Annotated in this window: 39 protein-coding genes and 1 tRNA gene; 32 read left to right on the top strand and 8 right to left on the bottom strand. The window is 69.1% G+C overall.

What is annotated here, in order from left to right:
• The first annotated feature begins 170 nt into the window (after positions 1 to 170).
• The 3 genes from QHF85_RS03605 to QHF85_RS03595 are packed head-to-tail and all read left to right on the top strand — an operon-like array spanning position 171 to position 4,500.
• The gene (locus QHF85_RS03605; protein ID WP_281325618.1) at positions 171 to 1,136 is read left to right on the top strand and encodes a MoxR family ATPase; all 966 of its coding nucleotides are present in this window, start codon (positions 171 to 173) and stop codon (positions 1,134 to 1,136) included.
• A gap of 11 nt (positions 1,137 to 1,147) precedes the next feature.
• A complete protein-coding gene (locus QHF85_RS03600; RefSeq protein WP_281325617.1) occupies positions 1,148 to 2,332 on the top strand; it encodes a DUF58 domain-containing protein in 1,185 nt (394 codons plus the stop codon).
• Complete coding sequence (locus QHF85_RS03595) at positions 2,329 to 4,500, top strand: DUF3488 and transglutaminase-like domain-containing protein (protein ID WP_281325616.1); 2,172 nt, start codon at positions 2,329 to 2,331, stop codon at positions 4,498 to 4,500. The genes QHF85_RS03600 and QHF85_RS03595 overlap by 4 nt, the downstream gene beginning before the upstream one ends.
• A 13-nt stretch (positions 4,501 to 4,513) precedes the next feature.
• On the opposite strand, the gene QHF85_RS03590 is transcribed toward QHF85_RS03595, so the two are convergent.
• Positions 4,514 to 6,424, bottom strand: a complete 1,911-nt coding sequence (locus QHF85_RS03590) for a hypothetical protein (RefSeq protein ID WP_281325615.1) — start codon at positions 6,422 to 6,424, stop codon at positions 4,514 to 4,516.
• 147 nt (positions 6,425 to 6,571) lie between these two features.
• Here QHF85_RS03590 and QHF85_RS03585 point away from each other — a divergent pair, with 147 nt between their 5' ends.
• From QHF85_RS03585 to QHF85_RS03570, 4 genes are read left to right on the top strand one after another with little or no spacing between them, the layout of a single operon-like run.
• Positions 6,572 to 7,957, top strand: coding sequence for a DUF4388 domain-containing protein (locus tag QHF85_RS03585; protein ID WP_281325614.1), 1,386 nt, complete (start codon positions 6,572 to 6,574; stop codon positions 7,955 to 7,957).
• Between the two features lie 22 nt (positions 7,958 to 7,979).
• The gene (locus QHF85_RS03580) at positions 7,980 to 8,420 is read left to right on the top strand and encodes a chemotaxis protein CheW (protein ID WP_281325613.1); all 441 of its coding nucleotides are present in this window, start codon (positions 7,980 to 7,982) and stop codon (positions 8,418 to 8,420) included.
• Positions 8,417 to 9,241, top strand: a complete 825-nt coding sequence (locus tag QHF85_RS03575; protein ID WP_281325612.1) for a hypothetical protein — start codon at positions 8,417 to 8,419, stop codon at positions 9,239 to 9,241. Before QHF85_RS03580 ends, QHF85_RS03575 begins: the two co-directional genes overlap by 4 nt.
• Positions 9,238 to 11,289, top strand: coding sequence for an ATP-binding protein (locus QHF85_RS03570; protein ID WP_281325611.1), 2,052 nt, complete (start codon positions 9,238 to 9,240; stop codon positions 11,287 to 11,289). Before QHF85_RS03575 ends, QHF85_RS03570 begins: the two co-directional genes overlap by 4 nt.
• A 32-nt stretch (positions 11,290 to 11,321) precedes the next feature.
• Here the strand turns inward: QHF85_RS03570 and QHF85_RS03565 are convergent.
• Positions 11,322 to 11,411 (bottom strand) — tRNA-Ser (locus QHF85_RS03565).
• 164 nt (positions 11,412 to 11,575) lie between these two features.
• The gene (locus QHF85_RS03560) at positions 11,576 to 12,010 is read right to left on the bottom strand and encodes a winged helix-turn-helix domain-containing protein (protein WP_281325610.1); all 435 of its coding nucleotides are present in this window, start codon (positions 12,008 to 12,010) and stop codon (positions 11,576 to 11,578) included.
• Positions 12,011 to 12,157: 147 nt separating this feature from the next.
• Between QHF85_RS03560 and QHF85_RS03555 the strand changes: the two genes are divergently transcribed.
• The 4 genes from QHF85_RS03555 to QHF85_RS03540 all read left to right on the top strand — a co-directional run bounded on the left by QHF85_RS03555 (position 12,158) and on the right by QHF85_RS03540 (position 18,355).
• Positions 12,158 to 13,504, top strand: coding sequence for an NAD(P)/FAD-dependent oxidoreductase (locus tag QHF85_RS03555; protein WP_281325609.1), 1,347 nt, complete (start codon positions 12,158 to 12,160; stop codon positions 13,502 to 13,504).
• 386 nt (positions 13,505 to 13,890) lie between these two features.
• Positions 13,891 to 15,030: a thrombospondin type 3 repeat-containing protein gene (locus QHF85_RS03550; protein ID WP_281325608.1), complete on the top strand. Its 1,140-nt coding sequence runs from the start codon at positions 13,891 to 13,893 to the stop codon at positions 15,028 to 15,030.
• Between the two features lie 465 nt (positions 15,031 to 15,495).
• The gene (locus QHF85_RS03545; RefSeq protein WP_281325607.1) at positions 15,496 to 16,704 is read left to right on the top strand and encodes a thrombospondin type 3 repeat-containing protein; all 1,209 of its coding nucleotides are present in this window, start codon (positions 15,496 to 15,498) and stop codon (positions 16,702 to 16,704) included.
• A gap of 415 nt (positions 16,705 to 17,119) precedes the next feature.
• A complete protein-coding gene (locus tag QHF85_RS03540) occupies positions 17,120 to 18,355 on the top strand; it encodes a thrombospondin type 3 repeat-containing protein (protein ID WP_281325606.1) in 1,236 nt (411 codons plus the stop codon).
• Between the two features lie 57 nt (positions 18,356 to 18,412).
• Here the strand turns inward: QHF85_RS03540 and QHF85_RS03535 are convergent, their stop codons facing one another.
• Both QHF85_RS03535 and QHF85_RS03530 read right to left on the bottom strand, forming a co-directional pair.
• Positions 18,413 to 18,832, bottom strand: a complete 420-nt coding sequence (locus QHF85_RS03535; RefSeq protein ID WP_281325605.1) for an NUDIX domain-containing protein — start codon at positions 18,830 to 18,832, stop codon at positions 18,413 to 18,415.
• Positions 18,833 to 18,848: 16 nt separating this feature from the next.
• Positions 18,849 to 19,457 (bottom strand): hypothetical protein, encoded by a 609-nt coding sequence (locus tag QHF85_RS03530; RefSeq protein ID WP_281325604.1) that lies wholly within the window; start codon positions 19,455 to 19,457, stop codon positions 18,849 to 18,851.
• Between the two features lie 292 nt (positions 19,458 to 19,749).
• On the opposite strand from QHF85_RS03530, the gene QHF85_RS03525 reads away from it, so the two are divergent.
• The 10 genes from QHF85_RS03525 to QHF85_RS03480 all read left to right on the top strand — a co-directional run bounded on the left by QHF85_RS03525 (position 19,750) and on the right by QHF85_RS03480 (position 34,413).
• Positions 19,750 to 20,892 carry a right-handed parallel beta-helix repeat-containing protein gene (locus QHF85_RS03525; RefSeq protein WP_281325603.1) on the top strand — a complete coding sequence of 381 codons (1,143 nt, stop codon included), beginning with the start codon at positions 19,750 to 19,752 and terminating at the stop codon, positions 20,890 to 20,892.
• A 119-nt stretch (positions 20,893 to 21,011) separates the two neighbouring features.
• Positions 21,012 to 21,515 (top strand): deaminase, encoded by a 504-nt coding sequence (locus tag QHF85_RS03520; protein ID WP_281325602.1) that lies wholly within the window; start codon positions 21,012 to 21,014, stop codon positions 21,513 to 21,515.
• 44 nt (positions 21,516 to 21,559) lie between these two features.
• Positions 21,560 to 22,789, top strand: coding sequence for a phosphatase domain-containing protein (locus tag QHF85_RS03515; protein ID WP_281325601.1), 1,230 nt, complete (start codon positions 21,560 to 21,562; stop codon positions 22,787 to 22,789).
• 42 nt (positions 22,790 to 22,831) lie between these two features.
• On the top strand, positions 22,832 to 25,573 hold the full coding sequence (locus QHF85_RS03510; protein WP_281325600.1) for a WD40 repeat domain-containing protein: 2,742 nt from the start codon (positions 22,832 to 22,834) through the stop codon (positions 25,571 to 25,573).
• 88 nt (positions 25,574 to 25,661) lie between these two features.
• Positions 25,662 to 27,164, top strand: a complete 1,503-nt coding sequence (locus tag QHF85_RS03505) for an SWIM zinc finger family protein (RefSeq protein ID WP_281325599.1) — start codon at positions 25,662 to 25,664, stop codon at positions 27,162 to 27,164.
• A 16-nt stretch (positions 27,165 to 27,180) separates the two neighbouring features.
• A complete protein-coding gene (locus QHF85_RS03500; protein WP_281325598.1) occupies positions 27,181 to 29,061 on the top strand; it encodes a HEAT repeat domain-containing protein in 1,881 nt (626 codons plus the stop codon).
• Between the two features lie 49 nt (positions 29,062 to 29,110).
• Positions 29,111 to 30,241: an AAA family ATPase gene (locus QHF85_RS03495; protein ID WP_281325597.1), complete on the top strand. Its 1,131-nt coding sequence runs from the start codon at positions 29,111 to 29,113 to the stop codon at positions 30,239 to 30,241.
• A 6-nt stretch (positions 30,242 to 30,247) separates the two neighbouring features.
• Positions 30,248 to 32,650 (top strand): DUF5682 family protein, encoded by a 2,403-nt coding sequence (locus QHF85_RS03490; protein ID WP_281325596.1) that lies wholly within the window; start codon positions 30,248 to 30,250, stop codon positions 32,648 to 32,650.
• Positions 32,651 to 32,655: 5 nt separating this feature from the next.
• Entirely contained in the window at positions 32,656 to 33,963 is a 1,308-nt protein-coding gene (locus QHF85_RS03485; RefSeq protein ID WP_281325595.1) for a VWA domain-containing protein, read from the top strand.
• 84 nt (positions 33,964 to 34,047) lie between these two features.
• On the top strand, positions 34,048 to 34,413 hold the full coding sequence (locus tag QHF85_RS03480; protein WP_281325594.1) for a hypothetical protein: 366 nt from the start codon (positions 34,048 to 34,050) through the stop codon (positions 34,411 to 34,413).
• On the opposite strand, the gene QHF85_RS03475 is transcribed toward QHF85_RS03480, so the two are convergent.
• Positions 34,364 to 34,774, bottom strand: a complete 411-nt coding sequence (locus tag QHF85_RS03475; protein ID WP_281325593.1) for a hypothetical protein — start codon at positions 34,772 to 34,774, stop codon at positions 34,364 to 34,366. The two genes, QHF85_RS03480 and QHF85_RS03475, sit on opposite strands and share 50 nt — an antisense overlap.
• A 167-nt stretch (positions 34,775 to 34,941) precedes the next feature.
• On the opposite strand from QHF85_RS03475, the gene QHF85_RS03470 reads away from it, so the two are divergent.
• The 5 genes from QHF85_RS03470 (at position 34,942) to QHF85_RS03450 (ending at position 44,202) form a co-directional block, all read left to right on the top strand.
• Complete coding sequence (locus QHF85_RS03470; protein ID WP_281325592.1) at positions 34,942 to 37,923, top strand: AIR synthase-related protein; 2,982 nt, start codon at positions 34,942 to 34,944, stop codon at positions 37,921 to 37,923.
• A complete protein-coding gene (locus tag QHF85_RS03465; RefSeq protein WP_281325591.1) occupies positions 37,913 to 38,827 on the top strand; it encodes a phosphoribosylformylglycinamidine synthase subunit PurQ in 915 nt (304 codons plus the stop codon). The genes QHF85_RS03470 and QHF85_RS03465 overlap by 11 nt, the downstream gene beginning before the upstream one ends.
• A gap of 81 nt (positions 38,828 to 38,908) precedes the next feature.
• Entirely contained in the window at positions 38,909 to 41,050 is a 2,142-nt protein-coding gene (locus tag QHF85_RS03460) for a hypothetical protein (RefSeq protein ID WP_281325590.1), read from the top strand.
• Positions 41,051 to 41,232: 182 nt separating this feature from the next.
• Entirely contained in the window at positions 41,233 to 42,849 is a 1,617-nt protein-coding gene (locus tag QHF85_RS03455; protein WP_281325589.1) for an N-acetylmuramoyl-L-alanine amidase, read from the top strand.
• 414 nt (positions 42,850 to 43,263) lie between these two features.
• Positions 43,264 to 44,202 carry a hypothetical protein gene (locus tag QHF85_RS03450; RefSeq protein ID WP_281325588.1) on the top strand — a complete coding sequence of 313 codons (939 nt, stop codon included), beginning with the start codon at positions 43,264 to 43,266 and terminating at the stop codon, positions 44,200 to 44,202.
• 49 nt (positions 44,203 to 44,251) lie between these two features.
• On the opposite strand, the gene QHF85_RS03445 is transcribed toward QHF85_RS03450, so the two are convergent.
• Entirely contained in the window at positions 44,252 to 44,758 is a 507-nt protein-coding gene (locus tag QHF85_RS03445) for a hypothetical protein (RefSeq protein WP_281325587.1), read from the bottom strand.
• Positions 44,759 to 45,232: 474 nt separating this feature from the next.
• Between QHF85_RS03445 and QHF85_RS03440 the strand changes: the two genes are divergently transcribed.
• From QHF85_RS03440 to QHF85_RS03415, 6 genes are all read left to right on the top strand, one after another.
• On the top strand, positions 45,233 to 47,464 hold the full coding sequence (locus tag QHF85_RS03440; protein ID WP_281325586.1) for an alkaline phosphatase PhoX: 2,232 nt from the start codon (positions 45,233 to 45,235) through the stop codon (positions 47,462 to 47,464).
• Positions 47,461 to 49,095: a hypothetical protein gene (locus QHF85_RS03435; RefSeq protein ID WP_281325585.1), complete on the top strand. Its 1,635-nt coding sequence runs from the start codon at positions 47,461 to 47,463 to the stop codon at positions 49,093 to 49,095. Before QHF85_RS03440 ends, QHF85_RS03435 begins: the two co-directional genes overlap by 4 nt.
• Before the next feature lie 21 nt (positions 49,096 to 49,116).
• On the top strand, positions 49,117 to 50,043 hold the full coding sequence (locus QHF85_RS03430) for an SAM-dependent methyltransferase (RefSeq protein ID WP_281325584.1): 927 nt from the start codon (positions 49,117 to 49,119) through the stop codon (positions 50,041 to 50,043).
• Positions 50,044 to 50,105: 62 nt separating this feature from the next.
• Positions 50,106 to 51,350: a CHAT domain-containing protein gene (locus tag QHF85_RS03425; RefSeq protein WP_281325583.1), complete on the top strand. Its 1,245-nt coding sequence runs from the start codon at positions 50,106 to 50,108 to the stop codon at positions 51,348 to 51,350.
• 242 nt (positions 51,351 to 51,592) lie between these two features.
• Positions 51,593 to 52,072, top strand: a complete 480-nt coding sequence (locus QHF85_RS03420; RefSeq protein WP_281325582.1) for a hypothetical protein — start codon at positions 51,593 to 51,595, stop codon at positions 52,070 to 52,072.
• A complete protein-coding gene (locus QHF85_RS03415) occupies positions 52,069 to 54,120 on the top strand; it encodes a tetratricopeptide repeat protein (RefSeq protein WP_281325581.1) in 2,052 nt (683 codons plus the stop codon). The genes QHF85_RS03420 and QHF85_RS03415 overlap by 4 nt, the downstream gene beginning before the upstream one ends.
• A 6-nt stretch (positions 54,121 to 54,126) precedes the next feature.
• On the opposite strand, the gene QHF85_RS03410 is transcribed toward QHF85_RS03415, so the two are convergent.
• On the bottom strand, positions 54,127 to 57,507 hold the full coding sequence (locus QHF85_RS03410) for a tetratricopeptide repeat protein (RefSeq protein ID WP_281325580.1): 3,381 nt from the start codon (positions 57,505 to 57,507) through the stop codon (positions 54,127 to 54,129).
• Positions 57,508 to 57,671 lie beyond the last annotated feature (164 nt).

The raw sequence follows: 57,671 nt of genomic DNA, 5'->3' as shown, positions 1-57,671 counted from the left end.
GGCCACGACGGCGGAGCATACATGCGGCCCGGGGGTCGGGCCACACGAGTGCTGAAAGGAAGGGTGGCAGGGGGCGAGAGCCGGGAAGGACCGACGCCTCGGTACCCCACGCTTCAGAAATCAGGAGGTTACCGCAGGCGCTCCCGATGATCGTGCTAGCATCAGCCCCAATGACGTCGGCGCTCTCGATCGCGCGGGAAACGACGCCCGTGCTCCAGGAGCTCCGCTCCGCGGTGGAGCAGGCCCTCGAAGGAAAGCCCGAAGCCGTGGAGCTCGCGCTCATCGCGCTGCTCGGGCGCGGCCATGTGCTGATCGAGGACGTGCCCGGCGTCGGCAAGACGACGCTGGCGCGCGCCCTCGCGAAGGCCGTGGGCGGCGAGCTCCGGCGGGTGCAGTTCACGAGCGACCTCCTGCCGAGCGACGTGCTCGGCGTGAGCGTGTTCGATCAGCGCACCGGGCAGTTCGTCTTCCGGCAAGGGCCGATCTTCGCGAACATCCTGCTCGCCGACGAGATCAACCGCGCGAGCCCGCGGACCCAGTCGGCGATGCTCGAAGCGATGAACGAGGGGCAGGTGTCGATCGACGGCGTGACGACGCCGCTGCCCGACCCGTTCTTCGTGCTCGCGACGCAAAACCCGCAGGACTTCGCCGGAACGTTCCCGCTGCCCGAGTCGCAGCTCGACCGGTTCATGGTGCGCATCCGGCTCGGCTATCCGCCGCCGCACGTGGAGATGCGCCTCCTGCTCCAGGGCGGCGACGGCGACCGGATCAAGGCCGTGCCGCAGGTGCTCGAGCCGTCGGCCCTCGTCGCGCTCCAGCGCGAGGTGGATCGGGTGGAGCTCGACGCGTCGCTCGCGACGTACCTGCAAGCGGTGCTCTCGGCGACGCGCGCGAGCCCGACGCTCTCGCTCGGCGCCTCGCCCCGCGCCGGAATGAACCTCGCCCGCGCCGCGCGGAGCCGCGCCGTCTTGCACGGGCGAACCTACTGCATCGCCGACGACATCCACGACCTCGCGGTGCCCGTGCTCGCGCACCGCATCCGCCTCGCCGCGCACGCCGAGGGCTACATGCCGAGCCGCGACGAGTGCGAGAACGCGGTGCGGGACATCGTCGCGCGGGTGCCGGTCCCGCTCTGAGCGAGGCGCGCATGGTGGCGGACCGGAGGCAGGCCGAGTCGCTCGCCGTTCGAGGCGACAAACCGCCCCGGGACAGCCGCGTCACGCGGCCGGAGGCGACGCCGCTGCCCGTGCCGAACCCGCCTTCGCCGCTGCCCGGTACGCCGCGCCCGGAGAACGCGCTCACGCGGTTCTGGCGCTCGTTTTTCACCTTCAAGATGCCGCGGCGGCTGAAGTTCACCCGCGAAGGAAAATACTTCGTGGGCATCACGCTCGGCGTGGGCTTCGCGGCGATCAACACGGGCAACAACCTCCTCTACCTGCTGCTCGGCATGCTCCTGTCGCTGATGGTCGTGTCGAGCGTGATGAGCGAGCTGTCGCTGCGGACGCTGACGGTGACGCGGAGGCTGCCGACACGGGCGCAGGTGGGCCGGGCGCACCTCGTGGAGATCGAGGTCTACAACCACAAGAAGCGCATCCCCTCGTACGCGATCGAGGTCGAGGATCTGCGCGCCGGCCAGCCCGCGGACAAACGCTGCTTCTTCCTGAAGATCAGCCCGTCGAGCGCGCAGGTCGCCGCCTACCGGCGCACGCCCGCGCGCCGCGGACGCGATCGGCACACGGGCTTCCGCATCGCGACGCGGTTTCCGTTCGGGCTCTTCGAGAAGTCGCGTGAGGTCATGGCCGACGGCGAGCTCGTGATCTACCCGGCCGTCGATCCGGTGCGCTTGCCGCCCGAGGATCGTGGCCGCGCGCTCGGCGGCGTGGGCACGGCGGGGCGCGGGACGAGCGACGAGACGTACGCGCTCCGGCCGATGCGCGAGGGCGACGATCCGCGCGACATCTACTGGCGGAAGAGCGCGATCACGAGCCAGATGGTGCTGCGCGAGCGGGCGCGCGAGACGCGGCCCGACGTGCGGCTCGTGATCGACGTGGTGCGGCCGAAGGGCGCGGGCGACGCGTTCGCGCAGCAGTTCGAGAAGCGGATCCGCGAAGTCGCCTCGCGCGCCGTCGCGCACATCAAGCGCGGCGACGGCGTCGTGGTGGCGACGAACCTCGGCGAGGAGGCGCGCGGCGATCGGAACATCGGCTCCGATCGGATCCTCCGGTTCCTCGCGCTGCTCGACGCCGTCGACGAGGAGCGGGTGCAGGAGATCCAGGAGCGGCGCGGGCTCGCGCGCGGCGGGTCAGCACGGACGAGCGGAGGGCACGCATGAGGTTCGGGCTCGTTCACCGGGTGATGACCGACGCGCTCGCGGTGCTCGGCATCCTCGCGCTGCTCGCGAGCGGGCAGTTCGGGCCCTGGGTGAGCGGCTCGCTCATCGGCGGGCTCGTGCTCGCGCTGCTCATCCGCGACGTCTGGGAGAAGTACCCGGCGCTCAAGCACTTCGACGCGATCACGCTGATCGGCGTGCTCGCGCTGCAGATCGGGCGGCTGCTCTTCGACCCGAACGCGAACGTGCTCGACGTGGTGATCGAGTTCGCCGCGGCGCTGCAGATCATCCGGCTCGCGACGCGCAAGGGCGCGGCGCACGACCAGCAGGTGATCGTGCTGGCGCTCCTGCACCTGATCTCGGGCACGGTGCTCGGCGGAGGCCTCGGCTACGGGCTCTGCTTCCTCGGCGTGATCATCGTGGCCCCGGGCGCGCTCGTGCTGAGCCACCTCCGGCGCGAGGTCGAGGGCAACTACCGGCAAGGCGCGCGCGACCGCACGGGCCTGCCCGTCGACGTGCCGCGCATCCTGCGCTCGCGCCGCGTCGTGGGTCGCACGTTCCTCGGCGTCACGTGCCTGCTCTCGGTGCCGATCTTCGTCTTCACGGCGCTGCTCTTCGTGCTCTTCCCGCGCGTCGGGCTCTCGCTCCTGCTGCTGAACCGCGGGCACTCGGGCCGCGTGATCGGCTTCTCGGGCCGCGTCGACCTCGGCGAGGTGGGCGTCCTGCGCAGCGACCCGACGCTCGTCATGCGCATCGAGATGCCGAACCTGCCGGACCCGCCGCCCGCGCGGATCCCGCTGCACCTGCGCGGCGCGGCGCTCGACGCGTACGACGGCCGCACGTGGACGCAGAGCGAGTCGTGGAAGCGCGCGACGGAGAACGAGGCGGGCATCCTCCCGATCGACGATCACTGGCCCGACTCCGCGCTCGATCCGGTGATGCGGGTCGACCTCGAGCCGATCGACCCGCCCGTGATGTTCCTGCCGCCGTACGCCTCGGGCGTGCGGCTCCGGACGCGCGCGACGGTGGCGCCCGAGCCGCAGGCGATGGCCTTCAAGGGACCCGAAGGCGAGCTGCGTTATCAGCCCATCGACGACCGCGGCATCAAGTACGACATCTTCCTCTCGCGCAAGAAGACCCCGTCGTTCCGCAAGCTCCCGAGCGGCGAGCGCTGGAAGTACCTCACGCTGCCGCGGAACATGTCGACGCGCATCCGCGAGCTCGCCGCGGACTGGACGAAGGAGTCGAAGAGCCCGCTCGAGCGGGCCCGCGCGATCGAAAATCATTTGAGGACGGACTATCGGTACGACCTCGCCTCGCCCTCCGGCAAGGACCCGCAGCCGCTCGACCACTTCCTGTTCGAGTCGAAGCGCGGGCACTGCGAGTTCTACTCGACCGCGATGGCCATCATGCTGCGCACGCTCGACGTGCCGACGCGCAACGTGACGGGCTTCGTGGGCGGCAGCTACAACCGCTTCGGCCGGTTTTACGCCGTGCGCCAGGGCGACGCGCACTCGTGGGTCGAGGCGTGGATCGACGAATACGGCTGGCTCACCTTCGACCCGACCCCGCCCGCCGACGCCGCGCCGAAGAGCGAGATCGTCGGCGTGTGGGCCTACCTGCGCGACCTCATCGAGGCGACGAGCCAGCGCTGGGATCGGCACGTCGTGAGCTACGACCTGAGCCAGCAGGTGGGGCTCTTGAACAGCCTCACCTCGCGGTATCGCCGCGGCGGATCGAAGGGCACGGACGGGCCGCGGGGTCGCGCGGGCCTTTTGGTCGTGGCGGGGATCGCCGTCGCGGCCGGCGGCGCGGCGCTCTGGCTTCGCCGGAAGAAGCAACGCGCGGCAGCGGCCTCGCGCGCGGCGGATCCTCGCTCGGCGAGCGCGGTGCTCGCGACGGCGCTGTACGAGTCGCTCGACGCGGCGATGGGCGCGCGTGGCGTGGGCCGTTCGCCGAGCGTGCCGCCGCTCCGGCATGCGCAGGCGCTCGCGTCGATGTCGCATCCGCTCGCGGAGGAGATCCTGGACCTCACCGAGGTCTACCTCGCGGCGCGGTTCGGCGGCGTGACGATCTCCGACGAGGAACGGCGGAGCTTCGAGCGTCGCGTGAAGGCGATCCGTCAGCCGGAACGGCCGAGCCAGCAGGCCATGACGTTGCCCGCGTCCTGACGGGATCGTCGCATCAGGGCGCGCGTGACGCCGAGGGACCCGGGCGGCGCGGCGCGCGCGCGTTCGCGGCGACCATCATCGCCTTCGCGAGGACCGCGTGCTTGATCGAGGCGCCCGTCAGGCCCGCCTCGCCCGGCGCGAGATGGCCGACCTCGTCGAGGAACGCTTGCGCCGCGTCGTGCTCACCGAGCAGCGAGAGCACCGCGCTCTGATCGCGGAGCGTCCCGGCCACCACGGTCGACGTCGCCGTATCCGGCACGATCGGCGCGGCGATCGCGGCCATCACGCGCCGGATCGGCTGGAGCGAGGCGGTCGTCGAGAGCTTGCGGTCCGAAGGCCCGAGCGGCTGCGGCGCGTATTCGAGCCAGCATCCGTCGACCGTGAGGTGCGAGACGAGACGCCGCGGCCAGCTCCGCTCGATCTCCGCGTGCAGCGGCCGCACGTCGGCGAGCTTCGAGAGCGCGTACTCGCTCGGCTGTCCCGAGATCGCGTAGTCCCGGAGGAGCGGCTCGATCTCGGGCTCCACCGCGAGCAGGCTGAGCGCCACGCGCCCGCGGTGCAAGAGCTTCTCCGGGACGATCAGCACGTCGGGCCGCTCGCCGCGCAGGAGCCGCGCCGCCCAGAGCCGGAACGCGAGCGCCGGCGATCGCACGAGGATCGCCGAGCTCGGCTCGAGCCGCCCGAGCGCGCCGTCGGTCCACTCCTCGGCGGCGAGCTGCTTGCCACGATCCGCGACGTATCCCGCCTCCTCCGAGGAGAGCGCGACGAGCGTCACGTGAAAGACCACGACGAGCACCGCGCCGCTCTTCGCCATCGGCAGGCGCAGCTCGAGCAGCTTGCGCGCCACCCAGCAGACGCCGAGCGCCGAGCCCACGGCGAGCGCGGCGACGGCGAGCGCGCGGACCGGCGTCATCGGATCGGCGTAGAGCGCGGCGAACGCGCGCGCCGGGAGCAACGTGTCGAGCGCGACGAACGCGACGAGCGGCGCGACGAGCCCACGCGCGCCGGGCGCGAGGAGCGATGCCACCGCGCCGCCGAGCGCGATCAGCAAGGACACCACGCCGACCTCGCGCGCCCACGCCGCGAGGCTCGAGAGCCGCGGCCCGGCCACATCGAAGCCCGTCAGATCCGCGGCCGAGAGAGCGCGCCCGACGTCGGCGAACGCCCGCGGCGCGAGCGGCCGGACCGCGAGCGGCACGAGCAGCAGGAGCGCGACGGCCGCCATCGACGCGAACGAGACGGCGACGAGCTTGCGTGACGGGATCGGCGACGGCGTGATCCCCGCCGTGCGCCCGAACGGGAGCCGCTCGGCGATCGGCGTCGCGAGCACCGCGAAGACCGCGGCGAACGCGGCCGGCGGGCTCTCCGCGAGGGTCGCGCCCGCGAGCGCGCCGAAGAGCGCGGCGCCACGCACCGCGAGCGAGCCTTCCGCGCGCAGCATCGATGACCCCGCGACGAGCGTCCCCAGCGCCAGCGCGACGGCGATCATCGCGCCGCCGCCCACCGTCGCCTCGCGTTGCCAGACCGGCGAGAGCGCGGCCGTCAGCGTCCCGAGCGCCGCGAGCCCCGAGGCGAGCGTCGGACCGGCGCCGAGCGCCCGCAAGAGCCGCCGCGCGAGGCCGAAGAGCAGGACCGACGCGACCCCCAGCGCGATGGCTCCGCCGAGCGCGGCCCGGAACGTTCGGGGGCCGAGCGGGAGCAAGCCGAGCGCCTGCGTCAGCGGCGTCGACGCGCCGCCTCCGACGCCGACCGCGAGCAGGCCGAGGTCGCGCAGCGCTGGTAAATCGTCTCTCCACTGCCCGCTGCCCGCGGCCCTCGTGAGCGCGAGGCCGAACGGCAACGCCGCGGCGACGAAGCGCAGGGCGCGCTCGTGCCAAGCGAGGCGGGTCTCGACGGACGCGGGGGACGAACGAGGCTTCGGCACGGGGTCCCTCGTGCCAGGGACCACCGGAGACGGCCAAGTTTCGGGCCGCCGTGCCCCGCCTCGCCCGGCCGTTCGGCGGAGCGGTACGATTTACGGTTTTTCGCTGCGCGAATCTCCGTCGGCCCGAGTTAGGCTGGCGCCGCCCACATGGCAAGCGCGGCGCGTGTCCTGGTCATCGACGACAGCCCGACCATTTTGAAGGTCGTCAGCGCCATCCTGGCCCGCAACGGCTACGAGCCCACCACCGCCCGCGACGGCGTGGCGGGGCTCGAGCTCATCCGCAAAAGCCCGAAGTTCGACCTCGTCCTGCTCGACTTCGTGATGCCGCGGATGAACGGCTACCAGTTCTGCCGCGAGCTTCGCTCGGACGCCACGCACCGCACCTTGCCCGTCGTGCTCATGAGCGCGAAGGGCGACAAGATCCGCGGCACGTTCGTCCAGCAGACGGGCGCCGTCGACGCGATCACGAAGCCGTTCGACGCGCGCGCGCTCGTCGCCGTGGTCGAGGGCGCGCTCGCCAAGACCGCCGAGGGCCGCTCGCCGCGCCCCGTCCCCGAGGGCCAGAAGATGCCCGAGGAGGAGTCGCTGCCGGCCGAGAGCATGCGCCCGAGCATGCACATCCGGCACGCGCGGCAGCGCGCCAGCGTGGAGTTCGCGCAGCAGGTCGCGAACGCCGTCGTGCCTGCGATCCTCGCCATCTCTCCGGAGGACCGCGCGAGCGAAGCCGCGGTCATGGCCGCGGTCGCGCGCGCGATGACGCCCGACGTCCTCGCCTCGCTCTCGCTCACGGTGAAGGACCTCGACCCGGGCGACGGCGTACGCGAGGCGATGAGCGGTGACCTCTCGGTCGTCGCGCTCGCCGAGATCCTCCAGATCCTCGGCATGCAGCGCCAGACGGGCGTCCTGCACGTCACGAACAACCGCACCTCGATCACGATCTCGATGCGGCAGGGGCAGATCGATTTCGTGCAGTCGCGCGGCGCCACGGAAGAGTACCGCCTCGGCCGATACTTCCTGGAGAAAGGCGCGCTCTCGCGTGATCAGCTCGACGCGCTCCTCGCCGATCTGCGCGGCACGAACAAGCTGCTCGGCGAAGAAGTCGTGGCCCGCGGCATCGTCACGCGCGAGGAGCTCGTCGACATCCTGACCAAACAATCGAGCGAGCTCATCTTCGACATGCTCCGCTGGCCGTACGGCCGCTTCTCCTTCACGAAGGAGCCGTTCCGCCCCGAGGCCGACATGGCGAAGCTCACCCTCGGCGTGAGCGCGCTCGTCCTCGAAGGCTTCCGCCGCGTCGACGAGTGGCGGCTCATGGAGGGCACGATCCATTTCGATCAGGTCCCCGTGATCGATCAGTTTGCGCTCGAAGGACTCTCGCCCGGCCAGCTCGCGCGGCCCGAGCGTCTCGTGCTCGACGCGGTGAACGGGCAGCGCACGGTGAGCGAGGTCGTCAAGGAGAGCACCGTCGGCTCGTTCGACGCGGTGAAGATCATCTACCAGTTCTTGCAGTCGCGCGTCCTTCGTACGAGGTAGGCGCGCGGCAAGGGAGTGGCGTGTGCGACGCGGGGGCGTGCTCGTGAGGGTCTCGGTCGCGAAGGATGGGCGCTTCGTGCTCGTGCCGGCGGAGGTCGTGCGTGGAGTCTTCGTGCTCCCCTCGATCACGCCCGTCGAGGGCCTGCGCAAGCCCGCCGCGGGCGTCGCGCTGGCGAACGGTGAGGTCGTCACGGTCCTCTGCCTCGACGAGGAAGGGCTCTCGCCGTCGTCGCAGAACGAACGCACGACGGCCGTCCTCTGTGACCTCGGCGTCGAGCCTGTCGCCATCGTGGGCCGCGCGATCGAGTCGTCGGGGCTCTTCGAGGAGGCGCGCGACGGGTTCGTGCGCGCCGGCGAGACGGACGCCGCGATCCTCGACGTCGCGGCCCTCCGTCGCGAGGCCGAGGAGTCCATCTGGACCGCGCGCACCGCGGTGCTTCGTTCGCCGGAGGCGGCGTCGTGAGCGGGCCGCGCAGGCGAAGGTGGATCGACGTGCTCCGGCGCGCGGCCGAGCCCGCGAGCGCGCCCGAGACGCCCGCGGACATCGACACGGCGCTCTGGTCGGCGCACGGCGAGGCGCAACGCGCGGTGAGCGAGGCGGCCGAGGGCGCGCCGCGCCTGATGGAGGCCGTCACGCGGCAGCGTGCCTCGATCGAGGGCGTCTCCGAGCGCGCCGGCGCGATGGCGGCGCACGCCGACGGCCTCACGCTCGCGGCCACGCGCGTCGCCGATCTGTTCGAACGCCTCAGCGTGATCGCGCTGAACGCGGGCCTCGAAGGCGCGCGCACCCCGGAGCCGCAAGGCAAGGCGCTGCTCCTGCTCTCCGAGGAGATCCGCACGCACGCCGCGCGCGGAGGCGAGGCCACGCGCGACCTCGTCACGGTCGTCGAGGAGATGGCCGGCGAGACGAGCTTGCTCCGCGGCGAGCTCACGAGTGTTCTCATGGCCGCCGACGAGACCGGCGGATCCGCGCGCGCGCTCGGCGACGCGGCCGGCCGCGCGGGCCTCGCGCTCGCCGACGTCGAGAAGCACCTGCGCCGCGCCACGGGCATCGATCCCGAGGTCGCGCGGGCCGTCGCGCTCGCGGCCGAGCATGCGCGTGGCCTGCTCTCGGCGCTCTCCACGCTCCGCGCCACCACCCCTGCGCGCCCGCTCCTGCTCGGCGCGCTCCGCCCCGTGCTCGCGCCTCTCTCGCGCCTGCTCGGCGAGCTCGGGGACGAAGGTCGCGCCGGAGAAGCCTCGCCCGGATCGCCGCAGGGCGACGACGGTGGGGCCTCGTCGTGACGGCGGACCGCGAGCTCTCCCGCCTCCTCCTCGAAGAGATCCAGCGCCACGCCCCTCTGCTCGACGGCGACGCGCTCGACGACGCCCCGCGCCGCGCGATCCACGCGCTCAAAGGCTCGGCTGGCGTCGCTGGCGAACGCGCGCTCTTCGAATCCCTCGCGCGGATCGAGCGACGCCTCGTCGACGGCGACGCGAGCGCCGTCGGCGACGCGCGCGCCGTCCTCTCCATCGCGGGCGAAGCCCTCGCTGCGGGCCGCCCCATCCCGGCGCCTCCCTGGCCCGAGCCTCCGTGGGATCTCCGCGGACGCCCCGCGCCGCCCGAGAAACGCGCGCGTTACGCGGCGGAGATGACCGATCGCCTCGCGCGGGTCGACGAGCTGCTCGCCGGCGAGCTCCCCGAGCCGCGCGCCATCGCTGGCATCTTCCGCGAGGTGCACGCCATGAAGGCCGCCGCGCTCGCGGCCGGCGACGACGCCACCGCGTGGTTTTGCCATGGCCTCGAAGATCGCGCGCGCGACGCGAGCCGCAGCGACGTCGAGGCGCGCCGGGCCATCGGCGAGATCGCGCGCTGGCGTGGCCTGCTCGGCGAGCTCGTCGCCGCGCCCGATCGCGCCGTCGAGTTCCTCCGCCGCCTCGCGTACGGCGCCCGTTCGAGCACGCAGCCCCCGCCCTCCTACGGCACGCCCGAGCCGCCTCCGCACAGCGCCCCCGAGCCCTCGCTCGATCCTCACGCCGCGCGCCCTTCCGGCGAGAGCCTCCGCGTCTCCACCGCCGCGCTCGATCGCCTCCTCGATCGGGTCCGCTCGCTCGAACGCGCTGAATCCGCCATCGCCGCGGCGGGCCGCGAGCTCGGCGTCCTCGCCACCCGCGCGCGCCGCGTCCGCAGCTCCCTCGCCGAGACCCGCGGCTCGCACGACGCCGTCCCTCGCCGCGCCAAGCGCCTCCGCAAGGCCACGGCGGCCGTCGCGGCCCTCTCCGATGCCCTCGACGCCGAGGCTGCCACGCTCCTCGGCATCGCCGAGCGCTCGCGCTTCGAGGCGGGCTCTGCGCATGCCGACATCGCGCTCATGCGCACCACCACCGTCGCGACCCTCTTCGATCGCGTCGTCTCCGCGGCGAGCGCGCAGGCGCGCAGGCTCGGTCGTGACGTCCGTGTCCTCGCGCGCGGCGGCGAGACCCTCATCGATCGCCGCGTCGCCGAGGGCCTCTTCGACCCGCTCCTCCAGCTCGTCCAGAACGCCATCGTCCACGGCATCGAGCCCGAGACCACGCGCGCGCACCTCGGAAAACCTCTCGCCGGCCGCGTCGAGATCTCCGCCGAGCAGCGCGGCGCCTCCCTCCGCATCGTCGTGCGTGACGACGGCGCCGGCGTCGACGTCGAGCGCGTCCGCTCGCGGGCCGTCTCGCGTGGCGCCATCGCCTCTGCACGCGCGGTCTCGGCCGATCACAAAGCGCTCCTTGGCCTCCTCTTCGTCCCGGGCTTCACCTTGCGCGAGAACGTCGACCTCCTCGCGGGCCGCGGCCTCGGCCTTGGCCTCGTGCGTGAGTCCGTGCGCCGCCTCGGTGGCACCGTGCGCCTCGCGAGCCGCCCTTCCGAGGGCCTCGCGGCCACGCTCGACGTCCCGCTCGATCGAGGCCTCGTGCGTGTCCTCTGGGTCCGCGCGGGCGAGGCCGTTTACGCGATCCCGGCGCGCCTCGTCCGTCGCATCGCCTTGGGCGCCGACCTCCCGAACACGCTCGCCTTTCCTCTCGCGGCTTGCGTCCGCGGGCTCGGCGCGCTCGAGACGGGCGAGGCGCTCGGCCCCGACGATGCGCCTTCGTACCTCCTCGAGCTCGATCCGGGCCGCGAAGACGAGCCTTCCTTCTTCGTCTCGGTCACGTCCGTCGGCGAGATCGAGGAGGCCTCGCTGCACGCGGCGCCGCCGCTCGTGGCGCTCGCGGGCCCGTACAACGGCGCGATCGTGCGAGCCGACGCCGTGCGCTTGTGCCTCGACGTCCACGCGCTTGCGGAGCTCGTCTACCAGGTCCAGGGACGGCGCGCGCCGTGACGCGCTCTTCGTTCCTGGTTCCTGTTCGTGGCTGGCGGAGAGAGAGGGATTCGAACCCTCGGATCAGTTTCCCGATCGCACGCTTAGCAAGCGTGTGCCTTAAGCCACTCGGCCATCTCTCCAGCCTCCAGACGACACACCCATCGGCCGCGACCGTTTGGTCGGACGGCCTTGGACGCGCGCCCAAAGCGCCACCGAGGTAGCACGGCTCTTCCTCGCGAGCCAACCCCAAACGCGGAGGGCGGCGCGTTTCTGGTTCTTTTCCTCCTCGGGCAGGGGCTTCGGGTCAGCGCGCTGCCCGTGGCGCCCGGCCGCGGAGGATCAGCGTGAGGAGCGACTTGACGTCGCGGTGCGCCTCGATCGGGTGCCGCAGCGGCTTGTCGGGATGCACCTCGTAGAGGTTCCGCCGCCCCACGCGTGATCGCGTCACGAACCCCTCGGCTTCCAGGTCCGTCACGATCCGCTGCACCGCGCGCTCCGTGATCCCCACCCGCTCGGCCACGTCGCGCAGCCGCACCTCCGGGTCCTCGGCCAGGCAGAACAGCACGTGCGCGTGATTCGTCAGGAACGTCCAGCCCGCCACCTCTTCGGACGGCGCCGCGCGACGCGCAGGCCGGGCGCTCCCCGACACACGACGTTCATTTCGTGTTTTCTTGATCATGCACGACCCCGCGCTCGCGCTCGCGCGCGGCGCTCCCCACGAGGCGGAATGGTAAGTCATGAATGATACGACGCCCATCACCTCCGCGCGCGGCTCTTGCCTCTCGCCTCTGCGTGTCCCCTTCCCTACGGAGGCATTCGAAAAGACTTTCGTTCCGCGGCGGGCCCGGGCTCTACTCGAACCCGGGGACCGCCTGGGAGGTGCTGCATGGCCGATCGCAAGGACATGCCTCATGTGGTGATCGTCGGTGGTGGGTTCGGCGGGCTCAACGCCGCCATGTCGCTCGCGGGCGCGCCTGTGCGCGTCACGCTCGTCGATCGCACGAACCACCACCTCTTCCAGCCCTTGCTCTACCAGGTCGCGACCGCGGGCCTCTCCCCGGCCGACATCGCGGTCCCCATCCGCTCGGTCTTCTCGCGCCAGCGGAACGTACGCGTCCTCCTCGCCGAGGCGACCGGTGTCGACCTCCCGGGCAAGCGGCTTTTGCTCGACAAAGGCGAGCTCCGCTACGATTACCTCGTCCTCGCCGTCGGCGCGACGCACAACTTTTTCGGCCACGACGAGTGGGGCACGCACGCGCTCGGCCTGAAGACGCTCGACGAGGCGCTCCGCATTCGTGAGCGAATGCTCCTCGCGTTCGAGGGCGCCGAGCGCACGACCGATCCCGAGGCACGCAAACGCCTGCTCACGTTCGTCGTCATCGGCGGCGGCCCCACGGGCGTCGAAATGGCCGGCGCGTTCTCCGAGCTCGCCACACACGTCCTCTCGAAGGATTTTCGCGCCATCGACCCCTCGTCCACGCGCGTCGTCCTCGTCGAGGCCGGTCCGCGTATCCTCGCGGCGTTCCCCGAGGACCTCGGGAGACGCGCCGAGGCCCAGCTCGCCTCGCTCGGCGTCACCGTCGAAAAGGGCCGCGCCGTCGCGCGGATCGACGACGATGGCATTGCGTTCGGCGATGGCGAGCGCATCGACGCCGCCACGGTCGTCTGGGCTGCGGGCGTCCGCGGCACCAAGCTCTCGCGTGCGATCGGCGCCCCGCTCGACCGCGGCGGCCGGGTCAAGGTCTCCTCGGATTGCTCCCTCCCGGGCCACCCCGAGGTCTTCGCGATCGGCGACATGGCCGCTTGTCGCGACAAGAATGGCGTCGACGTCCCCGGCCTCTGCCCTGCGGCCATCCAGCAAGGCCAATACGTCGCGCGCACCCTTCGCGCCGAGCTCCGGGGAAAGCCGCGCGAGCCTTTTACATACGTCGACAAGGGCACGATGGCCACGGTCGGCCGCAAGCGCGCCATTGCGATGATGGGAAAGCTCGAGCTCGCGGGCTTCCTCGCCTGGCTCGCGTGGATGGCCGTCCACGTCTTTTTCTTGATCGGCTTCAAGAACCGCTTCCTCGTCATGTTCAACTGGATCTGGCAATACTTCACGTGGAAGCGCGGCGCGCGGCTCATCACCACGCATACGGGCGTCGAGCCCAAGCTCTTGCTCGCCGCCGCGCCCGACGGCCCCGTGCCCTCCTTGCGCGAGGCCGCCTCCGCCAAGACGCCGGCGCCCTGAGGGCCCCGTCCTGGGCATCCCGCGGCCCGGACAAACCGGCGACTCCCCTCCCCGCTCTTCGCGCCCCTCCAGGACTCCAGGTCTCCTCGTCGCCTGGATATTCACCGCAATGACGCGGCCTTCGTGACCGTGGAATCGGCTTGAAAGGCAAACCTCGCCCGCTAAATTGCATCGCGATGAATTGACGCGGGCGCAGGCGGCCCGGTGCGTCACGGACGCGCGTGCGCTTCGAATTCGCGCACGACACGGCCGAGCCACCCTCGAAGCGAAACGGGCTTCCGCGTGCGTCCGCGTCCTTATGACACCCGTGTATGGGCGTACCGTCGCGCACGGCGCGACTCCGTCCGCCCATGGCAACCGTCCGACGGAAACGAGGTATACTTTCCATGAATCGAAGGAATCGCTTCAGTTACGCGACGGGGCTCTTCACGGCGTTGATCCTCGCCGGCTGCATGGATTTCGGTGCCCCTGGCGAAAGCGTGGAGACCTCCCGGGACAACCTGGCGGCGCCGCCGGTGACGTGCCCGGACGGCGATGCGGATGGAATTTGCGACAGCTCCGACAATTGCCCCGGCGTTGGAAACCCGGAGCAGAGGGACGGCGACGGCAACGGACTCGGCGACGCCTGCGATTGTCCGGACCCCGACGCGGATCTCATCTGCAGCTTCGACGACAACTGCCCCACCTGGAAAAACCCTGACCAGGTGGACACGGACGGCGACGGCATCGGCGACGTCTGCGACGCGGCCTGTCCCGACATCGACGGCGATCGCATCTGCAACGACGTCGACAACTGCCCGGAGTGGGGCAACCCCAAACAGGAGGACAGCGACGGCGACGGCATCGGCGACGCCTGCGAATGCCCCGACGCCGACAAGGACACGGTTTGCGACCCCGACGACAACTGCCCCCACCACGTCAACCCGGACCAGGCCGACCTGGACCAGGACGGCCTCGGCGACGCGTGCGACGCCTGCGCCGACGTGGACGGCGATCTCGTCTGCGACGTGCCGCCCCCGCCCGAGCCCCCGCCGCCGCCCCCGCCCGAGCCCCCGCCTCCGCCTCCGCCCGAGCCCCCGCCTCCGCCTCCGCCGCCGCCCCCGCCCGCTTGCGCGGACCTCGACCTGGATCTCGTCTGCGACCCGGTCGACAATTGCCCGATCCCGAACCCGGACCAGGTCGACCTCGATGAAGACGGCCTCGGCGATGCTTGTGATGATTGCATCGACGTCGATCGGGACTTCATCTGCGAGCCGTTCGACGTCTGCCCGGGCACGTTGATCCCCGAGGCGACCGTGCCGGCCATCACGCTCTGGTACAGCCGCTATGCCCTCGTCGACGGCGACCCCGTCTTCGACACGGGCGGCGTGAAGGGCCAGCCTGTGCAGCGCATTTACACGCTCGAGGACACCCGCGGCTGCTCCTGCGAGCAGATCGCCGCGGCGCTCGGCCTCGGCCAGGGCGTGCTCGACCACGGGTGCAGCATCAGCACGATGAATTTCTGGATTAGCCAGGTAAACCCGTAATCGGCGCTAGGCCCGGCGCGCTCGCCTGGTAACTCCATCTACCACCGCCCGCTCCATATCGCGGGCGCCCTTCCCGATCCTCCAGACAATCATTGGCGCTCCGGGGAAAACCCGGCGTTCCTGACGACTCCGCGTTTTCGCCGACGGAGCGGGTTCGTCGCAGTTCCCTCCTCGCCGCGCCCTCCCGATTTATCCTTGATGACCGCGCCTCCGTGGTGAATAGTGCGGCACGAATTCGGCGCGGGCGCGGTGCTCCTGATTGTACCGACCTTCGTGTAGGCTGGAGAGCCGCGCATGGAGGGGTGGTTCTGCCGCCACCGTACCCAAGCGCCGCGCGTTCCGCCCACGTGCATCGGGCGGAGCAGCGCAATGGCATTTCGAGGGGTCGAGCGGACGCCTTCATCGAACGAGGCGTCGGGCTCGGCCATGACCGTCTTCCGTACGAACGAGAGGGGTGGGTCTCGCATGAACCGAACGAAGGGCCTCCATTACGCGACTGCTTTTTTCGCCACGCTCGTCGCCGTCGGCTGCATGGATTCCGCGAGCCTCGAGGACGCCGAGAACGTCGATACGGCCGAAGGGCAGCTGCTCTTCTGCAATGATCCCGACAAGGACAGGATTTGCACCTCGGATGACAACTGCCCGACGGTCGCCAATTACGATCAGGAAGACAGCGACGGAGACGGCGTCGGCGACGCCTGCGACAACTGCCCTGACGAAGCGAACCCCGATCAGGCCGACGCCGACAACGATGGCATCGGCGACGCCTGCGAGCCGCCTCCCCCTTGCGCGGACACGGACGGGGACGGCGTCTGCAACTTCAACGACAACTGCCCCACCGTCGCCAACGCCAACCAAGCGGACAAGGACAGCGACGGCATCGGCGATGCTTGCGACAACTGCCCGTATGACCCCAACTCCGATCAGGTCGACACCGACGGCGACGGCTATGGCGACGCCTGCGATGCGCCTCCCCCTTGCGACGACACAGACGGCGACGGCGTCTGCAACCTCAGCGACAATTGCCCCACCGTGCCCAACGCCGACCAAGCGGACAAGGACAGCGACGGCATCGGCGACGCTTGCGACAATTGCCCGTATGACCCCAACTCCGATCAGGTCGACACCGACGGCGACGGCTATGGCGACGCCTGCGATGCGCCTCCCCCTTGCGACGACACAGACGGCGACGGCATCTGCAACTTCAACGACAACTGCCCCACCGTCGCCAACGCCGACCAATACGACAAAGACAGCGACGGCATCGGCGACGCCTGCGACAACTGCCCCAGCGTCTCGAACCCCAGCCAGACGGACAGCGACGGCGACGGCAAGGGCGACGCGTGCGACATCGTCTACATCGACACCTGCCATGACACGGACCACGACTCGATCTGCGCCGCCGAGGACGATTGTCCGGGAACGGTACCGGATTCAGCGCCTGGCGGCCTCAAGCCGAATCACTCCATCTGGACGCAGGGCCCGGAATTCGACGTCGGCGACCTCGGGAACGGAGACCCTTCCAAATTCTCGTTCAGCATCGAGGACACCCGAGGCTGCTCCTGCAAGCAGATCCGCCAGCTACTCGGCGTCGCCATCAACAGCAATGGCATCGACAAACACGGCTGTCCCCCCGGCATCATGCAGCAGTGGGTCAACCAGGGAAGCCCCTGACCCGGCGCTCCTGCCTTCACCGTCGCCGCGCGCGAGCGCGCGCCTCCCGGCCTGACAACCGCAGCCGGTGAGGACGGTCCTTGCCTCCTCCCCTATACCGGATCGCTCCCCAGGATGGAATGCACGAGCATTCCCATCCGGTGGATCCTCCCCTCGCGAGGGCTCTTCCTTCCTCGCCTCTGCCTCCCGAAAAACCCCTTGATCGTCACCCCGCCGTGGTGAATAGTCCCCGCACGAATTCGACGCGGGTCGGGAACCCTCACGATATCCCCCGGCCCTCGTGTGCGTGCGCATTCCGCACACGGAGGGGTTTGCCGTCGCCGGACCTGCGTCGCGCGTTTGTCCCGTACATCGGGGTGAACAGCGCGCCTGCGTGCCACTTCGTTACGATACGAAAAAGAGGGGTGTGTTTCGCATGAAACGAAAGAGTGCCTTCTACTCCTTGACCGCGGTCTTGACGACGCTCATCGCGGCGGGCTGCATGGATGCCGCGCTCCCCGAGGACGAGGAGCAGGAGCTGGAGATCGGGACGGCCGAAGGTCACTTGGACTGCAAGGACGTCGATTACGACTACGTGTGCGAGGCTTACGACAACTGCCCGTACAAGGCGAACGCGGACCAGGCCGACGCCGATTACGACAAGGTCGGCAACGTCTGCGACAACTGTCCCTACACGGCGAACGCGAGCCAGGCCGACGGCGATGGCGACTACGTCGGCAACGCGTGTGACAACTGCCCGTACGTGGCAAACGCAAACCAGGCCGACGGCGATGGCGACTACGTAGGCAACGCGTGCGACAACTGCCCGTACGTGGCAAACGCGAGCCAGGCCGACGGCGATTACGACGGCGTCGGCGACGCCTGCGACAACTGCCCCTACACGGCGAACGCGAACCAGGCCGACGGCGATTACGACGGCGTCGGCGACGCCTGCGACAACTGCCCCTACACGGCGAACGCGAACCAGGCCGACGGCGATTACGACGGTATCGGCGACGCCTGCGACAACTGCCCGTACGTGGCAAACGCGGACCAGGCCGACGGCGATTACGATGGCGTCGGCAACGCCTGCGACAACTGCCCCTACGCGGCGAACGCGGACCAGGCCGACGCCGATTACGACGGCATCGGCAACGTCTGTGACAACTGCCCCTACGCGGCGAATCCCTACCAGGAAGACGGCGACTACGACAGCATCGGCAACGCCTGCGACAACTGCCCGTACAAGGCGAACCCCTACCAGGAGGACGGCGATTACGACACGGTCGGCAACGTCTGCGACAACTGCGTGTACGTCGCGAACCCCGCGCAGAAGGACGCGGACTACGACGGCGTCGGCAACGCCTGCGAGTACGATTGCACGGGTGACGCCGACTACGACGGCGTCTGCAACAACGTCGACGAGTGCCCGTACACGAAGTACGACACGGCGCCCGGCGGCCTGAACCCGCAACACTCCATCTGGACGGGCATGAGCAACGGCAAGTTCCAAACGGGCGCGCCGAACAGCCCGAACTTCACCTTCACCATGAAGGACACGGCCGGCTGCTCTTGCGCGCAGATCGTCGAGGAGCTCAGCCTCGGCAATGGCCACCTGAAGTACGGCTGCAGCCCGAGCGCCATGCAGGACTGGATCAAGTACGTGTACTGACGCGGTCTCGATCCCGATGAACCGGCGCGCGGGGCTCGTCACGGCCCCGCGCGCCCTTCATTCGCGCGCCCGCGCTGCGAGCGCGATCCTCCCGAGTTGCGCCACGTTCGGCGGCCCGCCGACGTCGTCGAAATGGCTCACCCAGCGCCACTCCTCGAATTCGTCGTTCGGGTGCACCACATCCGTGTCCACGTCGGCGACGAACACGAAATTCAGGTGAATCCCCTTGCTCCCGGCCGGGTGCTCCTCGTAGCCGATGAACCCGGGCGGCGTCCCGTCGACGTCGCTCACCACGGGAAACCGACCGACGAGCCCCGTCTCCTCGCGCAGCTCGCGCGCGGCGGCTTCGAGCGGCGTCTCGTCCGGCAGCATCTCCCCGCCCGGCGGCAGCCAGATGCCGAGCCGCCGATGGCGAATCATCAGAATGCGACCTTCGAATCGGGGATACACGGCGACAGAAAATGCACGGCGGGTCATCCTCTCGTCCTCCCCGTCATTTTCCGTGCACGACCGTCGCGGCGCAATGCCCTTCGAGCACGGGTTTTCCCCCGGAGAGCGCTCGCTCGACGCACGCCTTCACCTTGGGGCTGCCCGCCGCTTGCACCTCCGTCACCTTCCCGCCGCGCGCCTTCCACACCACGCGCGTCTCCGTCCCGGCCGGCGCGCACGCGTCGAGCGCCTTTTTTTGCGGCGACATCCACGCCGTCACGAGCACCGCACCGAGCAGCCCCATGCCTCCTCCGCCCTCGGTCTTGCACTGGATGTCCTTCGCCTTGAGCCCGTCCGCCTCGAGCTGCCCGATCGACAGGTTCGCGCCGGGCACGTCGGACGCCGCCGCGGCGTTGCCACCGGCCGGGGCCTTGGGGCTTTCCTCGGGCGGCGGGGGCGCCTTCTCGTTCGCCGCGCCTTCGTTCGTCACGGGGCTCTCCCCGGGCTCCGGCCCGTGATCGGCCTCGGGCGGCGGGGGCGGCGATTCTTCCCTCTCCGCGGCGCCGCTCGACGGCGGAAGCTCCGGCGGCGGAGACGACGCGCTCTCGCCGCCGCAGGCGGGGAGCAGGCAACAAGCAACGACCCAGACGATCCCGGTGGCTCGAAATTTCATGAGGGCGGCCGCAGCCTACCAGCCCGCACCCTGCGCGGGCCATCCCCTCGTGGGGGTTTCGCGGCTCGCGCCCGAGGTGTCCGTCCCTGGCGCATGCATCTGCCCACCATCGGCCTGTGGCCCGCATTTCCGAATACGCTCGCGCGCGGGCGCGCTCGCCGGATCGCCAAACCATCCAATGCGGCGAGGCCGACAATGGGGGGCGCGTCGGCCGCACGAGCACGCTTCTGCTCGATGCAAAGTGTTTCCCGCCTGCCGCGGCTCCGGGTAAGCTCTTCGTTGGAGAACCTTCATGATCGCCAGAACCTCCCGCACTTCCTCGCTGATCCGTTCGTTTCTTTCGAGCTCGGGTGTCGTCTCCTTGACGGCCCTCTTGCTCGCGCTTCCCATCGTCTCCGCGTGTGGAGACGGCTCGAGTGGAACGGGGGGATCGGCCGCCGCCGGGGCCTCGGGCGGCGCGGGTGGCGCGGGTGGAGCCGGCGGCGGCATGGGCGGCATGGGCGGCATGGGCGGCGGTCCTCCGGCCGATCCTTGCGACTGGCCGCATGACAGCGTGGTCGAGGTCGCCGACGCGGCGGCCTTGACGGACGCGCTCTCCAAGGCGGCGCCCGGCCAGCTCATCCGCCTCGCGCCGGGCACCTATGCCGACACGTTCGACTTCGAGGCCGTGAGCGGAACCGCGGACAAACCCATCGTCGTCTGCGGCCCGCGCGACGCGATCCTCGACACGAGCGCGATGCCCTCGAACACGGGCCTCCGCTTCCTCCAGGTGAATTACTGGGTCGCTTCGGGCTTCACGATCACGGGCGGCCGCAAGGGCGTCTACCTCGACGGATCGAGCGACAACATCCTCTCCAACCTCTCCGTGCACGACGTCGGCGAAATGGCCATTCAGCTCCGCAATGGGGCCAGCCGCAACACGATCGAGTATAGCGAGATCACGAACACGGGCCTCGCCATGCCGGACTCGGCGGAGGGCGTCTACGTCGGCAGCGACGACAGCGCCTGGCCGGATGCGAACACGCCCGACGCCTGCGACGGCACGAAGATCCTCTGGAACAAGTTCGGCCCCGGGATCAAGACCGAGCACGTCGACCTCAAGGAGGGCACGCAGGGCGGCGAGATCCGCGGAAATACCTTCAATGGCGAGGGCATCACGCCCGACGGCTCGGAGGACTCGTGGGTGGCCGTGACGGGCAGCAAGTACCTCTTCGCGGAGAACGTCGGCGAGAAGAGCCCGAAGGACGGCTTCGTCGTGCGCCAGGCGACGATGGGCTGGGGCAACGACAACATCTTCGAGAAGAACACGGCAAACGGCATCGACAACCCGAACCTCGGCATCAACATCGGCCCGGGCACGACGGGCAACGTCGTGCGATGCGACAACAAGATCACGGGCACGGGCATGCTCTCGAACACCGAATGCACGAATTGAGGCGCGCTGCGCCCATTTCGAGCCCCTCCCGGGCCCGGCTCGCTGGATCGCTCGCGCGCGGGATCCTCCTTGCGCCGATCGAGCGGGCCGGGTAAAACCCTCGCCGAGACGTCCCCGTCATGAAGGCGAAACACCTGCGCATCCGGATCGAGCAATGCCTGGCCCTCGCCAAGGCGTCGAACTGCCCCCGCCGCAAGTTCGGCGCCCTCCTGCTCGACCCCGACCGCAACGTCATCCTGATGGACGGCTACAACGGCGGCCCGCGCGGCGGAGGCGACCTCTGCGGCGGCGACGTGTGCCTGCGCGACAGCATGCAGATCCCGAGCGGCACGCGCATGGAGATCGGCTGCCACCACGCCGAGATGAACGTCATCTGCAACGCCGCCGCGAGCGGCGTGGCCACGCGGGGCGCGTGGATCATCGTCACGGGCGAGCCGTGCATCCTCTGCGCCAAGCTCATCCACCACGCGGGCATCACGAAGGTCATCGTGGTGGCCGAGGGATATGCGGGCGAGAACGGCGTGGAGTATTTGATCCGCCACGGCATCGCCGTGGAAACGACGGAAGGGCCGAAAGATCCGCGCCTATCGAACGTGACCGGGGGCGAGGGCGGCCCCGCTTGACAGACCGTTGACGGCCGTGCAGCCCGGGCCTTATCGTTTCATGGATGGGCTCGAACGACTTCGACAAGACCGCCGCTGACGAGAAAATCGCGACGATCGAGCGCCTCATCGCGGGCCACACCGATCGGACCGAGGAGGCGCGGATCCTCGCTCTCCTGCGCGACGCCCACCCCGCCGAGCTCGACCATCTCCTCGTGCACCTGCCGCTCTTGCGGCTCTTCTCCAGCATCGACGACCGCGTCGTTGGTCCTGACAACCGCACGGCCCTCTTCCGCCTCCTCGGCGAGGAGCGGCTCTCCGATCTCTCCATCCCCACGCGCGCCGCGCTGATCATCGCGCTCCAGCGGGGCCGCACCGACGGCGCCGACGAGGCGCTGATCGAAACGATCCTCCTCGGCACGCGCGGCGCGGAGCTCACCGACCTGAAGAACGCCATCGACGACAGCGGCGATTACCGCGACCTCCAGCAGCTCATCTACCGCGACCTCGACGACGACCTCGTCCGCGAGCGGCTCCTCGAGCATTTTCGCGTCGCCGCCGCGCCTCGCGCCGACCTGAAGGTCCTCTCGGACATCGACGACACGCTGTATCCGAACTGGAAAGACGACCGGTATCCTCGCGCGAAGGAGCCCCGCCCCTACCCCGGCGTGCGCGCCTTTTACAACGAGCTCGACCTCGCGTTCTCCCCGACGGAAGCGCTCGGCGATCTCACCTTCCTCACGGCCCGCCCCGGCGACCGCGTCGGCTTCGGCGAAGGGATCACGCGCAAGCACCTCGCCGCGCTCGGGCTCCCGTATGCCAAGGTCCTCACCGGCGATTTCGGACACCTCGCCACGCACGACCTGATGGCCGAGAAGAAATATGCGAGCTTCATCGAATACCGCAAGCTCTTCCCCGAATACGCGTTCGTCTTCTGCGGCGACAGCGGCCAGGGCGACGCGATCGCCGGCGCCCGCATGATGGCGCACCCCGGCGGCGGCATGCGCGCCGTGTTCATCCACGACGTCGTCGCGACGAACGCCGAGGGCCGCGCCGCCTGGCGCGCGAAGGGCGTCGCCTTCAATGACACCTACATCGGCCATGCGCTCGACGCGCACGCGCTCGGCCTCCTCGATCGCGCTGCGCTCCGCCGGGTCGCCGACGCGGCTCTCCGCGACCTCCGCGACATCCCCTTCGGCGACCTCCTCCAGCGCGAGGCCCGGTGGGCCGAATTCCGCCGCGACACTGAGCGCGTGAATGCGCTCTTGCCCGAAGACGAGCGCCTCTCCCTCTAGCCGCATTGCGACGGACGGATCCGGCGTGATACCGTCCCGCGCATGTTTGCCCGCTCGCTCCGCCGCCTTGGGGTTCTTCCCGCCGCATCGCTCCTCGGGCTCCTCGCCTGCGGCGGCGCGCCGCCTTCGCCCCTGCCCTCGCCGCCGCCGTCCGTCGCCAAGGCCGCTCCGACCCCGCCGCCGCCCCCGCCGACCCCTTGCGAGACCGCGGACGCGCTCCGAAAGAAGGTCCCCGGGCTCCTCGGCAAAGGAAAACTCGACCGCGCCCTGCGCGTGATGGCGCGCGCGCGGGAGCTCTGCCCCAAAGCGGCCCCCGAGGTGCTGGCCGAGGAGCTGGCGACGAGCGCCGAGCTCGCCGTCGATCTCTACGATACTTCATATACGTACGATCTCACGCGCGAGCTCCTCCGCGTGCCGGGCGCGAGCGACGCTTTGAAAAAGCGTGCGGAGGCGGCCCGCGAGGCGGCCCAGAAGATCGACAAGAAGCTCGAATCCCTGCACGCGCCGAACATCACGAAGGTGGCGCGTCCTCTCGTCGAGCAGGCCGACGCGCTCGCGGCCAAGGGCGACCCGGCCTCGCTCCGCGCCGCCCGCGAGGCGTACCTCGGCGCCGCCGCGGCGCACCCGAATGGCCAGGCCTTGCTCGGCGCGGCGCTCGTGACGCGCAAACTCGGCGACGCAGCCGAGGCCCAAAGGCTCTTCGATCGCGCCTCCGGGCTGCTCGGCAAAACCGAACGGCGCATGCCGCTCGTCGTCGCGCCAAACCGCGACCTCGTCACGAAGTCGCTGGATTGGTCGACGGACGGCCGGTACATCGCTCTCTCGCAGGAAGAGGACGGCAACGACATCGAGGTTTCCGTCTTCGACGCGGAGACGGATCGCGAATACGTTCACCTCTACCTTCCCTGGAGCTCGCAGGATCCGGTCGCCTTGTCGAGCGACGCCAAGCTCCTCGGCGTGAAGACCTCTTCGAGTGGGTTTCTCCTGGACCTCTCGTCGCGGCTCATCGTGCGCGAATTGCAGAACCTCCCCACCCTCGACGGCACCGCCTTTTCTCCCGACCTCATGCGCCTCGTCGCGATCCAGTCCGATGACTCCGTCATCCACGACGTCACCGCGCCGCATAGCTCGAAGATCCCGATCGAGGACGGTTTGCGTGACGACGAAGAGCCGAAGTTTCCGCTCAGCGCGACGTTCTCGCCGGACGGCAAGACGCTCGCCATTCCCTACACCGACGAGAAGGTCCGCCTCTGGGACATCGAAAAGCGCCGCGTGAAAGCGACCCTCGGTGGGAATCGTGGGGGCATCTGGGGTACGGCCTTCTCGCGTGACGGGAAAACCTTCGCCGCCTCCACGGACAAGGGCGGCGTGCAGATCTGGGATGCGCGCAGCGGGGCCCTGAAAAAGACGATCTCGATCCCCGAGGACGACCCCGCCATGACGATCGCCCTCTCGCCGGATGGCTCCCTCCTCGTCACGTCGAACCTCGGCGGCGTCTCCGTGTGGGATACCAAAACCGGGTCTGTCCGGGCGAAGCTCGAACAGTACGTCTATTATGGAGACTTCGCCTTCTCGCCGGACGGCCGCCGCCTCGCGATCACATGTCATTCCGCCGCGGTGTGCGTGGTCGACGCGACGAGCGGCTCGATCCTGAAGAAGATCTCCTTGCAGGCCGCGGGCATCAGCTCCCTCTTCATCTCCCCCGACGGAAAAACCCTCGCCGCGCAGCCCTGGGACGGCACGCTGCGGATCCTCGACCTCGAAACGGGAACGCTGCGTAGCACCTCGTCACGCCCCGACACCGAGGGCAATATAGCATCTTCGGGGGACGGCAAGCTCCTCGGCGCGGCTGGCAAGGACATGCGCGTCTGGAATGCCCAGACAGGCGCCACGGTCCGCGAGGAAAAACTCAAAGAGGTGGCCCAGGCCTTCGCCCTTTCGCCCGATGGCGCGTGGGCCGTCGTCAACGCGGGCGACACGATCCTCCTCTTCTCGCTCACGACGCCGAACGCGCCGCCGCGCTCTCTCGTCGGACATACAGGCTTGATCCAGGACCTCGCGTTCTCCCCTGACGGAAAACGCCTCGCCTCCGCGTCGGGCGACAAGACAGCGCGAATCTGGGACGTCGCCACGGGCGCCGAAAAACTCCGCTTGACGGGGCACAGCAACATCGTGACCACGGTCGCGTTTTCCCCCGACGGAAAACGCCTCGCCTCGGGCTCCCTCGACAAGACCGCGCGGGTATGGGACGCGGAGACGGGTGCGTCTCGCCAAACCTTGGTCGACAAGAAGCCCAGCACCTCGGAGAGCGTCCAGGAGCTCGCGTTTTCCCCCGACGGATCGCTCCTCGCCGTGGGCGGGCTCGACAATACCCTCCGGGTCTGGGACCTCGCGACCGGCGAGCCGCGCTTCATGCAAAAGCCGAATGCAAGCCTCTTCGCGCTGGCCTTCACGCCCGACGGCCAATGGCTCGCCACGGGCTGGGGCGACGGCACGCTCCTCTTCCAATCCCCCACGGGCAAGGGCCCGACCGCCACGGTCCATTTCATCGACAAAGAGGACGCGGCCCACGTCCTCGATGGCAAAGGCCACGCCGATCTGCTCGGCAAAAACGCCTGCGCCGCCCGCGCCCGCCTCCAGTGCCGCGCCGGCCGCTTCGGAATGCCGTTCGACCTCTGCGAGGAGCGCGCGTTCACGCGCGGCCTGCTCGCCACGATCCTCGCCGGAAAGCCCGCCGGAGACGACCCCGCGCACGAGGACGATCCCCCGCGCTGCGCCCCGTGAACCGGTTCGTCCGGGCCCGGACTTTTCCTGTCACACCTCTCCAAACTCCCCCTCCCCAGGCCGGCGTCCTTCTGGTACGGTCCGATGCATGGCTGTGGTCGTCACCGAGCAAGCAATCGCCGAGTGGGCGCCGAACGAGAAGGCGCTGCTCGACGCGAAGTCGCTCTTGCGGAAAGGCGCGCTGAAGAGGCTCGCCAAGAACGACGATGGGACCCTCGCCTTCGGCCACTGCGACGGCTCTGGCAGCACGCCTTATGCGGTCTCCATGGACCTCGCGACCGGAGCGGACAAACCCACCGTCCGCTGCACCTGCCCTTCGCGCCTCTTCCCTTGCAAGCACGGGCTCGCGCTCCTGCTCGCGTACGCGCAAAAAGGCGCGCTCTTCCCCGTCGAAGAGCCGCCGAAGGACCTCGTCCAGAAGCGCGAAAAGCAGGCCCAGAAGGCCGCCGAAAAGAAGCCTGCCCCGGCCGCGGCCCCACTCCGCGTCAACAAGACCGCGCTCGCCAAGAAAGCCAAGGAGCAGAGCGACGCCCTCGATACCCTGGAGACGTTCCTCGTCGACCTCGTCTCGGGCGGGCTCGGCGGCCTCTCCGGCAAGAGCATCGAGGCGATCGAGCACCAGGCGAAGCGCATGGCCGACGCGGACATGAAGCGCACGGCCGGCGTGCTCACGCGCCTCTCGGCGTACGTATCCGGCGAATGGCTCGGCGACGAGGACGACGACGAATCGCCCGGCGTGCGCGACGTGGCGCGCGGCCTCGGCGAGGCGCAGGAGGCGCGCATCGCCTTCACGCTCACGCAGCTCTACACCACGGTTCGCCGCGGGAAAAAGGCGCTCGAAGGGAAATTCGCCGAGGAGGGCACGACGCAGAGCGAGGCCGACGCGGAGCTCGAATCGATCCTCGGCAAGGCCTGGCGATTGCCCGATCTCCGGGAGGCCGGCTACTGGGTCAAGAATCGAAGGTTCCTCGAGCTCGCGCACGAGCGCTCGGACGACGAGATCACCCAGTTCGCCACGGCGATCGGCTTCTTGATCGACCTCGACGACGGCTCGGTCGTCTGCGAGGTGACGTCGCTCCCGTTCCACACCCTGCCTTTCACGAAGCTCCGCGCCTCGCGCCTCGGCACGCTCGAAATCGCGGAGGCCGCGCTTTATCCGGGCGACATCGTGAACCGCCGCGTCCGCTGGGACGAAAAGGTCGAGGGCGTCTGCCGCGAGCGTCCGCGCGAGGCCGCCGATTACGAGGCCGTCCACCGCCACGGAAAACCGCTCGACCCCGTGCTGCGGGCGCTCCGCGCGCAGCTCAAGAACCCGCTCCACCCGCTCGACGCGGTCTTCCTCGTCGCGGCGAAGAAATTCGGCGACGTGGGCGGTGAGCTCGTGCTCGAGGACGAGGCGGGCATGCGGCTCGTCCTACGGAACACGAACGACGGACGGCTCCCGAGCACCGACGCCCTGCGCCACGCGGCCGCGGCGTTCGGCCCGGGGACGCTCGCCGTCCGCCTCCATTACGACCTCGTGACGCGCGCCATCTACGGCGACCCGCTCGCGCTCTTCGTGGGCGACGAGCACCTGCGCCTCCGCGCCTGATCGAAGGGGAACGACGATGGCCAAGGATACCCTGAAGCAGCTCGACCGCGACGTCGACCGCTGGCTCTTCGCCGGCGCGCAGATTGCCCGGACAGACCCGAACCTCGCCGGCGCGCGCGACATGCTCGCCCCGCTCGCGGCGCGCGCGCCCGCGCTCGGCAAGGTCACCCAGCAGATCGAAAAACTCCAGAACGCCACGGGCAAGGCCGCTGCGAGCGAGCTGCTCGCGCTCGCCTCGCTCATGGCGCAGGTGCGCGGCGCGCAGGCGACGCCGGCCCTGCCCGAGGCGAGCGGCGACATGCAGCCGCTGCCGCCGGCGCGAAAGATCGGCACGCCGCTCACGCCCACGGAGCTCAACACGCTCGTCGGCGCCCTGACGAACGCCCCGGATTCGCGGCAGCGCTCGCGCGTCATCCGCGATTACGCGACGTCGGATCGCTGCGCGGCGCGCGACCTCCGCATCCTGCCGCTCGTCGTGCCTGCGCTCTCGGACGGCGCCATCGCCGAGGTCGTCGTGCAATACCTCGTGCCGGCGCTCGGCGAGGCGATCGTGCCCAGCCTGCAAAGGCAGCTCGACCTCGAAAAGGGCCGCGCGCTCGACGTGCGGCTGCTCCGCGCCATTGCGCGGATCGAGGGCGCGAAGGCCACGCCCATGCTCCGCGAGGGCATCGAAAAAGGCCCACCGGACATCCGCGCCGCGGCGATCGCCGAGCTTGGCCGGATCGACGCGCTCGCCGCCGAGCCGATCGCGCTCGTGCTCGCGGAGAAGGATCGCTCGAAGGAGGTGCGGGTCGCGGCGGTGCACGCGCTCGCCGGGGCCCCGAGCGACGAGGCGCTCGAAGTTCTCCTCCGCGCCTTCGGGGGCACGGCGGAGCTACGCTCGGCGGCCGAGAGCTCGCTCGCCGCGAGCAAGCACCCGCGCGCGAACGAGCGGATCGTCGCGCTCTTCTCGCCCGAGCTCCGCGACCTCGGCCATTACCGCATCAAGAAGGCCACAACGAAAGAGGAAAAGGACGCGGCCGCGAAGGAGCAAAAGGCCCACACGAACCAGGTCGAATACCTCGTCGATCTCGTCGACCTCCTCGCGACCCGAGGCACGGACGAGGGCGCGAACCTCGTGCTCGAAGCGTTCCGCAAGCACAAGGTGAAGGACGTGCGCGACGCCGCGGCGCGCGCGCTGCTCCGGATCGGGTATCCCGGCGCGTGGGAGGAGCTCATGCCGTCGCTCTACGACGCGCCCGACGCCACGAAGGACGATTTCGTCGGCGGCGTCGTCGCCCTCGACCCGGCGAAGGCGCACGAGCGCCTCGCGCGTTTCTTCGAGCCTGCAGTGCTCGCGCAGAAAAATGGCCTGGACCTCGCGCAGCGCATTCTCGCGCGCATCGCGAATCATTTCGTGGAGCTCGAAGAGGAGGACGACGGCACGCCGGGCAACGGGGAATCGGCCGAGGCCACGCAGGTGATCCGGAAGGACGAGCGCTGGGTGGATCTCGGGGTCGCCGCGCTCGGGAACAAGGGCCTGCGGATCTCCGCGCTCACCCTGCTCTTGCACGCGGGCTCGCCGAAGACGCTCGGCGATGCGCTCTCGGTCTCGCGCGAGGAAGGTCTGTCGAGCGAGGAGGCCCTGCTCGTCTTCGAATGCCTCGGCAAGCACCGCGATCCGCGCATCCTGCACGCGTTCTTGCGGCTGCTCGAGCCCTTGCGCGGTGGTTACGAGTATGGACGCGCTTGCAACGTCATGACGGCGTACGACGATCCGGCCCTGGCCCCGATGCTTCGGGGCTGGCTCGACGCGAAGCAAAAGAGAAAGCGCCTCTCGCGCGCCGAGGCGGCGCCCTTCGAGGAGTGCCTGCGCTTCCTCGAACGAGCGCGGGCGGCGGCGTCCGAAGACGATTGACACGACAAACCCACGTATTTCCATCGAACGCACGGTCGGGGACGAGAGCATGGCGACGAAGAAGGACATCCAGAAGGCGGACGGCGGCGAGGGCTCTGTGAAATCGGACGTGCTCCGCGAGCCGGCGGAGCGGCTATATGCGAACGAGCTCGAAGCCATCGCGGCGGCCGACAAGTTCGAAAAACCCGCGGGCTGGCGGCTCTCGCCGAAGGCCGTCCTCCTCTACATCATGGGCGGCAAGGTCGGCGACACGAACATCACGCCGAAATACGTGGGCGCGCCGCGCATCGTGGAAATCGCGATCGCCACGCTCGCGACAGACCGCGCGCTCCTGCTCATCGGCGAGCCGGGCACCGCGAAGAGCTGGCTCTCGGAGCACCTCGCGGCGGCGATCTGCAATGACTCGCAGCTCCTCGTCCAGGGCACGGCGGGCACCACCGAGGAGCAGATTCGTTACACGTGGAATTACGCGCTGCTGCTCGCGGAGGGGCCGAGCCCGAAGGCGCTCGTGCCCTCGCCCATTCACCGCGCGCTCGAAGCCGGTAAGCTCGTTCGATTCGAGGAGATCACGCGTTGCCCCTCGGAGGTGCAGGACGCGCTCATCACGCTCCTCAGCGAGAAGGTCCTCACCGTGCCCGAGCTCGGCCATCACGTGCAGGCAAAGCGCGGCTTCAACGTGATCGCCACGGCGAACACGCGCGACCGCGGCGTCAACGACATGAGCGCGGCCTTGAAGCGCCGCTTCAACATCGTCGTGCTCCCCGTGCCGGCCGACATCGACACCGAGGTCGCGATCGTGGCCCGCCGCGTGCGCGAGATCGGGTCGAGCCTGAAATTGCCCGCGGCGCCTCCGGCCGAGGAGGCGGTGCGCCGCGTGGTGCAGGTCTTCCAGGAGCTCCGGCGGGGCCAGACGATCGACGGCAAGCAAAAGCTGAAGAGCCCCTCGGGCGTCCTCTCCACGGCCGAGGCCATCTCCGTGCTCGGCAATGGAATGGCCCTCGCCGGCCATTTCGGCACCGGCCGCGTGAACGACCGCGACCTCGCCGCGGGCCTGCTCGGCGCGATCGTCAAGGAGGATTCGAAGGACGAGGCGGTGTTCGTCGAGTACCTCGAAAACGTCATGAAGAAGCGCGGCGGCGCCTGGGAGCCGCTCTATACGGCCTGCAAGGAGCTCGTGTAGGCAGCCATGGCGGCGAGGAAGGCAAACCTCGGGGCGGCGACTGTGGTACCCGGAAAAACCGCGCCCACCACGGGGCCGCTCGCCCGCATCTTCGGCGTGCGCCACCTCTCGCCGATGGGGGCCTGGCACGTCGAGCGATTCCTCGACGAGGTCGATCCCACGGCCGTGCTCGTCGAGGGCCCGAGCGACGCGACGGACGAGATCGCGCACCTCCTCGACAAACGCACGAAGCCCCCGGTCGCGCTCCTCGCGTTCACGCAGCAGCGGCCCGTCCGCTCCGTCCTTTTCCCCCTCGCCGCTTATTCGCCCGAGTGGGTCGCGCTTCGCTGGGCGCTCCAGAAAAACCGCGTGGGCCGCTTCATCGACCTCCCGGCCTCCGTGTACCTCGCCCGCAGCGAGCCCGCGCCGGAGCACGCGCACGCGTGCGACGACGAATCCTGCGAATCGGACGAGAAACAAGCGACGGACACGCAGCGTTATCTTGGCGATCCGTACGAGGCGATTGCACAGCTCTCGGGCGATCCGGATCACGACACCTGGTGGGAGCGCCATTTCGAGCACTCGATGTCGCCGGATTCTTATCGCCTGAGCATCTTCGAGCTCGGCCGCGAGCTCCGCGCGCTCGAGTACGAATCGCCGCGGCGGCGCGAGGAGACGCTCACGCGCGAGGCGTTCATGCGCCGGCGAATCCGCGACACGATCGCCGAGGGGCACGATCCGGATCGGATCGTCGTCATCTGCGGCGCTTATCACGCGCCGGTGCTCGTCGCCGAGGAGCCGGCGATGACGGACGAGGAGATCGAAAAACTCCCGACGGTACCGGTCACGCGCACGCTGATGCCGTACAGCTTCTTCCGATTGAGCTCGCAATCGGGATATGGCGCGGGCAACAAGGCGCCCGGGTATTTCCAGGCGCTCTACGAGGAGGCCCAGGGAGGCTCGACCGCGCGGCTCGGGACGCGATTCCTCGCCGAGGTCGCGGGGAGGCTGCGCAAGGCGGGCATGGTGCGATCGAGCGCGGAGGTCATCGAGGCCGTGCGGCTCGCCGAGGGCATGGCCTCCCTGCGCGACGCGCACGCGCCGACGCTGCGCGACCTCGAAGACGCCGCGGCGACGTGCCTCGGCCAGGGCGAGCCGCTGAACGTCGCGCGTTTCATCCACGACGTCGCGGTCGGCGACGCGCTCGGCAAGGTGCCCCCGGGTGTCTTGCGCACCTCGATCCAGGACGATTTTTATCGCTGGGTGAAAGACCTGCGCCTGGAGGAATACCTCAAGGACAAGGAACAGATCATCAAGGGGTCGACGAGCAAGGATTGGCTCGACCTCCGGCAGGACCGGTTCGCAAAATCGGAGGACGCGGCGTATCGGGATCGCAATCGATCCATCTTCCTGCACCGGCTCACGGTGCTCGGCATCGGATTCGCGGCGAACAAGACGAGCGCGGAGGACCGGGCGCAGAGCACGTACAAGGAAGTCTGGGGCGCGCGCTGGACACCCGATTGCGAGATCCAGCTCGTCGAGAACGCGCTCCGGGGCGACACGATCGAGATCGCGGCGGCGCGCTCCATCGGCGAGGCGCTCGACGCGGCCGAGAACGTGCACGCCGCGGCGAACCTCGCCCGGAGGAGCGTCGAATGCGACCTCTCGGACGCGACCGCGGCGGCGCTCGCGCGCGTCTCGACGCTCGCCGTCGACGACGGGGATTTCGTCGCCGTCGCGGGGGCCGCCCTCGAATTGAGCCACCTCGTCGCCTACAAGGACGTGCGCAAGATCGACGTCGCGCCGCTCGAACCACTCGTCGCCCAGCTCTTCTTGCGCGGCGCGCTCCTCGCGCCCGAGGCCGCGCGCTGCAACGAGGAGGCCTCGCGGAACGTCGGCGCCGCCCTCGGGCACTTGCACCGCGTGGGGCTCATGTTCCCCGACAAACTGGACGGGGATCGCTTTGCGAGCGTGCTCGACGCGATTGCCGACGACGATGTCGCCTCGGCGCACGTCGCGGGCGTCGCGAGCGCGATCCTCCTCGAACGCGGCGTCCTCGCGGACGACGTCCTCGACCGCCGCATCTCGCGCCGCATCTGCCCCGGCGTCTCGCCGAGCGAGGGCGCGGGGTTTTTCGAGGGACTCGCAACGCGAAATCGGTATGCCTTGCTCTCGCGCCGCTCGCTCTGGGCCGCCATGAGCGGGTTTGTCGAGGCGATGGACCACGACGATTTCCGGCGCGCCGTCGTCGCGCTCCGCCGCGCGTTCGGCTCGTTCGAGACGAGCGAGGCGCGTAAAATCGCGACCCTGCTCGCGGAGCTCTGGGGCGGCAGCGAAAAGGAGCTCCTCCGCGCGATCGAGACGAAGGTGGACGACGCCGAGCTCGCGGCCCTCCAGGACGACCTCGGCGATCTGGATCTGGATCTGTAAAAGCCATGGCCAAAAAGAAGGCTCCTGCCGCCCCCACCGCTGCCCCGACAAACCCGCCTGCCGCGACGCCCGCGCCCGCCGGACCGATGACATTCGACCGGCACCAACGCTGGCGGCTCATCCTCGGCAAGCGGGTCGAAACGCAGTTGTGCGGCGGCGGCGGCGCGAGCATGGGCAGCGGCGGCGGCGGCCAGCTGACGCGCGAGATGGCGGAAATGGACGCCGCGCTCGGCGCGCTCTACGACATCGAGGACTCCGACCCTGGCAATGGCACGGGCAGCAGCACCAAGCGCAGCGCGGGGCTTGGCGCGAGCCGCCCGAAGCTCGCGGCCTGGCTCGGCGACGTGCGCAAGTATTTCGAGCAGGACGTCGTCGCGGTCATCCAGCAGGACGCGATCGAAAAGAGGGGCTGGAAAGAGCTGCTCTTCGAGCCCGAGTCGCTCGCGCAGATCACGCCGAGCGTCGAGCTCGTGGGCACGCTGCTCACGATGAAGGACATGATCCCGGACCGGGCCAAGGACGCCGCGCGCGAGATCGTCCGGGCCGTCGTGGAGGAGATCAAGAAGCGAATGCAAGGCGAGCTCGAACGCGCGGTGCGCGGCGCGCTCGACCGCTCGCGCCACCAGCCCATCCCGAGCCTGCCGAACCTCGATTGGCGGCGTACGATCGGGAAAAACCTCAAGAACTATCAAAAGGACCGCCGCACGATCGTCCCCGATCGGTTCTTCTTTTTCGCCCGCCAGCACCGGCGGCGGGAGTGGAACGTGATCGTCGCGATGGACCAGTCGGGCTCGATGGCGAGCAGCGTCGTCTACGGCGGCGTGATGGGCTCGATCCTGGCGAGCTTGCCGGCGTTGGAGACGCACGTCGTGGCGTTCGACACCGAGGTCGTGGATCTGACGCCGCGGCTCGTGGATCCCGTGGACCTCATCTTCGGCATCCAGCTCGGCGGCGGGACGGACATCAATCGCGCGGTCGGGTATTGCCAGGGCCTCGTCTCGAACCCGCGCCGCACGCTCTTCATTCTGCTGACGGATCTTTACGAGGGCGGCAACCAGGAGCAGATGGTCAAGCGCATGGAGGAGATGGTGCAGAGCGGCGTGCGCGCGATGTGCCTGCTCGCGCTCGACGATTCGGGGACGCCGATGTACGACGCGGAGCTCGCGAAGAAGCTCGCGAAGCTCGGCGTGCCGTGCTTCGCGTGCACGCCGAATGCGCTCCCGCCGATGCTGGAGGCGGCGCTCAAGGGGCACGATCTGGAGTTGATCGCGCGGCGGTTCGACGCGCGGAAGGCCGAGGGGCGCGACGTGTAGACGTGGCGGGCGCGACGGGTTGCTTCGGCGGGTCTCCTCGTGTCATGATGCTTGGGTTCCAAACGAACTTCGGGAGGAGGATCCGTGGCAAAAATCACCATCTACGAGACGTTCACGAAGGCCGACATCGATGCGCTCCTCACGGTCGGGGCTCATCTCGCGCTCGCATTCGATGCGTCCCATCCGCACGCGGTGAAGACCGTCCACCTCGAGCTCGGCATGCAGATCTCGGCGACCCAGATCGTCGACCTCGAATCGCGGTTCCACTCCACGTTCATCAAGCTCAAGGGCGGCCTGATGCACGGCGAGGGCAAGTACAAGCTCGAAGCGCACCACTTCGAGCAGGACATCGTGGACGCTTCGCCGAAGTCCTACGAGATCAAGAAGAACCGCGCCATCGTCAAGCACGGCGACGTGGGTGATCTGGTCGCTGATATCGGCTGGTGGTGACGGCGACGATCAACGTCGCGGCCACGAGCGGCGCGAGCCCCGATAGGACGATCGTGCCCAGCCAAACCCGCGCCTCCCCCGCGGAGAGCTCCACGCGGATGTACGGCCCCACGTCGTCCGAAAACCATTCATCCCCGCCGATCCGATAAACGGCCCACAAGATCGCGATCACGAAGCCGGCCACGCGCTGCGCTTTCTTCGCGGAGAGGGCGAGCGCGACCGTCACGACGAGCGCGACGAGCGTGCAGCCGAGGACGAGCGGCTCCCAGGGCGGCGCCACCTTGTCGAGCACCTCCGCCCGCGCCACGCGCGGGAAAGCGAGCACGGGCAAACAGGCGACCCACCGGATCCATCGAGGCACGAGGCGCGCTCCTTCACCGCAGAATATCCTTTTGCGTAGGACCTTCCAAGCACGTGCGCGCGGCCCTCGCACGCCCTCCTCGGCGAAGCGAACGAAGCCGCGCCCGCAAACCTTCCACATCCCCCAGGTTGTGCTAGACGGCTGCGCGGACGAGGAGCCTACCCACCATGCCCATCTACCGGCTCGAGATCGAGAACCGGCCGGCCGTTCCGGACGCGCTCGCCACGAAAACCGCGCAGACGCTCTCGGCCTGGCTCGGCCTCTCCCCGGCGCGCATTCGCACGCGCAAGGTATACCTCTGTGATCTCGACATGTCGGAGGCCGAGGCCGAGAAGGTGCTCGCCGCCATCGCCGACCCCGTCATCGAGGTCGCGGCCAAGGGCGCCCTGCCCGACGGCGAGCCCGGCGATCCGCCCGTGATCCTGACCGTCTCCTTTTTGCCCGGCGTGACGGACGCGGTCGGCAAGAGCGTCAAGACCGCGTGCGAGGACGCGCTCGGACGCGCGCTTGCGGGCCAGGTGTACACGGGCACGATGTACCTCGTCTGGGGCCTCCCGCGGGCCGACGTCGAGCGCGCCGCGGCCGAGGTCCTGCACAATCCGCTCATCCAGCGCATCCGCATCGACGAGCCGCCGCGCAGGCCCGACCTCTCCGTCCCGCGCGCCGGCGCGACCTCGACGCCGCGGACCGAGATCGTCCCCTTGCGCGGCCTCTCCGACGAGGCGCTCGAAAAGCTCTCCCGGGAGCGCCTCCTCGCGCTCTCGGTGCCCGAAATGCACGCGGCGCGCGCCCATTTCGAGGCGGAAGGCCGCGAGCCCACCGACGCCGAGCTCGAATGCATCGCGCAGACGTGGAGCGAGCACTGCAAGCACAAGATCTTCAATACGCCGATCGATTACACCGATCCGCAGGGAAATACCCGGCGCATCGAGCGGGGCGTCTTCAAGACGTACGTCGTCGCCGCGACCGAGGACGTGCGCAAGGCCCGGGCTTCGTCGGGGATCGACGGGGACGGCGGCGATTTCCTGGTCTCCGTGTTCAGCGACAACGCGGGCGTCGTGCGCTTCACGGACGAATGCCACCTCGTCTACAAGGTCGAGACGCACAACTCGCCCTCGGCGCTCGATCCGTACGGCGGCGCAATGACGGGCATCGTGGGCGTCAACCGCGACAGCTTCGGCTGCGGGCTCGGGGCGGACCTGCTCGCGAACGTGTGGGGGTATTGTCTGGGCAAACCCAACCACAGCGGCGCGCTCCCGAAGGGCCTCATGCCCCCGCGGCGCATCCGCGAGGGCGTGCACCACGGCGTCATCGACGGCGGCAACCAGTCCGGCATCCCGTACATGCGCGGGTTCGAGCTCTTCGACGACCGGTTCGTGGGCAAACCGCTCGTGTATTGCGGCACCGTCGCGGCGATGCCCGTCGAGACGGCGGGCAGGCCCACGCATGAAAAGTTCACCGCGCCCGGGGACCGGATCGTCATGATCGGCGGGCGCGTAGGCAAGGACGGCATTCACGGCGCGACGTTCTCCAGCGTGGAGCTCAACGAGAGCTCGCCGGTCCAGGCGGTGCAGATCGGCGACCCGATCACGCAGAAGATGATGTTCGACATGCTCGCCGAGGCGCGGGATCGGGGCCTCTACAGCGGCATCACCGACAACGGCGCGGGCGGGCTCTCGAGCAGCGTCGGCGAGATGGCCGAGGCCTCCGGCGGCGCGGAGGTCGACCTCGCGCGCGTGCCGCTCAAATACCCCGGCCTCGCGCCCTGGGAGATCCTCGTCAGCGAGGCGCAGGAGCGCATGACGGTGGCCGTGCCTCCGGACAACCTTCCGGCGTTCCTCGCGCTCGCCGCGCGGCGCGAGGTGGAGGCCACCGAGATCGGCACATTCACGAATTCGGGGCGGCTCGTCATTCGATACGGCGAGGAGAAGGCCTGTGACCTCCCGCTCGCGTTCCTGCACGGCGGGCTGCCGAAGGTCGTGCGGTCGGCGCGCTGGAGCCCGCCCGCGCGGACGCTCGCGACCGCCGCGGACCGGGAGAAGGCGCTCGCGGCGCGGCCGGTCGCGGACCTCGTCGTCTCGATGCTCGCGCAGCCGAACATCCGCAGCGGCGAGCGGTACGCGCGGCATTACGATCACGAGGTGAAGGGGCTCGCCGTGGTCAAGCCGTTCGTCGGGGTTTCTCGGGACGTACCGGCCACGGCCACGGTCATGCGCGTAAGGCACGGGCGCGACGAGGGCGTGGTGCTCGGCGAGGGGATCCACCCGCATTACAGCGATCTCGACGCACACGCGATGGCGCTCGCCTGCGCGGACGAGGGCGTGCGGCGCGTCCTCTCTGCCGGCGCGCGGATCGATCGCATGGCCGCGCTCGATAATTTCTGCTGGCCCGACCCGATCAAGAGCGCGACCACGCCCGACGGCGAGCACAAGCTCGCGCAGCTCGTGCGCGCGTGCGAGGGCCTGTACGAGGCGTGCGTGGCGTACGGGCTGCCGCTCATCTCGGGCAAGGATTCGATGAAAAACGACGCCACGATGGGCGGCGTGAAGATCTCGGTGCCGCCGACCTTGCTCGTCAGCGTCATCGGGCAAATGAAGGACGTGCGGCGCGCGCTCACGCTCTCGCCGCGCGCCCCGGGCGACGTCGTGTATCTGCTCGGCGAGACCGAGGACGCGTGCGGCGAGAGCGAGCTCTCGCGGCTGCTCGGGCTCTCCCTCGACGGCGTGCCACGCACGGATCCAAAGCGCTTCGCGGCCCGGTATCACGCGTTCGCCGCGGCGCACGAGGCGGGCCTCGTCCGCTCGGCGCACACGCTCTCGCGCGGCGGGCTCGCGGTCGCGCTCTCGCACATGGTGATGGCGAGCGAGCTTGGTTTGTCGGTCGCGCTCGATGCCGTGGCACCAGGGCTCGCCCCGGCGGTCGCGCTCTTCAGCGAATCGACCGGGCGCATCCTGCTCACCACCCGGAGCGAGGACGCCTCGGCGCTCGAAGCGCGCCTCGGGCCGCACGGGCTCGTCCGGCTCGGCTCGGTCGAGCCAGGGGCGTCGGGCCGGGGATATTTACGTATTCGTCAGGGAGGACAAACGCTCGCCGAGCTCGGCTCGGACGCGCTCCGCCGCGCTTTCCAGGAGGAATCCCATGCCGTCTGACGGTCAACGATTGGGAGCTACGCTCGGACAAGCCGAGCTACGCCCCCAAACCCCCATGACGAGGCCCGCGCCGAAGGAGGCGCGCGACGTGCGTGTCCTCGTGCTCACGGGCTACGGGTTGAACTGCGAGGCCGAGACGGCCGCCGGGTTTTCCCGCGCGGGCGCGACGGTCGACCTCGTGCATTTGAGCGAAATGCTGGAGCGCGGCGGGCGGGCCGACGCGCTCGCCGGGTATCACATTCTCGCGTTCATCGGCGGGTTTTCCTTCGGCGATCACATCCAGAGCGGGCGCGTGTTCGCCAATCGCCTGCGCTTCCGGCTCGGCGAGGCGCTCTGCCGGTTCGTCGACGACGGCGGCCTCGCGCTCGGGGTCTGCAATGGATTCCAGACGCTCGTTTGTCTCGGCCTGCTGCCGGGCGTGAGCCGCGCGCGAGGCACGCCGCTCGCCGCGCAGCAGGCGGCGCTCGTGCACAACGATCGGCTCGGGTATTTCGATACCTGGGTGAAGCTCGCCGTCGACGCCGAGAGCCCCTGCGTGTGGACGCGCGGGGTCGGCCCCACGATCGAGATGCCGAGCCGCCACGGCGAGGGCAAGCTGCTCTTCCAGGACGAATCGCTCCGCGAGCAGATCCTCGCCTCGCGCCTCGTGCCCGTGCGGTACGCGGACGCGAGCGGGGCGCCGACGGAGGTCTGGCCGGACAACCCCAATGGCTCGCCGGGCGGCGTCGCGGGGCTCTGCGATCCCACGGGCCGCATCTTCGGGCTCATGCCGCACCCGGACGCGTACCTCTACCCGGAAAACCACCCCGACTGGATCCGGCAACGCGACGCCGGCGCGCTCCCGGCCGCGGGCCTCGGCCTCCGCATCTTCGAGAATGGGGTGCGGGCCGCGCTCGCGGGGTAGCTCGACCTCGCGGCCTCGCCATTCTCCTTTTGCCGAGATGGGGGCGTTCATGCTCTCATGTTCGCGGAGGAGATTTTTCGTATGGCGATGCGGCGTGCCCGTGGGGGGTTCTTCGGGGCCGGACTTTTGGCGCTCATCTCGTGCGGCGGCGCTGCCGTGCAGACGCCGCCCGAGCAGGGCGGGGCGAAATCCGACGGCCCGGTCGACGTGGCGGCGCCCGCGCCAGCCGCGACCGCCGCCGCGCCCGCCAAGGGCGCGGAGCTCGACCCGCCGCAGAAGATCGATTCGCTCCTCCGCCTCGTGCCACGCGACGCCGTGCTCGTGGCAAACGTGCCGCCGCCCGAGAAGGCGCTGGCCGCGATGGATCCGGCCCTCCGGGCGGGGCTGCTCTCGGAGCTCGCGGGCGGTCTCTCGGGCAAGCTCGGGCTCGACCCGGCGCTCGTCGCGGACCTCGTCAAATCGTTCGACGGCGCCGTCGTGTTCGCGGGACCGGCCACGCCGGGCGGTCGCCCCGAGCCGATGGACAGGTTTTGTTATGCGGCCCGAATGAACGACGGGGCGCTCGTGACGAAGGGGCTCGAGGCGCTCGGGGCGGAGAAAAAGGAGCGCGGTCTCTTCGTCGTCCGCTCGACGAAGGGCCTCGAAGTCCTGCACGGAGCGTGGATCGAAGGCCCGCGCACGCTCGTCGGATGCCTGCAAAAGGAGGACCTCCGCGGCGCGTTCGAGGTCGGCCATGGGCGCGCGCCGTCCGTCGAGGGATCGGCGCTGCTCGTCAAGGAGCGCGCGGGGGATCCGTTCATCGCGGTCGATTTGCATGGCCTCGGGGCCGGCACGAAATCGCCGCCCGAGCCGGGCTCGCGCCTCTTCGTCGCGCTCGTGGGACAATCGCAGGGGCTCGGGCTCGACCTGCGATTCTCGGGGTATGGGCCCGATTTCCCGGCGCTCGGCTCGGTGCTCGACGCGGCGCCGCAGGTGCTCATACCGAAGCTGCCGGAAGGCGCGCTTGCTGCCGTTGGGTTGTCGACGCAGCGTTCGTCCGGCAAAACCCTGGCGGACGTTCTGGGGGTGGTACTCGGGCGCTCGACATCGCCTGGTGACGCGCAAAGCTTGTTGAAGCGGGAGCTCGGTGACCTCGGGATCGAGCTCGCGGACTTCGAAAAGGCGCTCGGCGGTGAGGCCGTGATCGGATTGTACAAGGATCCGAAAAAACCATTCTCGATCGACGACGCGAGCGACGACCCTGCGAAGTACATGGCGGCGCTCGTGGTGATTGCGACCAAGGATGCGGACGCGCAGAAAAAGAGTTTTTCGAGTTTTCAGGCGGGCCTGAAGAGGGACAAGAGGTTCAAGGTCCAAGGGGATTCGTTCACGCGGGAGAAGGGCGACGGCTCGATCCTCCACGTCGAATCGCGGCCGGGGTTCATCCTCCTCGGGATGGGCAACAAACAGGTCGCGCTCGACGCCGTGCGGCGGTTCGGCAAGGACTCGAATACGCTGTCCACGAATCCGGCGTTCCTCACGGCGCGCGCGAAGGAAAAGGCGGCGTCGCACGCGCTGCTCTTCTTCGATCCGGCGCTCGCCCGGTCGATCGCCGATCCGACCTCGGGCGCGGCGCCCGGCACGCGGGTCGGGGGCGGATCGATGCTGTCGCTCGTGCTTTTCCCGAGCGATCGGGGGCTCGAGCTCGCCGCGACCGGGGACGGCGCCGCGGAGCTTTTGGGGATCGGCGCGGCGCTCGCGGTGAACGCCGTCAAGCAATACACGGCGCGCGCAAAAGCGTCGGAGGCCAGGAGCACGGTGAGCATGATGGCGCGCGCGGCCGTGGCGGCGTACGAGCGCGAGCAACTCGACGCCAAGGCGGTCACGCACAAGCTCTGCAAATCGACGACGCCGGTGCCGAACGTCGTGCCCCGGAACACGACGTATGTGCCTTCGGGCAAACCGGGGCAGGATTTCGAGCAGGGCGATGACACGTCGGGCTGGCGTTGCCTCAAGGTCTCGCTCGTGCAGCCCATCCGGTATCAGTACGAATACCGTGTGGGCGGGAACTACAAAGGCCCGAAGCGCGGCGGGCCCGATCCGGGCAAGGACGGGTTCGAAATCTCGGCCGAGGGTGACCTCGACGGGGACGGCAAGACGAGCCTGTTCACCATGACTGGAAAGATTCAAAATGGGACGGTAATCTTGTCCCCACAGACCTTCATAGCGGACGAGCTCGAATGACGTGATTTTCCGGCCTTACGCCACGCGTCATCATTGCTCCGGACAGACACGGCGCGCCAAGCGTTGACTCGCGCTTGCGCTCGGCGACCGTTCAACGTACGCCTCATTTTCGTACTTTGCCTCGGCATCGTGTTCCGAAGGCGCACACGATCCCACCCCGCAAACGAAGAAGGGTTCACGCCATGAGACGTCTGCTCTGCCTGCTGATGTTCGCGCCCGTGCTTTCCGCCTCCGCTCTCCTCTCCGGCTGCAGCGGCGAGGAAGGCACCGGCGAGGGGGACGCCACACAAATTCCTGGTGAAGCTGCCGGCAGCCATACCGCTGGTATGCACCCTTATCAGCCCCATTTCGACGCTGCCGCGAAGGAGTTCTCCGTACCGGCCCCGCTCCTCGTGGCGATCGGGTATACCGAGACGCAGCTTTATCACGTGCCCGGTGATACCTCCGAGTTCGATGGTGTCCCGGCTGCGTATGGCGTGATGGCATTGCGCGGCGAGGCGCTCACGAAAGGCGCGTCGCTCGCGGGCCTGAGCGAGGAGGAGGTCCAATCGGAGCCCGAGGCGAACATTCGCGCCGCGGCCGCGCTGCTCGACGCGTACGCCGAGGAGCTCGGGCTCGATCGCGCGGACATCGGGGCGTGGGCGCCCGCGGTGGCGGCGTACTTCAACCATCCGAGCCTCGACGCGCAGGCGCATTTCGTTCATGACGAGGTCTATCGCCACCTGCGCGAGGGCATCGCAGCGGCCGAGGACAGCGGGATCGGCGAGATCCTCGCGCCGAACCCCGACGCCACGCCGAAGTTCCCGAAGCCCCAGTTCGTGGGCAAGCCCGGGCCCGCGAACGCCGTTTATGCCGGCGCCGTGTGGCGTCCGGCGCCGTCGTCGAACTACACCGCGGGCCGCAGCGGGTACAAGGCCGAGCTGCTCGTCGTCCACACCTGCGCCGGCGGGTATTCGGGCTGCTGGGGCTGGCTCACGACGCCGTACCCGACGAACCCGTACAAGACGAGCGCGCATTACGTCGTCAACGAGAGCGGCAGCGAGATCTCGGCGCTCGTCGACGAGGCGAACACGGCGCACCACGTGGGCGCGAGCTGGAATGGCCTCCCCACGAATCCGCGCTCGGTCGGCATCGAGCACGGCGGGTATCCGTACGCGGGCGCGAATCAGTGGACCGAGGGCCAGGTCGCGGCGTCGGCGAAGCTCTCCTGCGACATCGTGAAGCGGCAGAACATCATCCGCGACCGGCAGCACATCATCGGCCATTACCAGCCCGATCCGGTGAACCGGGCGAACGACCCGGGGACGGATTTCCCCTGGGCCGATTACATGAACCGCATCAACACCTGCGTCGGCGGGGGCGCGGGCGGCGGCTCGACCATCACGGTCGACAGCAACAGCGCCAACAACAACAGCGCGGTGGCGCGCATCGTGGCGCCCTCGGCGAACTGGACCTCGTCCACCAACGTGGCCGGGTATTACGGCACGGGGTATTATGCCGCGCCCACGGAGGCGGTCTCCGACGGCGCGCATTTCGAGTTCTACCTGTCCGCGGCTGCTTCCAAGCAGGTCTACGCCTGGTGGACCTCGGCCTCGGACCGGTCGACGACGACGCCGTACGTGATCTTCGACGCGGCCGGGACGAAGCTCGGCACGGTGAACAAGAACCAGCAGACGGGCGGCGGCTCGTGGCAGCTCCTCGGCACGTACAATTTCACGGCCGGCTGGAACCGCATCACCGTCTCGCGCTGGACGACGACCGGTTATTACGTCATCGCCGACGCCGTGCAGATCCGCTGAAACCCTCTCCACGGCCCGCGGCGTCCCACGCGCCGCGGGCCCTCTCCAATACGCATGCCGCATTCTTCCCTGCCCCGTCTTTCCTGCCTCGCGCCCGCCCTCCTCGCCCTGCTCGCGGCGACGTCCTGCACGAAAAAAGAGAAAGAGCCGGACAATGCATCGCCGTCAAAATATGCAATGCCGGGAACCGGTACAAGCGCCGCACCGATTGAGGGAAAACCACCTGTCCTGACAACCGGTAACAAACCGGATGTCCCGACAACCAAGGACAAACCAATTCCGTCGGAATTGACGGAACAGGGGGGTGCGGGGCCGAAAAACTCGGCAGGAGACGAAATACCCCCCGAAGAGCGGCAAAAAATCGCGGAAAAAGTCGCGTTCATCTCGGAGCGTGATGGAAACCGCGAGATCTACGTGATCAGCGCCGATGGCAAAGCAGAAGAGCGGCTCACGAAGAGCCCGCACGCCGATTACAATGGCCCCGCCGCGCCGGACGGCAGCGCGCTGCTCGTGATCCGCGTCGAAGGAGAGGAAGGGCCGCAACAACTCCTGCTCCAACCCCTCGACGGAAGCCCCCCAAAACCCCTCGGACCCCTGGCAGGGCGCGTACGCTTCCCCACGTTTTCGCCGGACGGGCGCTTCGTCGTCTACGAGACGAACGGCGGGAAGGTGGATCCGGCACATTTCTCCGATCTTTACCGGGTGAACAGCGACGGCAGCGGCTTCAAGCGAATCACGAAGAACGACGAAGGGAACTTCGAGCCCGCGTTCTCCCCGAAAGGCGACGCGATCGTGTTCCTTTCGAGCCGCGACCGCGTGGCCGAGCTCTACCGCATGCGGCCCGACGGGAGCGATCCCGTCCGCCTGACGAATACGCCGCGCGACGAATGGGGCGCGCGGTATTCGCCCGACGGCAAGGTGCTCGTATTCGTGAGCGATCGCGAGGGCGCCGATCGCATATGGCTGATGCCGTCCGCCGGCGGCGAGGCGCGGCGCATGACGCAGATGCGGCCGGCGCCGCGGATCGTCGAGGACAAGCCGACCTGGTCGCCCACGGGCAAGCAAATCGCGTACGCGCTGCGCGCCCCCGAGGAGCCGTCCCGCGTGGGAATCGTCGCCATGGAGGACGGGAAAGAGACATTCGTGCGCGGGCCAGGGGGCGCGGGGCAAGTGACCGAGCCCGCGTGGTCGCCCGACGGGCGATACCTGGCCGTGACCGTGACCCGCGGGTCGGACCAGCAGATATGGATCGTGCGGGCCGATGGGAGCGGAATGACGAAGCTGACGAGCTCTCCCGGCGGGAACTGGAATCCGATCTGGATACCGCCCCGCAAAGGGAAAGGCGGCAAGTAGTTTGGTCCGGCCCGGCTGGGACCCGCTGCCCCGCGGCGCTCCCGAGCCATCAAGGCGGCGTGTGGCGGAAGTTGTACCGGCCCATGACGTAGTCGCGCAGCCTGTCCTGCCAGGTGTCCTCGTTCGACGGGTGCCAGTTGAGCTCGAGCGCGCTCGCCCAGCTCTCGACATCCCGTCGGAACCGGATGAGCAGAGTGTCTGAATAGATGTCGACGTCTTTGCGAGGGTTCACGTCCACCACCGGAAAATCCTCGGTGACGTTCGTGAATTGCCAGGTGCACGCGACCACGTCGGCGAGCGACGCCGCGGCGTGGGGGAAGTCGTCGACGTTCGCCTTTCTGAACACATAGAGCCGGCGGTTCGAGAGCGAGTAGGTATGGACGCTTTTGTCCCAGGGATCGGTGATGGTGAAGATCTGGAGCGGCGGGAAAGCGTCAGGATTCACCCTCCCCGCCCTGAGGTTGGCAATCACGGCGTCGAGGTGCGTGCCATCCGTGAACCTGGGAGAGATACTCGACTGCGTGAAGCCGATGTCGTGGATCGTGAACGCAATCATCGCCCGCTGGAGGACCCCGCGGCGCGCCGGGCGGGGCGCGGGGCCGGCGGGACCGGCCTTTTGCTGCAGTGCCTGCGCGGGGTGCGGCGCGGACGCAGGGAGGCGGGTGGCGGAGTGGGGCCTGCGCGCCGAGACATGCGGCTGAAGCCCGGCGGCTGCGTGCGGCCGCTTTGCCTGCACCACCGTGGCCGGGTGGGGCGGCCTCGCGCCACCCGGTCTTGCATTGCGCTCGTCATCGGACCCACTGCGCATGGTCGGACGCTAGGTGCACCCGCGTAGCTGGGCCAAGGAAATGGCACCCGTGGTTAGGTGTACGGCTGCGGGCTGACTTGACCGGGCTGGTTCAAATCGGGATACGTGGCTCTCACGGCGGGCGGCCTGATCCGCGAAACGGCTGGTGCCGAAGCTCGACAATGACAAGCTCTTCGGGCGCGCGCGCTCCGCATTCGCGAGCGCCGCCCGAGGAGACGTCGAATGACACGGAAAACGGGCCACGGGGTGCAGCGTCATTTCCAGGCTCTCGGGATTGCCGGCGTCCTGATCGCGGTCGCGTTCGTCGCATGCGAGGGCGGCGGCGAGGGTCCGGAGCGCTCCGCGGCGACGGCAGGCGTGCTCGGCGGGCGGCCGCTTTCGAGCGTCGTCGGATTCTCGTTCACGGACGACCTCGGGACGGGCGCGGGAGATCTCGCCCAATACGTGAGGACGCGCGTGGACCAGGTCGCGCGAGGCACGTTGCCGGAGGGCGTGGAATTCCCGCTTCCGAATGCGTCGACGGACGACGTGCGGGCGATCGCCGGGCTCTCGCCGAACGTGGTGGTGTCGTGGCTCGATCCGCTGACGTTCGATCGGAGCCCCGGAGCGCCGCGGTTCGGCGCGAACGACGATTACATTGCGTTCTTCGGTGATCGCTGGAACGACACGCCCGGCGATCCGCCGCAATGGCACGGCAGCGGCACGTCGGCGTGGCTCTGGGTGAACCACGAGTCGATCTCGAACGAGGCTCCGACGTCGACGACGGCGCCGACGGGCCAGCACGTCACGCTCGCAAAGTTCCTCGCGGCGGAGAAGGTGCTGACGAACGACGTGACGTCGAACCGGTGGGCGGATGCGGATCTCGCGACGTACGTGCGCGAGGCCAAGCGCCAGGTCGGAGGCTCGTGGTTTCACGTGACGCGGGATGCGGCCGGGAAATGGCACGTCGATCGCGACGCCGGAGCCGTTCGGTACGACGCGACGAGCAAGACGCTCGCGCGCCTTTCGGGGATCACGCCGCTCGGCGTCGATCACGACGACGAAGGCCACGCGCTGCCTCGGGGCGTCGTGAGCGGCATCATGGCCGATTGCTCGGGCGGGCAGACGCCGTGGGGAACTGTGATCACCGCGGAGGAGAACGTGCAGGACTTCCATGGCGACATGGAGGTGTTCTGGACGAGCGAGCAGAAGCTCGTCGTCGGCGCAGGCGCCGATCCCGGTGGGCCGATCACGTTCGACACGAAGCCGAGCCCGACGAGCACGTTCGGGATGTCGCCGGATGAAAATTCGCGCCACGCGAAGGATCTTTACGGGTACCTCGTGGAGATCGATCCAGGCAAAGCGCCCGACGAATACGAGGGGAAACACGCGCCGGGCGTGGGGCACAAGAAGCTCGGCGCGATGGGGCGCGCGCGGTGGGAGAACACGACGTTCGTGGTCGACGCGAGCTGGAAGCTTCTGCCGAACGAGCCGATCGTGATCTACGCGGGGGACGATCGGCGCGGCGGTCGCGTGTACAAGTTCGTGTCGAAGCACGTGTACACGCCCGGGATGTCGCGGGCCGCGACACGCGCGCTGCTCGACGAGGGGAAGGTCTACGCCGCGCACTTCGCCGGGCTCGACAACACGACGGGCGTGACGATGCTCGCGACGGGCGAGGCGCCGACGGAAGCGCAGCCGGGGATCGGGCAGTGGATCGAGCTCGGCACGGCGAGCACGGCGATCGCGCCGAACGCGGCCGCGCTCGGCGAGCCAGGCAAGACCGTGGGCGAGGCGCTCGCCGACATGGACTACAACGGGCTCGGCGGTTTTTCGAGCGACGACGACGTGCGCCGCGCGCTCTACACGGCGAGCGCGAAGGTCGGGATCATGGAGCTGAACCGGCCCGAGGACGTCGAGTACGACCCGCGTGATCCGAGCGGCACGCCGAGGATCTACGTGTCGTTCACGAACCACGGGCACAAGACGCAGCTCGATCAGGCGGGGAGGTTGATCGCTCCGGCCGCGCACGCGCTCGCCTCGGTGACGCGCCCCGACAGGGTCGGGAACGTCTTCGCCTTGCAGGAGGCGAACGCGATGAGCCCGGCGGCGTCGACGACGTTCGCGTTCTTCCGCGTCTGGGCCGGCACGAATGCTACGGGTCCGTACGATGCGTCGAACCCCGACAACATCCTGATCGATCGCGAGGGAGGCGTGTGGTTCGGCACGGACGGGAACTTCGCGACGAACGAACGAGCCGATGCGGTATACTTCCTCGACCTCGATCGCGCGCACGCCGCGGGCGCGCCCGGCGTCGCGTCGCCGACGTTCGGCAAGGCGTTCCGCATCGTGGCGCTGCCGAGCGACGCGGAGGCCACAGGGCCGGCGCTCGCGGCGGACATGCGCACGCTGTTCGTGAGCGTGCAGCACCCGGGCGAGCACGTGCCGAGCGTGTGGCCACACGGGGCGCGGTGAAGGCGCGAGAGGCCTCGTTCGCGCTCGCCTGCGGGCTCGTCCTGGCCCTCGTGGCGGCCTCCTGTGGGCAACACGAGGAGCGGGCCGCCGAGGGCCTCTACGACCCGCTCGCGCGCGCCCGCGAGGCGGCAGGGCGCGTGGAGAACCCCGAGGCCTCGGTGCCGCCGCTCTGTTACACGAAGACCGGCGGCGCCTCGAACCCGTGCTGGGTCTGCCACACGAGCGCGCACGGCCCGAACGTGCGCGCGGACGCGCATCTGCAGGAGGCGTACGCGTTCTCGGACGCAGCCCTCACGAACCACTACGAGAACCTGTTCGTCGATCGGAGCGCGGAGATCGCGCTGGTGCCCGACGAGGCGATCCTCGCCTACGTGCGCGAGGACAACTACACGCCGCTGCGGCGCGCGCTCGCGAACGCGCGCGGGTACGAAGGCTACGTGCCGGATCTCGATCTCGATCGCGGCTTCGACGACGAGGGGTTCGCGCGCGACGGGAGCGGCTTCCGCGCGCTGCGCTTCAAGCCGTTTCCCGGGACGTTCTGGCCGACGAACGGGAGCACGGACGACGTGTTCATCCGGTTGCCCGAAGCGTTTCGCACGGACGAGCACGGCGCGCCGTCACGCGCGATCTACAGGCTGAACCTGTCGTTGCTCGAAGCGGCGATCACGACGGATCCGGACGCGCCGGCGGATCGGATCGAACGCGCGATCGAGCCGGTGGACGAGCGTCTGCTCGGGGAGGACCTCGATGGCGACGGCGCGCTCGCCGCGGGCGTGACGCGCGTGCGGCGCTTGCCGCGCACGTATGCGGGCGGCGCGTCGGGCGAGCCGATCGAACGAGGGATCTATCCGCGCGGCGTGGAGTTTTTGCATTCGGTCCGCTACCTGGATCCGGACGCGCCGGGGTACGTCGCGCGGCGCATGAAGGAGCTCAGGTATTCACGCAAGGTGCTGAAGCTCGATCGATGGGCGCTGCTCCGGGCCTATGAAAAAGAGCAGGACGAGAAAGACGAGGGGCTCTTGCCCGTGTACACGGGGTCGGCGACGAGCGGGCTGCGCAATGCGTTCGGCTGGCAGTTGCAGGGCTTCATCGAGGACGCCGAGGGGCGGCTCCGGCTGTCGACCGACGAGGAGCACCGATTCTGCATGGGCTGCCATTCCGGCCTCGGGGTCACGGTCGATCAGACGTTCGCCTTCGCGCGCAAGGTGCCGGGCGCGGAGGGCTTTCGCGCGCAGGACCTGCGCGGCATGCCCGACGCGCCCGAGCTCGGACACGCGGAGCCCGAGGTGCTCACGTACCTGCGTCGCGTGGGCGGAGGCGACGAGCTGCGCGCGAACGACGAGATGCTCGCGCGCTTCTTCCCCGGCGGCGTCCTCGCGGCGTCCGAGCTGCGACGCGCGGCGCCCGGCGGCGATCGCGACCTCGCCTTCCTGCTCCTTCCCTCGCGCGAGCGCGCGCTCGCGCTCGACAAGGCGTATCGGGCGATCGTTCGAGGTCAAAGGTTCGATCTCGGCAGGGATGCGCTGCTCCGGCCCGCCGTGAACGTGCACCGGGCGATCGAGAACGGGTCGACGGACCTCGGCAAGGCGAACCGGATCTACACGGACGGGCGGCTGCGGCTCGATTGGTGAGGGTGCTATGCTCGGGACGTCATGTCCCACGAGCGCACGAGCCTGACGGCGAAGAAGATCGCACGCTTCCTGCTTCTGATCGACTCCGTGCCCCGATTCGCGGGCCTCTTGCCCGCGGATGCGGCGACCACGGCGGAGGCCATCCTGCGCGCCTCCGGGGCCATCCCGAGACGCGACATCGACATGATGCGCGCGCCGTGGACGCAGCGATTCTACGAGATGGCGGAGGTATTGACAGCCCGCGGGCAGCTCCTCTGGTTCGGGCTGCGAAAGCGGTGGATGGCGGACGCCGTGGAGGAAGCGATCGCGGCGGGAGCGACGCAGCTCCTGGTGGTGGGCGCGGGGTTCGATCCGCTGGCCACGATGGTCGCGCGGCGTCACCCGGAGGTGACGTGCGTGGAGGTCGACGCGCCGGCGACGGCCGGGCCGAAGCGCGCAGGCGTGCTGGGCGCGGGGCTCGAAAGGACGAACCTGCACCTCTGCGCGGCGGATCTGTCGAAGCGATCGCTCGGCGAGGTTTTGCGCGAGACGCCGTGGCGGAGCGACGCGCGGAGCGTGGTCGTGGCCGAGGGGCTGCTCATGTACCTGGACGCGAAGGACGTGAAGGCGTTTTTCCGGACCGTCCACGCGCACACGGGGAAAGGGAGCCGCGTGGCATTCTCGTACCTGAACGGAGACGACGCCGGGCGGCCGCGTCTCGGGACGCTGGATTGGCTGATCCGGACGTCGCTGCGATTGGCCGGGGAGCGGATGCGCTGGGGGATCCGGCCCGAGCGGCTTCCTGGATTCGTGGAGGAAGCAGGTTTTTCCTTGGTCGAGCACGTGGACATGGAAGCAATGCGAAAAAAATACCTCGCGCCGATCGGTTTGCCAGAGGAACCGCTGGCGCCGTACGAGTATCTGGCGCTGGTGGAGGTCTCGGCCCGCTCGACGGCCGTGCGTTCGTAGCCTGCTCGGACCGCTTCGCGTGCGACGCGCGGGCGTGGAGCGATGGCGACGACGGGATCGAAGTGCTTGCATCGCAGCGACCTCTTCGTGCAACCTCGACGAGGGCCTTGCGAGCGCACCTCCTGATCCTTTTCGTCAACGCGAACCCCGGCGGCGCCGCGCGCGTCCGGGCCGACCGGGAGATCCGGCAAATCCGGGCCCTCCTTCGCGGCGCGACGCATGCCTCCGCCTTCGAGATCGCGGAGAGGCACGCGGCGAGCCCCGAGGATCTGCGCCGCGCGCTCCTGGAGCTCGGGCCCGATGTCGTGCACTTCAGCGGCCACGGGAAGGACGGATCGCTTCTTTTCGAAGGCGAACAGGGCAAAAAGAGGCCCGTCGTCGCCGCGTCCTTCGTCGAGCTCCTGGCCCTCTCGAAAGAGCGGGTTCGCATCGTGATTCTCAACGCGTGCGGTTCGCGCGCACACGCGGAGGCTCTCGTCGAGCACATCGACTGCGCGATCGGGATGGCGGACGAAATCCCCGACAACGCCGCGATCGCATTTTCGAGTGCGTTCTACGAGGCCATCGCCTTCGGGCGCTCGCTACGGGAAGCCTTTGCGCTCGGAGAAAACGCAATCCACCTGGGCGGTTTTTCACGCAGCGGATCGCCCGTGATGTTCACGCGCGCGTCGGTCGATCCCGCGCAGATCGTCCTCGTCGCGCCCGTCGACCCTCGCTCGCGCGAGGAGCCCCCGCGGCCCAGCGATGGCCTCGAGAGCCGGCGCCCACGCCGAAAGGTGCCGCCTCTCGCGTTCGTCGCGCTCACCGCCGTGGCGATCGCCGCGACGGTCCAGGGCATTGCGCGATGGAAATCCCCTTCGCACACGACGCCCGCTCCTCCGACGACATTCTCGGGGACGCCCGTGGACGGTATCGTGCCCGAAACCCTCCTTCCTCGCAAAGACAGCGCCGCCGCGAGCGTGATGCCCATGCCGCCCCCACCCACCGAAGGGCGCCTCGACGAAAAGGCGCCCGCCGCTCGTCCGGCCGCACCGCCGCCCTCGATCGAGGTGTCGCCGAGGCCCCCAGCCACGGACGTCCGCGGCACGGCCCAATGCAAGGGGACGTCGTGCTCGCTGACGCGCGATCAAGGCGCGTTCGACAGCGATATCGTCGCTTGCCTGGATGCCGAGGTCGGCGGCGTGCCCGTTCGCTGTATGCCCCGAAGCCACGCGCGAGGGGCCCTCACGGTCCCGTGCGATCGGAGCGATATCGCGAGCGCAGTGCCGCTCGCGCCGGGAACGTATCGGTGGAGCGCGTGCAGGTGATCATGACGAGCCGGTCGATCCTCGTTTTTTGCGCCGCATGGCTCCTCGCATGCAGCTCCCCGCCACCGTGCCCCGCCTGCCCGAAAAGCCCAGCCTGCGAGCAGGCGCAGCCCATTCTCCGCGCAGACGAGGGGACCCTCTATGTCACCGGGCTCCCCGAGGGCTACATTCGCGGGGCGCTCCTCTACGTACTCTCGCCCGTCCCGGTGCCTGGGTCCACGGATCGGTCGACGATCGGAATCGTGAAAGGCGTGGACCGCCTGGGGACGACGCTCAAGGTCCACTGGTATTGCCGGCCCGAACGGAGCGTGGAGCGCGAGCTCATCGGGAATGGTTTGCCCGTGCTCGGCATCGGCGAGGACCGCGTGGCGCGCGTCGGTCGTTGCCTCGGCCATTACGAGCCACCACCCGGCGCGGCGTGGCGCGACGATGCGCCGACCGTGGAGCTGCGGCTCGACCTCGGCCAGGAGGACGGCGTCCAGCCCGGCGACCGCTACGAGGTGCTCGGCAGCCCCGTCGCGGACGGCCTCAATCGCATCGTGACCGGCTTCGAGCACCTCGGCGAGTGCATCGTGCAGCCCTACGAGATCCGGATCGGCTTCGCGCTCTGCAAGCTCGATCGAGGCGCATTCGTGCCCACGCGTGTTCACGCGGGGCCATGGAGCCGCGGGGGCCTCGTGCACCTCGTGCAACCGGAACCAGCGCCGCCGGCGAAGCCATGAAAAAATGGCTCGCGGTCGGGCTCGTGGCCCTCCTGGGTGCGACCTCTGGCTGCATGCAATCGACGCACGTACGAAGCGCGCCCGAGCCCCCCGCTTCCGCGCCGAATGCGCAAACGGCGCCGGCATTGCCGTCGTTCCGAAGGGCGGCGGACGGCGGCGGGTTCGTCGTGGGGCTGCCGAGCGGTCATGGGTGGGACGACGGTGATTGGGTGGCCCTTGGAATCCCCGGACCTGCGGGCGAACCGCTGACCCCTGTCGCGCTGGCCGTCGTCGCCGCGAGGCCCGATCGTCCTACCGATTTCGTGGTCGTCCGTGTCGTGTACAGAATGGACGCGCGGGCCCTCGACGGGATGCGGGCGAGAAAGCTCCCGCGCAGCGAGCGCCTGCACGTGGGGAAATTCCTCGCCTACGTGGGCGAGGGAGACCTCGCGCGCGTGAAGCTCGATCTCGGTTCGGAGGACGGCGTCGCGATGGACGAGGTCTACGAGGTCCTCTCGGCGCGTGACCGCCGGCCTATCGGGAGGCTACGCATCACGGAGGTGCTCGAACGGGAAGCCTGGGCCGCGCCAATGGGATTCGGGCTTCGCGAAGAGATGCGCCCAGGGCAACTCGCCGTCCACATCCCGCATGTGTTCAGTTTCGACGAACCCGAGCCTTGCACGGTCGTCGTCCTGGATTTCACGCCGACGAACCCGGAGAGCACGGAGGAGCCCGTCGCAGGGCAGAGCTTCGCCAAGGACCTCGCCGATGGAATCGCTCGCTCCGCGCGGGACGTTCCGATCACAGTACGCCATGCGTCGCGCGAGCATATCCCGCCGGGGCTCGACGAGGATGCGTGGCACGCGGCGGCGCGCGCCATCGGCCAGCGTTTTGGTGCGCAGATCGTCGTTTCGGGGACGATAGGCTCGACGACGGAGATGCGCGCTCGTCCTCGCTATACGCTGCGCGGGCCGCACCGATTGCATCGGAGCACGTTCGAGGGGTCGGAGGTGCTTGTGCCGCGCGACGCGGCGGGGTATCGCTTTCGTGGCGACGTGCCGACGGTCCCCGTCGCGCTCGCCGCGGCGCTCGTCGGCGACGCTGCATTTCAGGCGCAAGCGTACGAGTTCGCGGCGCTCGCCCTCGGTCGAGCTTTGGAAGAGACCGCGCTCGTCGACGAGGACGCCCTCGCCTTTCTCGATGCAATGGCGCACGCGCTCTTCTTTCGTGGGCGCCCGAAAGAGGCGCGCGAAGCCGCGCATCAACTCCTCCGACGCGCCAAAGCCGCGACCTCGACGGCCAAGGAGCTGCGCGCGCGTCGCCTGCTCGCTCGCCTCGACGCGCGCGAGGGGCGGGTGGGCGTCGCCCGGCGCGCATTCGAGGAGATACGCAAGCGTGCGGCATCGAGCGCGCCGCCGGAGGAGGTCGGTCACGCGCTCCATGCGCTGGCGTCGCTCGAGGCGCAGGCCGGAAACACGGCCGCCGCACGCTCGCTCCTCGACGAGGCAATCGCCCGCTTCGCGGAGGCCGGCGATATCAACGGGGGCACGTGGTGCCTCCGGGAGCTCGCGCGGCTTTCGACGTCACGTGTTGCGTCCAAGGACCTGCACGAGAAGGCGCTGCGTGGGTTTCGTCGAACGGCGGACGTACGCGGGGAGGCCGCGACGCTCGACGACCTCGGCGCCATCGCAGCAGAAGAGGGGCATCACGACGAAGCACGCAAACACCACGCGCGCTCGCGCGAGTTCGATGCGCATACGGGCGACGTGGAGGGGACGATTGCGTCGGCCGTGGGTTTGGCGCGGCTCGACGCGATGAGCGGACGACGGCAGGAGGCCCGCCATGCGCTGGAGAGTGCCCTCGAGCTCGCGAGGACGAGCATGCTCGTGGAGCAACGTGCTCGGATCGTCGAGGCGCTCGCCGAGCTCGATTGGGTGGAAGGTCAATCCGCGGAGGCGCGGCGGCGCTGGCAGGAGGCTTCCTCGACGTACCAGGAGCTCCAGATGCGCGTGGACGCGGCCCGCGTCCGCGAGCGCGTCGCCGTCGCGGGCCGATCTTCTACGAGGTAGATCGGTTCAGGGGGCACGCGACGCCGGCGCCGCCGCCGAGGGGCTCGACGCCTTGGCGGGGTTTGGTTTGGCCTGGCTCTTCGCGGCGGGCGGCACGTCGGCGATCGCAATGCCGAGCAGGCCTCCGTGCGCCTGAAAGGTGAGCCGCTGCGAACCGCGGATGGCCTCGACCGTGACGGTCTTCGCGGGGTCGGTGCTGGTCGCGAGGTCGCGGAGAACCTTGCCTTCATTCACCCGTGTCGATCCATAACGAAGGAGGATGTCGCCGGGCGCGAGTCCGAGTTTTTCCGCTTGGCCGCCGGGCTGCAACTCGCTGATGAGGATGCCGCCCCTGGCCGCGAGCTCGGGATGGGCTTTGCGGGCCTCGTGGACCTTTTGGACGAGCAAAAGCTCGGCGAGCCCTTCGTTCACCCGCTGCACCTCGGCTCCAATCTGGAGCTTCTGGAAGATGGCGAGCGCCTCGTTGAAACGCTGCTTGGCGAGCACGAAGTCTGCGTCATCGATATCGATGCGCGCGAGCATGTCCAGGATCTCCGCTTGCCGCACGGGAGCAGAGAGCGCCTTGGCTTTGCCGAGGAGACCGGCGAGGGCCGCGCGCGCGTCCTTGCTTCGCCCTTCGAGATGGTCGAGCCAGGCGAGGTTCTGTTCCGTTGCGAGGAGCTGGAGCTCGTACCCGACCCGCCGGTGGAGCTCGCGTGCCTGGACAAACAGCTTCCTGGCTTCGACGAGATTGCCTCGCCTGATCTCGGTCCGGGCGAGCGGATAGATCGTCGTCGCTTCGAGATCCATATTCCCGCAGCGTCGTGCCATCTCGAGAGCTCGCGTGTACATCATCGCCGCAGCGTCGAGATCTCCCTTGACGTCATACACCACGGCGAGCTGATGCAGAGAGGCCGCCTCGTCACCGGGAACCTTCATTCTGCGCTTCAGCGAGATGGCCCTCTGGGTGAGCTCCTCAGCCTCGTCGAGACGCCCCTGATGCATGGCGATGGCGCCCAGGCCATGAAGGTTCACGGCCTCGCCATGCAAATCGCCCATGCGGCGCGCTGACGAGAGCGCCTGCTCATAAAGTTTGCGCGCCTCCTCGATGCGCCCGGCATGCAGCTCCAACTCCGCGAGCGCGAAGATGGAGGCTCGTACGCCCATTTCGTCGCTCTCCTTTTGCTGCAGCTCGATGGCGCGGGCGAAAAGCGAGCGCGCCTTCTCGAAGTGCCCCTCCATTCTCTCCACACAAGCGAGGTTGTGCAGGACGGCCCCCTCGCTCAGAAACTTGTTGCCGTACCGACGCAGCTCGAGCGCACGCTCGAAGCGTTTCCGTGCATCCGCGGGACGGCCGACGACCAGATCCAGGTGCCCGAGGTTGTTCACGACCGACGCCTCGTGTCTCATGTTGCCGACGCGCCGTGCCTCCGCGAGGGCGAGCTCGAACAGCTGACGAGCCTGGTCCATCCGTCCAACATGTTGCTCGAGGTCCGCCTGGAGCGAAAGGGCCACAGCCGCATTCCCGGCATCACCGACGCGCTTCGTCATCGCAGCTGCCTGCTTTGCATATTCGAAAGCCTCGTCGATGTTTCCTTCGATCTTGCGTAACCTTGCAATGGTCACGAGCGCGAGGAAACCCGCGTCGTTCCTACCGTTGCCGTTCGCAGTGACGAGCGCTTTCTCCAGGTAGATGCGAGCGCGCTCCAGTTCGCCCTTGTCCATGGCAATATCACCCAGGCTGGCAAGAATGCATTGTTCACACGGGAGACTCTGTCCTCGGTGGCTCAGCTCGAGCGCTTGCGTATAAAACCTGACTGCCTCCTCCGTGTTGCCGCGGATTCGTTCGACATTGGCAATCTTTACTGCAATCGCGCTGTCCCAATCCACCTTGTCGATGTCATGCCAGGACGCTTGCCCCGCGTCGTACAGCGTCCGCGCCCTCTCGAAGTTACCTCGTTTTGCTTCCAGGTCCCCCAAGACCAGCTGCACGAACCCCTGCTCGTCGACGTCCTCGTTTGCAAGAGCCCATCGCCACACCGCGCCGAGCCGTCCCTGCGCGGCGTCGAGGTCCCCCTCCTCCAGGTCGATGCGCCCGAGCTCCGCGAGCGCCCTGTGCTTCCACCCCGCGTCGTTCATCGCTCTGGCGCGCGCCAACATTGCGTTTATGTGTTGCCTCGCCGCCACGCGCTGATCGAGGTCGAGCATCGAGAACGCGATCTCTCGCAAAGCCACAAGCTCGTCGTCCCCGACCAGGACCCCGCTCGCGAGCGCTCGGCCGAGCCACATGGCCGCGTCTTTCGACCGATGTGCGTAGAACGCCACCTCCCCCAACATCGCCGCCGCCAGCCCGAGAGGATCTTTCGCCGCGCTCTCTTCAAAGCGCAGGTCCTTCTCCATCCACACGTCCGCCCCGGCGTACCCGCGCTGCACGAACGCGCTCGGATGGACCACCGTATATCTCGGCTGCGCGCACGCCTTCTCCCGGCACCGCATCGCCCCCCACACGACGATGTCGACCCCGTTTCTCTTTCCGATCTGCCGCGCCGATTCGTGCGCCTCCTCCTCACCCGCGCCGAGCCGCACGCGCTCGCCCTGCGCATAACGCACCTCCATCGACGAACCGTCGGCCGCACGCGCCATCGCCTCGGCGAACTCCTTCGCGAACCCCGCGCCGAGCCTCGCCTCCTCCGGATCCGTCGTCACGTGCGGATCGAAATTCACGACGAGGATCCGGATCGGATCCGCGGTGCTCGACGCATACGGCACGAAGATCGCCGCCTGCTCCGGGCGGATCCCTTCCCGCGGGCCAAGCCCGATGACACGCGCGAAGGCATTCATGTCTTCCACCTGCGTGATCCGCAGCCGCCCGATCGACGCGTGATCCCTGTCGGAGAGGAGCTCGTACACGTCGCCCTCCATCACGCCGTCCTTTGCGCCGACGTCGAGCCTCACCTCGCCCGGACGAACCTCGAGCACGCGCCCGACGAACTTGCCGAGACGAACACGCTCGCTCTTCGGGATCTTCCGCGCCCGCGCGTCGTCGAGCGAACCGACGTCCGCCTGGTGGAGGATCTGCACAGTCACGAAATCCGCGTTCCCGCCGGGTACCTGCTTCACGACGCCAAACGCCGCCGGGATCGGCTCGTCGTACGCTTTCTTGTAGACCTCGAACATCACCCAATCGCCCTCCGCCCAGCCATGCCCGGACGGCAAGCCAATCACGGAGGGCTCTCCTCCCTCGGGAAAACAAAAGCTCGGTTTGCCAGGCTTCACGGCGCACCCCTCGGGCCGAGCGATCGGTCGAAGCGTCGGCTGCGCCGCCGCGCAGCCGAGCGACGCGGCCGAGAGCCACGCGCAAACAAGAACTCCCAGCAGCAGCAGCATCCAGCGATTGTGGCGATTCATGGTCACGATCCCTTCCGCGTAGAATGGCAGCTCGTCTTCATCGCCCCCGTCGACTCGTCCATCGGACGAACCCTGCGCAGGCTCCGCCATCACGATCTGAAATCCTATACGATTGTATGGATGTACATCAAGCCGGCTCACACGCGACGCTCGGATAAGGGTTG

It is taken from the genome of Polyangium sp. 6x1, from assembly GCF_029946515.1.
Lineage (GTDB): Bacteria > Myxococcota_A > Polyangia > Polyangiales > Polyangiaceae > Polyangium.
This window is presented reverse-complemented; position numbering and strand designations above follow the sequence as displayed.

Coding starts and splice junctions, on each gene's coding strand:
- QHF85_RS03605 (WP_281325618.1), top strand. CDS start 171: ATGACGTCGGCGCTCTCGATCGCGCGGGAAACGACGCCCGTGCTCCAG.
- QHF85_RS03600 (WP_281325617.1), top strand. CDS start 1,148: ATGGTGGCGGACCGGAGGCAGGCCGAGTCGCTCGCCGTTCGAGGCGAC.
- QHF85_RS03595 (WP_281325616.1), top strand. CDS start 2,329: ATGAGGTTCGGGCTCGTTCACCGGGTGATGACCGACGCGCTCGCGGTG.
- QHF85_RS03585 (WP_281325614.1), top strand. CDS start 6,572: ATGGCAAGCGCGGCGCGTGTCCTGGTCATCGACGACAGCCCGACCATT.
- QHF85_RS03560 (WP_281325610.1), bottom strand. CDS start 12,010: ATGACTTACCATTCCGCCTCGTGGGGAGCGCCGCGCGCGAGCGCGAGC.
- QHF85_RS03555 (WP_281325609.1), top strand. CDS start 12,158: ATGGCCGATCGCAAGGACATGCCTCATGTGGTGATCGTCGGTGGTGGG.
- QHF85_RS03550 (WP_281325608.1), top strand. CDS start 13,891: ATGAATCGAAGGAATCGCTTCAGTTACGCGACGGGGCTCTTCACGGCG.
- QHF85_RS03545 (WP_281325607.1), top strand. CDS start 15,496: ATGAACCGAACGAAGGGCCTCCATTACGCGACTGCTTTTTTCGCCACG.
- QHF85_RS03540 (WP_281325606.1), top strand. CDS start 17,120: ATGAAACGAAAGAGTGCCTTCTACTCCTTGACCGCGGTCTTGACGACG.
- QHF85_RS03535 (WP_281325605.1), bottom strand. CDS start 18,832: ATGACCCGCCGTGCATTTTCTGTCGCCGTGTATCCCCGATTCGAAGGT.
- QHF85_RS03530 (WP_281325604.1), bottom strand. CDS start 19,457: ATGAAATTTCGAGCCACCGGGATCGTCTGGGTCGTTGCTTGTTGCCTG.
- QHF85_RS03525 (WP_281325603.1), top strand. CDS start 19,750: ATGATCGCCAGAACCTCCCGCACTTCCTCGCTGATCCGTTCGTTTCTT.
- QHF85_RS03520 (WP_281325602.1), top strand. CDS start 21,012: ATGAAGGCGAAACACCTGCGCATCCGGATCGAGCAATGCCTGGCCCTC.
- QHF85_RS03515 (WP_281325601.1), top strand. CDS start 21,560: ATGGGCTCGAACGACTTCGACAAGACCGCCGCTGACGAGAAAATCGCG.
- QHF85_RS03510 (WP_281325600.1), top strand. CDS start 22,832: ATGTTTGCCCGCTCGCTCCGCCGCCTTGGGGTTCTTCCCGCCGCATCG.
- QHF85_RS03505 (WP_281325599.1), top strand. CDS start 25,662: ATGGCTGTGGTCGTCACCGAGCAAGCAATCGCCGAGTGGGCGCCGAAC.
- QHF85_RS03500 (WP_281325598.1), top strand. CDS start 27,181: ATGGCCAAGGATACCCTGAAGCAGCTCGACCGCGACGTCGACCGCTGG.
- QHF85_RS03495 (WP_281325597.1), top strand. CDS start 29,111: ATGGCGACGAAGAAGGACATCCAGAAGGCGGACGGCGGCGAGGGCTCT.
- QHF85_RS03490 (WP_281325596.1), top strand. CDS start 30,248: ATGGCGGCGAGGAAGGCAAACCTCGGGGCGGCGACTGTGGTACCCGGA.
- QHF85_RS03485 (WP_281325595.1), top strand. CDS start 32,656: ATGGCCAAAAAGAAGGCTCCTGCCGCCCCCACCGCTGCCCCGACAAAC.
- QHF85_RS03470 (WP_281325592.1), top strand. CDS start 34,942: ATGCCCATCTACCGGCTCGAGATCGAGAACCGGCCGGCCGTTCCGGAC.
- QHF85_RS03465 (WP_281325591.1), top strand. CDS start 37,913: ATGCCGTCTGACGGTCAACGATTGGGAGCTACGCTCGGACAAGCCGAG.
- QHF85_RS03460 (WP_281325590.1), top strand. CDS start 38,909: ATGGCGATGCGGCGTGCCCGTGGGGGGTTCTTCGGGGCCGGACTTTTG.
- QHF85_RS03455 (WP_281325589.1), top strand. CDS start 41,233: ATGAGACGTCTGCTCTGCCTGCTGATGTTCGCGCCCGTGCTTTCCGCC.
- QHF85_RS03445 (WP_281325587.1), bottom strand. CDS start 44,758: ATGATTGCGTTCACGATCCACGACATCGGCTTCACGCAGTCGAGTATC.
- QHF85_RS03440 (WP_281325586.1), top strand. CDS start 45,233: ATGACACGGAAAACGGGCCACGGGGTGCAGCGTCATTTCCAGGCTCTC.
- QHF85_RS03430 (WP_281325584.1), top strand. CDS start 49,117: ATGTCCCACGAGCGCACGAGCCTGACGGCGAAGAAGATCGCACGCTTC.
- QHF85_RS03415 (WP_281325581.1), top strand. CDS start 52,069: ATGAAAAAATGGCTCGCGGTCGGGCTCGTGGCCCTCCTGGGTGCGACC.
- QHF85_RS03410 (WP_281325580.1), bottom strand. CDS start 57,507: ATGAATCGCCACAATCGCTGGATGCTGCTGCTGCTGGGAGTTCTTGTT.